The sequence below is a fragment of the Actinomadura sp. 7K507 genome (assembly GCF_004348425.1).
Classification (GTDB): Bacteria; Actinomycetota; Actinomycetes; order Streptosporangiales; family Streptosporangiaceae; genus Spirillospora.
The window spans coordinates 1-45,228 of sequence record NZ_SMKK01000048.1; the positions used below are offsets into that span (position 1 = coordinate 1).

The window sequence follows — 45,228 nt, forward strand, 5'->3', positions numbered from 1 at the left end:
GGTGTTGTGCGCGCTGGGCGCGGTGACCCCGTAGCGGAGAGCCGCGACGATCGGCGGATCGTCGGGGCGCGAATCCGAGAGCGGCCGTCGGCGGGTGTCGCCGGTCCGGTGGATGGATCTAGGCATGTTCGCTCCTTGTGGTGTTCCCCGCCGGGTCATCGGCCCGGAGGGTCCGGTGGGCGAGGGCGTGGACGATCTCCTCGATGCGGGACCAGTCGGCATCTGTGTCGATGCCGAGGCCGTTGAAGTCGGGGTGCAGGCGGCTGCGGGCGATGAGGTAGTGAATCGAGGTGGCGATGACCAGGGCCGTCCCCACGGGGTCGGCGGCGGTGGCGGCGGTGTCGTCGGGGAACAGCCGCAGAAGCTCCTCGAACCACTCCTCGCGCCGCAGCCGGAGGATCTCGGTGAGGTCGTTCTTCTCCACCTGCTCCCATGCGAGGACCTCGCGGGCCAGGGGGCGCCGCCGGAGCGCCCGCGCGTAGCGCACCAGTCCGGTCGCCCAGCGGTCGGCGGCGGTCATGGTCCGCAGGTCGGCCGACCCCTCGCCGAGGATCTCCTCGACGCTCGGCCAGAACCCCTCGCTCGCGGCGAAGGCCCGCAAGAGGCCGGCCATGCCGTCGAAGTACCGGTAGATCAGGACCTTGTCGACCCCCGCCTCGCGAGCCACGGAGTTGACACCGAGGGAGGCGAATCCCTCGCGTGACAACAGATCACCCACCGCTTCCAGGAGGGCGCGTTCGGTCGCTCGCCGGTTTCGTGGCCTTGCCGGGGACATCTGGATGCGACTCTCTCCCTGTATGTCACTGCCTGGTGACAAAGTATATGTCACCAGGCAGTGACATGTCGACCCTCGGACGGGGATGTTCGGTCGTTCGCCAGTGCCATGCTGCGGGTGGTGGGTCGCCCCGCCTGGGAGCTCGCTTCGCCCCGGTCACGATCGGCGGCTCAGCGCGAAGGTGGGGAGCCGCTTCGCTCTGCTGCTCAGGTGGGGGCGCCTGCGGTGTTCTGACGTCGGTATTTGCCGGGTGCGATGCCGTACTGGCGTTTGAAGGCGTTGGCGAAGGCGAACTCGGACGTGTAGCCGATGCGGGTGGCCACCTGGCCCAGCAGGGCGTCGGACTGGCGCAGGAGGCCGGCCGCGAGGGTCAGCCGCCACCAGGTCAGGTAGGTCAGGGGCGGCCTGCCCGCCAGGGTGGTGAAGCGGTGGGCGAAGGTGGCGCGGGACAGGCCCGCCTCGGCGGCAAGGGACTGGACGGTCCAGGGCCGGGCGGGGTCGCGGTGCATGGCGTGCAGGGCGGCGCTGAGGGCGGGGTCGGCCAGAGCCGTGGCCCAGCCGGTGGCCTTGGCCGGCGCAGGTGGATTCTCGAACCAGGCGCGCAGGATGTACAGCAGCAGCATGTCCAGCAGCGCGAGCACGACGGTGTCCGCGCCGAGACGGGGATCGCCGATCTCGTTGCCCAGCAGGTCGACGGCCGCGCGCAGTTCGGGGTGGTGGCCGAGCCTCGCGGGCAGGTGGATCAGCTCGGGCAGGTCGCGTAGGAGCGGGTGGGTGTGGCGCGGGTCGAGTTGATATCCGCCGCACAGTGTCACGGTGACGGGCCCGTCCTGCCCGGCGAAGTCGGACACGAACAACTCGGCGTCCTCCAGCGGGTCGCAGACGGGGCCGGCCAGCGGTGTCGACGGGTTGTCGGCGAGGGCGTAGCCGTGACCGTGGGGGAAGAACACCACGTCGCCGACGCCGAGCGCGACGGGGTCGCCGGAGGGCGGGACGAGCCAGCACGGGCCCTGCAGGATCACCTGGAAGCCCGCCGATCCGGGCACCGCGGGAAAGTGCTGCCCCCAGGGGGCATGCCAGGCGACCCGCGCCGAGCGGGGCCGTCCGGAGCGCATGACGGCGACCACGTCGCTGAGCAGATCCACGCGCAGAACCTAGCATTCCGACGATCGCGTATGAATCTCAGAGTATTGAGCATTGTCCGTCCGATCCACCCCTCCTACGTTTGAGCATCAGTTGAAATCAACGAATGGGGGCGCAGGATGTCGGGACAGATCTTGGTCACCGGGGCGACCGGCACGGTAGGCCGCCAGGTGACGGCGCAACTGCTGGAGGCCGGGGCCGATGTTCGCGCGCTGACCCGGGGACCGGCCGATCTCCTGTCCACCGTCGAGAGCGTGCACGGCGATCTGTCCTCGCCCGATTCCTTGCACACCGCCTTCGAAGGTGTCGAGGCGGTGTTCCTGGTCTGGCCGTTCGCATCGGCCGAGGGTCTGGAGGCAGTGCTGACGGTGGCGGCCGAGCATGCCCGCCGGGTGGTCTACCTGTCATCGGCGGCAGTGCGCGACCATGAGCGGCAGGCCGAGCGGCTGATCGTTCGGTCCGGGCTGGAGTGGACGGTCCTGCGCCCGCACGCCTTCGCGGCGAACGCGCTGCGTTGGGCGGGGCAGATCCGCGCCGGGGGCGTGGTGAGTGAGCCGTACGGACGGGCGGCGATGTCGCCGGTGCACGAGCGGGACATCGCGGCGGTCGCGATGCGGGCGCTGACCGAGGACGCACACACCGGCGCCGTCTACGAGCTGACCGGGCCGCACTCGCTGACCCAGGCCGAGCAGGTGCGCATCATCGGCGAGGTGACCGGCGACCCGGTGCGTTGGGATGAGAGCACCCCGCAGGATGCCCGCCGCCGGATGTCGGCCCTCGGCTGGCCGCCTGAGGCCGTGGACGGCGTCCTTCGCGCCCAGGCCGAGATGACCGCCGGCCCGGCACCGGTCACCGCCACCGTGGAGGAGGTCACCGGGAGCGCGGCCCGCACGTTTCGTTCGTGGGCGGCCGAGCACGCACACGCCTTCCACACCACAATGCGGGCCGCTCGCGTTCACTCCTACGGCGGGCCTGAGGTCATCCGCCACGAGGAGGTGCCGCTGCCGGAGCCCGGTCCCGGCCAGGTGCTCGTCCACGTCGCCGCGACCTCGTTCAATCCCTCGGAGGCGGCGCTGCGGTCGGGCCTGCTGCGAGACGTCCTGCCGACGGCCCTGCCGTACACCCTGGGCTGGGACTTCTCCGGCACGATCGCGGCCGTCGGCGCCGGGGTGACCGGGTGGGCCCCCGGTGACCGGGTGATCGGCCGCCTGGACGGGGGAGGGGCCGCGGCCGAGTACGTCGCCGCACCGGCGGACGTCCTGGCCGCGGCGCCCGCCGCCGTCCCGCTGACCGACGCCGCGGCGATCCCGGTCGCCGCGCTGACCGCCTGGCAGGCGCTGTTCGAGCACGCGAAGGTGACCGCGGGCCACCGCGTCCTGATCAACGGTGCCGGCGGCGGGGTCGGGAGCTTCGCCGTCCAGCTGGCCGGGCACGCCGGCGCGACCGTGATCGCCACCGCCAGTGCCCGCAGCGCCGCCGCGGTGCGAGCCCTCGGCGCCGATCAGATCGTCGACTACACGGCCGAAGCCCTGCCCGGCGGCAACGACGCCGTGATCAACCTCGCCGGGATCGGAAGGGACGCGGCCGCCGAACTCGCGACGCTCGTGCGACCGGGCGGTGTCGCGGTGTCCATCGCCACGCCGATCCCCTCCGGTGCCGGTAGGCACTTCGTGGCCCGCAACGACCCCGCGCAGCTGGAAAGGATCGTCTCCCTCATCGAGGCCGGCGACCTGACCGTCGACATCGCCGAATCCCATCCGCTGACGGAGCTGGCCTCGATCCACCGCAGGAGCGAGACCGGTCGGACCCGCGGCAAGGTCATTCTCATTCCCTGACGGGACGGCCGGCGCAGCGCTGGCGGCACCCCCGGTCAGTAGATGATCGACACGATCTGGCAGGCGGCTTCGGCCAGGTCACGTCGGCCGTTGATGCGGGCGTGGGTCAGGGCGTCGGCCGGCTGGATGCCTCGGGTGCACAGGCGCCAGACGGTCTCCGCGTCCAGATGGACGGTCGCGGCGGGACGTCCGCCGTCCGGTTCGGCCAGCGACCAGCGGCTCTCGGTGGCCGTGACCGTCCAGGTGCCACCGGCCGGGCCGCCGATCCGCATCTGGATCTGCGTGCCGACCGGTGCGTCTACCTCGCGGAGGGTGTGGGGCAGAGCCCGCATGAAGGTGTCCAGGACCACGGCCAGGAGCCGCGGGTCGTGGTCGGTGTCCTGGCCGGTGGCGTGGCGGATCTGCTGGCGGTGGGTCCAGTACTCGGTGAAGTCGCGGGCACAGTCCAGCCACATCGGTGCCGGGTCGATACCGGCCCAGGACACACCGAGTGAGGGGGAGGCGAGGTCGGCGGCCTCGAAGAACCGGGCGTTCTGTCCGCCGATCACGTCCAGGGTGTCGGTGAGTGCGGCGGGGCTGACACGGGAGAACGCGTCCACCCATTCCTGGTTGATGCGGTGGATGAACGCCTCCAGCGTCTCGCCCGGCCCGAAGACGGGGCCTTCCCGGTGGCCGTCGCGGTCGCGGGCGAGGCGGCCGTAGTAGTCGCCGAGGACGTGGGCGGCGAGATCACGGACGGTCCAGCCGGGCACCGCCTCCGCGCCCCAATCGGCGGGCGCCAGACCGCGCATTGTGCCCATCAGCGCCGTGTGTTCCGGGGCGAACAAGGAGCGTGCGTCGATCGGGACGCCGAGCCAGGCGTGGTCCGGCACGTCACTGAGCTGGGATGCCATCCCCAAAGCCTGCCAATCGAAGATCCTCTTGGCCACCGAGTATCGCGGCGTTCCGGTCGTAGGTCGTGGCCCGGGGTTCGTTCAACGTCGTCCGCCGAACTCCCAGGCGTGGACCTCGACGGCGGCGTACCGGTCGGAGGTCAGGACGGTGCGTGCCGCGCCGGGGTCCGGGGCGCGGAGCAGAACCGCGGTGCCCAGCCAGCTGGATTCGTCGTCGGAGAGCAGCGGCCCGTAGGCGATCAGGTCGTCCCCGACGGGTGGTGGGGCGAGGTCGGCGGCCTGGCCTGAGCCGAGGCCGAGCACAAGGTAGCGGTCGCCGCCGGTCCGGCCGCTCGGGAAGTCCCACATGGTGCGGCCCAGCGTGTTGCGCCAGCGGCGCAGCAGCACGTCCCGGTACGCGCCGGCCTGGTAGCCGGGCTCGTCGAAGGCGAACGCGCGGGCGGCGGCGGGATCCGGCAGGTCGAGGATGTGCACGCTGCCGGTGGGTGTGTCGCCGGCGAAGGTCGGGCCGCGGGCGATCATCTGCGCCGCGTACCCGTCCATGTAGGACCAGTGGTCTTCCAGCAGCTCGTGGCGCAGATCCAGCGAGCCGGGCCGGTCGCGGTGATAGCAGAAGAACTCCATGCCCCCAGTCTTCTACCGTCAGGCCTCCGCGGGGCGGCAGTGGACGCCCCGCGGAGGCCGGGCAGAAGTCAGGCCACGATGAGGAGCGGGTTTTCGAGGAGGGTGGCGAGGCGGTCCAGGAACTTGGCGGCCGTCGCGCCGTCGGTGGCGCGGTGGTCGACCGACAGGGTCACGGCCATGCGCTTGCCGGGGACGACCTGGCCGTCGCGCACCACCGGCTCGTCCCGGACCGCGCCCACGGCGAGGATCGCCGCCTCCGGCGGGTTGATCACCGCGGAGAACGAGTCCACGCCGAACATGCCGAGGTTGCTGACGCTGAACGTGCCGCCGCTCATCTCCTGGAGCGAGAGCTTGCCGTCGCGCGCCTTGCCCGCCAGCTCGCGCGTCTCCTGGCCGATCTGGGAGACGCTCTTGCGGTCGGTGTCCTTGATGACGGGGACGAGTAGGCCGTCCTCGACCGCCACGGCGATGCCGACGTTGACGCGCTTGTGGAAGAGCAGGTTCTCCTCCGTGTAGGAGACGTTCACGGCCGGGTGCTCGCGGAGCGCGGTCGCCGCCGCCTTCACGATCAGGTCGTTGACGCTGACCTTGGACGGGACGAGCGCCTCGTTCAGTGTGGCGCGGAACGCCAGCAGGGGCTCGGCGTCCACCTCGCGGTTGAGGTAGAAGTGCGGGGCCTCGCGCTTGCTCTGGGTCAGCCGCTTGGCCGCGACCTTGCGGAACCGGTTCAGGGGGACGGCCTCGACGTCCGGGTCCTCCGCCGCCTGCGCCTTGGCCGGGGCGGCGGCGGGTTCCGGAGCCGGGGCGGCGGGTGCGGACGCGGGTGCGGGTGCGGTGGTCCTGATCGCGGCCTCGATGTCGGCGCGGACGATGCGTCCACCGGGGCCTGAACCCTTCAGCGCCGTCAGCTCGATGCCGTGGTCGCGGGCCAGCCTGCGTGCCAGCGGCGACGACGGGGGACGGGACGTCCCGGCGGAACCCTCCGCGGCGAGGGCCGGGGTCGCGGGGGCCTCGGCGGCAGGTTCCGGCGCGGGTGCGGGTTCCGGGGCGGCGGCCGGTTCGGGCTTGGTGGCGGGCTCCGGCTTGGCGGCGGGTGGCTCGCCGCCGGCCGGGGTGATCACGGCGATGGGGGTACCGATCGCGGCGGTCTCGCCTTCGGCCACGAGGATCTTGTCGAGGACACCGTCCTCGTACGCCTCGTACTCCATGACGGCCTTGTCGGTCTCGATGTCCACGAGGATGTCACCGACCGCGATCTCGTCCCCGGGCTGTTTCTGCCAGGAGCTGATGACGCCCTCCTCCATGGTGTCGGAGAGGCGGGGCATGAGGATGTCGGTCATGACGCGGGCTCCAGGACTTGACGGCCGGTTGCGCGGAGCGTGTCGCGGGCGGCGGTGAGCAGGGAGCCGGCGGACGGCAGCGCCGCCGTCTCCAGGGACTTGGCGTAGGGGAGCGGCACCTCGGCCATCGCGACCCGGCGGACCGGGGCGTCCAGCCAGTCGAAAGCGCCCTCCTGGATGGTGGCGGCGATCTCGGCGCCGATGCCGTAGGTGAGCCAGTCGTCCTCGGCGACCACGGCGGAGCCCGTCTTGCGGACGGAGTCCACGACGGTCTGCCGGTCGAGGGGACGCAGGCTGCGCAGGTCCACGACCTCGGCGGAGATGCCCTCGGCCGCGAGGGTCTCGGCGACCTCCACGGCCACGCGGGCCATGCGGGAGTAGCCGATGATCGTGATGTCGGTGCCGGGACGGGTGACGCCCGCGCGGCCGATCTCGGCGGGTTCGATCTCCTCGATCGGGCCGGGCAGCTCGCCCTTGGTGTTGTAGAGGGCGAGGTTCTCCAGGAACAGCACCGGGTCGTCGTCGCGGATCGCGGCCTTCAGCATCGCGGACGCCTCGGCGGGCGTGGACGGCGCGACGACCTTCAGGCCGGGGATGAACGAGTAGAACAGCTCGACGTTCTGCGAGTGGGTGGCGCCGAGCTGCTGCCCGCCGCCGCCGGGGGTGCGGATCACCATCGGGACGCTGGACTGGCCGCCGAACATGCCGTAGATCTTCGCGGCGTGGTTGACGATCTGGTCCAGTGCCAGCAGCGAGAAGTTGATCGTCATGATCTCCACGACCGGGCGCAGGCCGAGCATCGCGGAGCCGATCGCGGCGCCGACGAAGCCCTCCTCGGCGATCGGGGTGTCGCGGACGCGGCGCGGCCCGAACTCCTTCAGCAGCCCCTCGGTGATCTTGTAGGAGCCCTCGAAGAGCCCGATCTCCTCGCCCATCAGGAAGACGTTCTCGTCCCGCAGCATCTCGGCGCGGAGGGTGTCCCGGAGCGCCTGGCGGTAGGTCATCGTTGCCATGAGCGTGCTCCTCAGGAACGGAATACGGGGTCGGCGGGCATCCGGCGCAGGTCGCCGGGGACGGGAGTGGCGTAGGTGTAGTCGAACAGCGTCGACACGTCGGGGGCCGGGCTCTCGTCGGCGAACGCGGCGGCGGCGTCGATCTCGGCCTTGATCTCGGCGTCGAGGCGGTCGCGTTCGTCGTGGGTGAGGATCCCGGCCTCCTCCAGGTCCAGTGCCATGCGGGCCAGGGGATCGGCGGCCTTGAGAGCCTCCTTCTCCTCCTTGGACCGGTAGCGGGCCGGGTCGACGACGGAGTGGCCCTTCAGCCGCGGGCTGATGGTCTCCAGCAGGTACGGCTTGCTCTCGGTGCGGGCGCGTTCGACGGCGAGGCGGGCGGCGTCGCGGACCGCGACGACGTCGGTGCCGTCCACCCGGACGCTGTCCATCCGGTACGCGGCGCCGCGCCGGTACAGCTCGGGCTCGGCGGAGGAGTTCTCCACGGTCGTGCCCATGCCCAGACCGTTGTTGACCACGACGAAGACGACCGGGAGGTCCCACAGGGCGGCGATGTTCAGCGACTCGTGGAACGCGCCGGTCGCGGCCGTGCCGTCGCCCATGTGGCACATGACGACGTCGTCGCCGCCCTTGTAGGAGACGGCGAGCGCGGCGCCGGTGGCCAGGGGGAGCTGCCCGCCGACGATGCCGTACCCGCCGAGCAGCCGCGCCTCGGCGTCGAACAGGTGCATCGACCCGCCCCACCCCTTGGACACGCCGGTGGAGCGGCCGTACAGCTCGGCCATGACGCGGTCGGCGCCGATGCCCTTGCTGAGCGCGTAGCCGTGCTCGCGGTAGTTGGTGAAGAGGTAGTCGGTGGGGCGCAGCGCGGCCATCAGGCCGACGACCGTGGCCTCCTCGCCGAGGTTCAGGTGGCAGTACCCGCCGATCTTGGCCTCGGTGTAGGCGCGGGCGGCGCGCTCCTCGAACCGCCTGATCAGGAGCATCTGCCGGTAGTAGCCGACGAGGGTCTCGGCGTCCGCCGGCGGGGCGGGAGCCTCCGGCGACGTGGCGGTGGCCTCCGGCGGCGGCGCGGAGTCCTTCGCCTTGGAGGTGCCGGGCGTCCTCCGGTTCCGGGCCGGAGCGGCCCTCCTGGCCGTCTGGGCGGTCTCAGCCATCGGCGACCTTCTTTCGTCCGGGGCGGCGCCGTAGGATCGCCACGGCGCCCACCGATCATCATTGATCTATGATCGATCATATTCTAGCCGTCAAGAGCCACTTACCGAATCTCCGTCTAACATGTGATTCCGTGAACGCGCCGATCCCAGCCCAGCTGCTCCGCACCGGACTCGCCGACCAGATCCGCGAGTTCATCGTCGAGGGCATCAGCGCCGGCCGGTGGGAACCGGGGGAGCGCATCGTCGAGCGCCGCATCGCCACCGAGCTCGGCGTCAGCCAGGGGCCCGTCCGGGAGGCGCTGCGCCAGCTGGAAGCGCAGCGACTGATCGAGTCGCTGCCCAACCGGGGCGCCCGCGTTCGCGACTTCACCGAGCGGGACCTCGCCGAGATCTTCCCCGTCCGGGCCGGGCTGGAGCGCACGGCCGCGGAGCTGGCGGTGCCCCGCCTGTCGGACGCCTGCCTGGACGCGCTGGAGGGCCACAACCGGCTGCTCGGCGACGCCGCGCGCGACGGTGACCTGCACCGGCAGATGCGCCTCAGCATCGCCTTCCACCGCGAGATCGTCGAGGCCGCGGGGAACCGGCTGCTCGTCTCGGTCTGGGAGGGCCTCGGCATCGAGCTGTGGACGACGCTGTCCCTGCGCCTCCACCAGACCGAGATCTACTCCAAGTCGGCCGAGCACGCCGACCTGATCGAGGCGTTCCGCCGCCGCGACCCGCAGGCGCCGCGGCTCCTGCACGACCACGTCATGAACTACGCCCCGTGATCGAACCGCGCCCCGTGATCGAACCGCGCCCCAGTGACCGAACGGGCACTGTGATCACTCTTTATCGCGGTAGCCCTTCGTGAGCTGCGCCTCGGCGTCGTCCAGGTAGGAGCGCAGCTCCCGTTCGGCCGCCGCGAGCTCGTCCCGCGCGAGCATGTCGTAGAGGCGCCGGTTGCGGGCGAGATACGGCTCGTGGAACTCGCGCGGCGATCCCATCTCGTGGAAGACGAGGCGCATCTCGGCCAGCAGATGCCGGGTCATCTCGTCCACGCGCGGGCTGCCCACGAGGGCGGCGATCGCCTGGTGGAAGCGGATGTCGGCGGTTCCCACGTCCGCCCACTCCCCGGCCGCGGCGGCGCGCTCGCCGTCGAGGACGGCGGCCTCCACCCGGTCGAGCGCCTCGCGGGGTGCGTCCGGGGCGCACCGCACGCCCTCGCACTCCAGGATCCGCCTGACCCGGTAGAGGTCGGCCAGGCCGTCGGCGGTGACGCGGCGCACGAACACGCCGCGGTTGAACTCGTGGACGAGCAGCCGTTCCTGGGCGAGCAGCCGGAACGCCTCGCGGACGGTGTTGCGCGACACCTTCAGCGCCTCGCCCAGTTCCTCCTCGCGGACCCGCTCCCCGGGCGCCAGCCGCCCATCGGTGATCTGCTCGCGGAGAAGCTCGGCGATCCTCGCGGCGGTGCTGGTCCGGTCGAGATCGTGCCGGGCGGCCGCGATACCGGTCAGCCACGAGCCCTGCGCCGGCACGGTCATCGGCCACCTTCCGGGGTCGGCGCGGGGCTGCCGCGCGGGACGTCTGGGTGAGCTCAGCCTATCCAGCGATCGAAGAATCCATCAACAAGACTATTGCTGGATTGTTGAACAATCCTTACCCTGGCGGAAAGCCGAACCCCCAGAAGGGTCACCCCCATGACGGATCGGACCACCCTGGACAAGACCCCGGCACCATCCGCACCCTCGCGTCGCGGCGCGCTCGTCGGCGCGATGTTCCTGATGGCCACCAGCGCCATCGGTCCCGGCTTCATCACCCAGACCACCGTGTTCACCGCCAAGCTCGGCGCCGCGTTCGCGTTCGCGATCCTCGTGTCGGTGCTGGTGGACATCGCGATCCAGCTCAACGTGTGGCGCGTCGTCGGCGTCTCCGGCATGCGCGCCCAGGAACTCGGCAACCGCGTCCTGCCCGGCGCCGGCTACGGCCTCGCCGCGCTCGACATCTTCGGCGGCCTGGTCTTCAACATCGGCAACATCGCCGGGACGGCCCTCGGCCTCAACGCGCTGCTCGGCCTCGACGTCAAGATCGGCGGAGGGATCTCCGCGCTCGCCGCCATCGCGATCTTCCTGATCCGGCGCGCCGGGGTCGCGATGGACCGGATCGTGGTCCTGCTCGGCGGCGCCATGATCCTGCTGACCCTCTACGTGGCGTTCGTGTCCGACCCGCCCCTCGGCGACGCGCTCCGGCAGAGCGTCGCGCCGGAGACGGTCGACTTCCTCGTCATCACTACCCTGATCGGCGGAACGGTCGGCGGCTACATCACCTACGCGGGCGCCCACCGCATGGTCGACTCCGGGCTGACCGGCCCCGAGAACGTGCGGGAGATCAACCGCGCCGCCGTCACCGGCATCCTCATCACCGGCCTGATGCGGGTACTGCTGTTCCTCGCCGTCTTCGGCGTCGTCGCCGGCGGCGTCACCCTCGCCCAGGAGAACGCCCCCGCCTCCGCGTTCGAGCACGCGGCGGGCGAGGCCGGGCTGCGCCTCTTCGGCCTGATCATGTGGTCGGCCGCGATCACCTCGGTCATCGGAGCGTCCTACACCTCGGTGACGTTCCTGGTCTCGTTCTCCTCGTTCGTCGAGCGGCACCGCAACCGCCTGGTGGTGGTGTTCATCCTGGTCTCCGCCGCGATCTACCTCGCGCTCGGGACGGCCCCGGCCAAGCTGCTCATCCTCGCCGGCGCGCTGAACGGGCTGATCCTCCCGTTCGGTCTCGCGGTCCTGCTGTGGGCCGCGGCCCGCCGCCGCGACCTGCTCGGCGGCTACCGGTACCCCGCCTGGCTGCTCGCCCTCGGCGCCGCCGCCTGGCTGCTCGCCCTCTACCTGGGCTGGAACTCCCTGTCCGGCCTCAACGATCTGTGGGGGTGAGGGGATGTGGCATGAGATTCAGGTTCATCGCCTGAAACGGGAACTATCGAGCGGGACCTGGGCGTTCTCCCATACGAGGCCCCCTGGCGACGTCCAGTGTGTGGGCCGTCCGGGTCATGCGGCGCCTGGCGTGGGGGTGTCGGGCGCCGCAGACCCGGACTCAGGAGAGACCATGACCGCACCCATCGACCCGGGATCGCTGTCGCCCGACCAGGCCAGGGCCTTGTTCCGCGCGGGCCTGAGCCGTCCCACCGCCGGCTGGTGCGCCGGCTGGACGCAGGCCAACCTCATCGCCGTGCCCCGCGAGCAGGCGTACGACCTGCTGCTGTTCGCGCAGCGCAACCCCAAGCCGTGCCCCGTCCTGGACGTCACCGGACCCGGTGAGGTCTCCGCGTCCCTGTTCGCCGGCGACCTGCGCACCGACCTTCCCGGCTACATCGTCTACGAGCACGGCGAACCGGTCGCCGAGGCCGCCGACGTGACCGGCTACTGGCGGGACGACCTGGTCTCGTTCCTCATCGGGTGCAGCTTCACCTTCGAGGACGCGCTCCGCGACGCGGGCGTCCCCCTCCGGCACATCGAGCAGGACCGCAACGTCCCCATGTACCGGACGAACCGGCTGTGCCGCCGGGCCGGAGAGTTCGGCGGCCCCCTCGTCGTGTCGATGCGTCCCGTCCCGGCGGGGCAGGTGGCCGACGCCGTGCGGGTGACGTCCCGGTATCCGGCCGTCCACGGCGCGCCCGTGCACATCGGCGACCCGGTCGAACTCGGCATCGACGACATCGGCAGGCCCGACTTCGGCGACCCCGTCGACGTCCGGGTGGACGAGATACCGGTCTTCTGGGCCTGCGGAGTGACCCCGCAGGCTGCGGTGATGGCGTCCCGTCCCAAGCTGGCGATCGGGCACGCCCCCGGCCACATGGCCGTCACCGACGCACGCGACAGCCGGTACCTCGTCCCCTGAGACCGCCAGGGTCTCCTGAGTACGGCATAGGCTTCGGTTCATGGCCGAGACCGTCGCCCCGGGTGACCTCCTGGGGGAGCGCTATCGACTGGAGCGTCCCCTCGGGGCCGGCGGCATGGCGACCGTGTGGAGCGCGGTCGATCTCGTCCTGGACCGCGCCGTCGCGGTCAAGGTGCCCAAGGAGGGCTGGCCCGAGGAGTTCACACGGCGGCTCCGCCAGGAGGCGAAGGCCGCCGCGGGTCTCGCCCACCCCAGCATCACCGGCGTCCACGACTACGGGGAACACGACGGTGTTCCGTACGTGGTCATGGAGTCGCTGGACGGCGAGAGCCTGGCGGCACGCCTGTCCCGGGGCCCGCTGCCCTGGCGCGAGGCCGCCGGGATCTGCGCCCACGTCGCCGACGCCTTGGGAGCCGCCCACGCCGCCGGGATCGTGCACCGCGACATCAAGCCCGCGAACGTGTTCCTCACGCGGGTCGGCGTGAAGGTCCTCGACTTCGGCATCGCCTTCACCGGCCCGGCCGCGTCGGGTGAAGGCCGCGCCGACGGGCCGGACGAGAAGGGCACGCTCCTCGGCACCCCCGCCTATGTCGCGCCCGAACTCCTGTCCGGCACGCCCCCGACCTCGGCGGCCGACATGTTCTCCCTGGGCGTCGTCCTCCAGGAGTGCCTCGCCGGCGCCCCGTCCGAGGACATGCCCACCCTCCCGCCGGACGTTCCGGACCGGGTCGGCGACGTCTGCCGCCGCTGCCTCAGCGAGGACCCCGAGGCCCGGCCCACCGCCCCCGAGGCGGCGCGGGTCCTCGCCGGCGCCGCCGGCGTGCAGCTCGCCCCGTTCCCCGCGCCGGAACCCGCCGGGGCACCGGACGGCCGCCGGGCCCCCGACCCGGCGCCGCGGGACCCGACACGCGTGCTGGACGACCCCGTCCCGTCCGGGGAGACCGCGGCGGCCGGCCCGGCCTCGCCGCGGAAGCCCTTGATCATCGCCGGTGCGGCGGCCGGCGCGATCGCGCTCGTGGCGGTGCTGCTGGCGGCGCTGGCTCCGGACTCGTCCGAGCGGACGGCCCCGCCGCCGGCCGAGAGCCCGACGCCGGCGGAACGGGCGTCCGCCTGCTCGGTGGCGTACCGGGTCGACGGGACGTGGCCGCAGGGCTTCCAGGCCACGGTGCGGATCACGAACCTCGGCGACGGCGAGATCGACGGCTGGCGGCTGGCGTTCGAGTTCCCGGACGGGCAGGCGATCACCCAGCTGTGGAACGGCAGCCAGGTCCAGGAGGGCTCGTCGGTCACCGTGACGGCGGCGGACTGGAACCGGTCGATCCCGCCGGACGGGACGGCCGAGTTCGGGTTCCTCGGACGGCAGGAGGGCGGGAACGGACGTCCGTCCCGCTTCACCCTCAACGGCGGCGAGTGCCGTACCTGAGGCGGCGGCCGCGGGCGTGGGAGCGCTCCCAGTACAGTGTGGTCATCACTCTGGAAAGGAGAACCGATGGGCTACCCGGAAGGGTTCGTGTGGGGAGCGGCCACGGCCGCCTACCAGATCGAGGGAGCCGCCCAGGAGGACGGTCGCGCACCGTCCATCTGGGACACCTTCAGCCACACACCCGGCAAGGTGCTGGACGGCGACACCGGCGACGTCGCCACCGACCACTACCACCGCCGGGAAGAGGACGTCGCGACGATGGCCGCCCTGGGCCTGGACGCCTACCGGTTCTCCATCTCCTGGTCGCGCGTCCTCCCGGGCGGGACGCCCAGCCAGAAGGGCATCGACTTCTACTCCCGCCTGGTCGACGAACTGCTCGAACACGGCATCGCGCCGGTCGCCACCCTCTACCACTGGGACCTCCCGCAGGACCTGGAGGACGCGGGCGGCTGGCCGGAGCGCGACACGGCCCAACGGTTCGCCGACTACGCCGAACGGATCGGGCGCGTCCTGGGCGACCGCGTCCACACATGGACGACGCTGAACGAGCCGTGGTGCTCGGCCTTCCTCGGCTACGCGTCCGGCGTGCACGCTCCCGGCCGCACCGACCCGGCGGACGCGCTCGCCGCCGCCCACCACCTCAACCTCGCGCACGGCCTGGCGGTGCGGGCGCTGCGCGGTGTGGTCCCGCCGTCCGCGCGGCATTCGGTCACGCTCAACATCCACCATCTGCGCGGCGACGCCGAGGCCGTCCGGCGGGTGGACGCCGTGTCCAACCGCGTCTTCCTCGACCCGATGCTCGGCAACGGCTACCCCGCCGACCTCCTGGACGACACCGCGGCCCTGACCGACTGGAGCTTCCTGCGCGACGGCGACACCGAGATCGTCGCCGCGCCCATCGACGTCCTCGGCGTCAACTACTACTCGCCCACGCTCGTCCGGCAGTGGGACGGCGAATCGCCGCGCGAGCACGCCGACGGCCACCGGCAGGGCGCGGCGTCACCGTTCGTCGGCTGCGACGACGTCGAGTTCGCCGAACAGCCCGGCCCCTACACGGCGATGAACTGGCCGATCGACGCGACGGGCATGGAGGAGCTTCTCCTGCGGCTGCACCGCGACTACCCGCGCACACCGCTGATGGTCACCGAGAACGGCGCGGCGTTCGACGACGCGGTGGACGATGACGGCCGTATCCACGACGACCGCCGGGTCGCCTATCTGCGCGACCACATCGCCGCCGTGGAAAGAGCCTGCGAAGCGGGCGCCGACGTCCGCGGCTACTTCGCCTGGTCGCTGCTGGACAACTTCGAATGGGCCTACGGCTACTCCAGGCGCTTCGGCCTCGTCCACGTCGACTACTCCACCGGCGAGCGCACCTGGAAGGACAGCGCCCACTGGTACCGCGACACCATCGCCGCCCATCGCGGGACATGACCGCTACCGTACGATTGGTGGCATGACCGGCAACCTGCCAGATAGGCCTGCTTCAGGGAGTATGCGCGTTTCTCATGCCGAGAGGGACGCGGCCGTGGACCGGCTGAGGGACGCGACCGCCGAGGGGCGCATCGACCTGGACGAGCTGGAGGCCCGGCTGGACGCGGCGCTGACCGCCAAGACCTACGACGATCTCGCGGCGCTCACCGCCGACCTGCCGTCCGCGGTCCCGGAGGCGCCCGCCCCTCCGCTGGTGCTCAACGGCGGGATGCACGGCGCTTCGCGCACCGGCCGCTGGCAGGTGCCCTCCCGCATCACGGCGAACGGCGGCATGGCGGGCGTCAAGCTCGACTTCACCCGCACCGAGTGCCGGCTGCCCGAGATAGAGATCGAGGCGCACGGCCAGCTGGCCGGTGTCACCATCGTGCTGCCCGACGGCTGGGCGGTGGACACCACCGGACTCGAACCGGGACTGTCCGGTGGACTCAAGAACAAGACGACCCCTGACCGGCTCGCGGGCACGCCGCTGGTCCGCCTCACCGGCACCGGCGGCGCCGCCGGCGTGGTCGTCCGCCACCCCAACCGCTGGGAACGCCGCAAGCTGGCGGACAACCCGCCGAGATAGCGGGTCCGGCCCCGGTGAGCGGCCCGCGGATCAGTGCGCGGGGCGGGCGTGGGGTGGAAGCTTCTCCGGGTGGCGCAGATGGTGACTGACATCGCCGGTCAGGTCCAGGGTGATGCGGCGTTCGGCGAAGTGCCAGCGGCCGTCGCGGCGTTCGAAGGCGTCGTTGTAGGTGCCGCAGGCGATCGGCTGCAGCGGGAGGGACGGCGCCGCTTGCAGGACGGTGTAGTACGCCGTTGAGCGGGCCGTGCCGGCCTCCTCGTCCACCTCGATGGCGAGGTTCGTGGTGAGGTGCCTGGTGCGCAGGGTGCCGTCGTCGTGGACGATGACCGTCTTCTCGAACATGGCCGCGATCGCGTCGCCGCCGTGCAGCGAGCCGCCGCTGCCGGTGAACACGGCGCCCGCGAACAGGTCGCGGATGCCCGCGAAGTCCGCGCCGTCGATGCATTCGGCGTAGCGGAAGATGAGGTTCGCTATGGCCTGGTTGCTCGGTTGGTCGGGCATGTCACCTCCGGGGCGGGCGCGCCGTCCGATCATCCTCCCCGCGCGAGAGAGACCGCCTTCCGGTCCCGTTGAGCGGGACGGTGTTCCGGCCCCAGGCCCTCGGTAGCACATTTTCTGGTCATTCGGCGGCAATGCGCATTGCACACTTGGGCAGACTTGATTTAAGAGTTAACGGGTGGCCGGGTTGGGACGAAGAATGGTCTTGTTCGCCGGAGTTTGTGGCGTCTAATGTCTGGTGCGGCCGGGGCGTCCACCACAAATCGGCGTCCTGGCCGGCCCGGTGCCGCAGATCGCGGCGGGCGAATCAGGGAGGAAGACATGACCATGTCGCGTGCCCGTTTCCGGTGGGCCGCCGCGCTGGCGGGAACCGCGGTGATCGCGCAGGCCGCCCCGGCGCAGGCGCAGCCGCCGCAGGAGCCGGCCGGCGCCTACCTGCTGATGGTGGCGCCGCAGGAGGGGCCCGTCACCGGGAAGACCCTGTGGTGGAAGACCCTGTGGTGCGGGCCGGACGGAGGGACGCTGCGTTCCGCGCCGCAGGCGTGCGAGCAACTCGAATCCGCCGATGGCGAAGTGGCGCGGATCCCCGCGAGGGAGGGGCCGTGCACGCTGGAGTACGCGCCCGTCCGGGTGAGCGCCGACGGCACCTGGCGCGGTGAGCCGCGCCATTTCGCGCGGACCTATCCCAACCGGTGCGCCGCCATGCGCGACACCGGCGGAATCCTCTTCCGCGAGTAACCCCGCGGACCGCGGGCCGCCGGAATGGGGAAAACGGGTGCTTTCCGGCGGCCCGCATTCGAACGAGAGATGAAATGCTCGCTTTTACCGGCCGCTCAAGAGGAGGCCAGGATGTGCAGCTCCCGCATCGTGGACTCCAGCGAGGGGACGGGGCCGTCCACCCGGATGCCGGGCACGACCTCCTGGACCGGGAACGGCGTGACCGGCCCCGGCGGGACGCCGAGCTCGGCGCGCCAGGCGGCGACCTGCGCGGACGAGTGGATGTACACGATGCGGCCGAGGCCGACCCAGCCGTGCGCGGCCGAGCACATCGGGCAGTGCTCGCCGGACGTGAACACCGTGGCGGCGGGACGCTCGTCCGCGGCGAGGTTCCGGGCGGCCCACCGGGCGATCTCGAACTCCGGGTGGCGGGTCTGGTCGCCGTCCGCGGTGCGGTTGCGATCCTCGAACAGCACCTCGCCGGACGCGGCGACGAGCACCGACCCGAACGGCTCGTCGCCCGACTCCAGTGCCGCGGCGGCCAGCTCGACGCAGCGGTTCAGGTACACCAGCTCGGCGCCGGTCGGTTCATAGCCCATGAAACGATCATAGGCGCCCGGTCACGCGGAGTGCCGGATGACCAGGTGGGGGCGGAGGATGACGACCGGGTCCTCGATCGTCTCGCCGCGGATGCGGGAGATCAGGAGGCGGGCCATCTCCAGGCCCATCTCCTCCGGTGACTGGTGGACGGTGCTGAGTGGCGGGTCGGCCAGCGGAGCGGCGGACGAGTCGTCGAAGCCGATCACCGCGACGTCGCCCGGGATGAGCCGGCCGTGCCGGTGCAGGACGCGCAGCGCGCCGAGCGCCATCGGGTCGTCGGCGGCGAACACCGCGTCCAGGGCCGGCTCGGCGGCCAGCAGCTTCTCCGCGGCGGCGATGCCGCTGGCCTCGCCGAAGTCGCCGTACTCGACGTACTCGGGCAGGCCCGCCTCGGCGAGGGCCTCCCGGTAGCCGGCCAGCCGGTCGATGCCCACCCCCATGTCCTGCGGTCCGGCGATGGTGGCGATCCGCCGCCGGCCGCCGGCGATCAGGTGCGCGACGGCCTCGCGGGCGCCGCTGCGGTTGTCGACGTCGACGTAGCTGACCGGCGAGAGGCCGGGCGGGCGGCCGCCGAGGACGGTCGGCACGCCGTTGGCCTCCAGCCTGGCGGGCAGCGGGTCCTCGGCGTGCAGGGAGGTGAGGAGTACCCCGTCCACGTGCTGGGTGGTGAGGTACTCCTCCAGCCGCCCGTACTCGGCGGGGGAGCGGGCGAGGGCGAGCAGGAGCTGGAGCCCGGTGTCGCCGAGGCCGTTGCTGATGCCGCGGATGATCCCGGCGAAGTACGGCTCGTCGAACAGCCGCTGGTCGGACTCGGCGACGACCAGCGCCACGGTGTCGGTGCGGCGGGTGACGAGGGTGCGGGCCGCGCGGTTCGGCACGTATCCGAGTTCGTCTATCGCCTTCAGCACCGCCTCGCGGGCCTGCGCGCTGACCCGGGGCGAGCCGTTGACGACCCGCGATACCGTGCCGCGCCCCACCCCGGCCCGCGCCGCGACCGCCTCCAGCGTGGGACGGGTGTTGCTGCCCGTCATCCGACCCCCTCCGTCCGTCCGTTGCCCGCGTGAGTCAGCCCCGTCCGGGCAGCCCGCCCCGCCGGATCACCCCTGCGTACCACCGGGCGCTGGCCTTGGGCACCCGGCGTTGCGTGGCGTAGTCGACGTGGACCAGCCCGAAGCGCTTCGAGTAGCCCCAGGCCCATTCGAAATTATCCAGCAGGGACCAGGTGAAGTAGCCGCGTAGCGGTGCCCCGTCGGCGATCGCGTCGTGGCAGGCGCGGAGGTGCGCGTCCAGATAGGCGATGCGGCCCTCGTCTTGGACCGTGCCATCGCCGTCCGGCGTCTCGTCGTAGCCCGCGCCGTTCTCGGTGATGTACAGCGGCACCTCCGGGTACTCGCGGTGCAGGCGGGTGAGGACCTCGTGCAGCCCGTCCGCGTCGATCTCCCAGCCCATCCCGGTGACGGGACGCCCGGCGGGGACGAAGCGGACGTGGTCGCTGCCCACCCACGGGGAGTGCGTGGAGAACGGCGACGACGCGGTCTGCGCCGCCTCGCCCGGCGTGCCCGCGACCGTGTGCCGCGAGTAGTAGTTGACGCCGAGCTGGTCGATCGGCTGGTTGATGACCGCCAGGTCGCCGTCCGCCGGGGCGAAGCCGTACCGGGAGGTGTCCTCCAGGACGTCCTCGGGGTAGCGGCCGAGCAGCAGCGGGTCGAGGAACAGCCGGTTCTGCATCCCGTCGATGCGGCGCGCCGCGTCCAGGTCGGCGGGGTCGTCCGACGCGGGGGAGACCGCGTACAGGTTGACGGCGGCGCCGAAGCGGTTGCCGGGGTTGCGGGACCGCATCGCCTCGACCGCGAGGCCGTGGCCGAGCATCAGGTGGTGGGCGGCCTGCAGTGAGCCGGACGGGTCGAGGCGTCCGGGCGCGTGCTCCCCGGAGGCGTAGCCGAGGAACGCCGCGCACCACGGCTCGTTCACGGTCGTCCAGTGGCGGACCCGGTCGCCGAGGGCCGCGTGCACGTGGTTCGCGTACTCGGCGAACCGGTGGGCCGTCTCCCGCTCCGGCCAGCCGCCGTTGTCCTCCAGCGCCTGCGGAAGGTCCCAGTGGTAGAGCGTCGGCCACGGCTCGATGCCGGCCTCCAGCAGCGCGTCGACGAGCCGCCGGTAGAAGTCGAGGCCCTCCTGGTTGAACGCCCCGGTCCCGGACGGCTGCACCCGTGGCCAGGAGATGGAGAACCGGTACGCGGTCAGCCCGACGTCGGACATGAGGGCCACGTCGCCGGGGAACCGGTGGTAGTGGTCCACCGCGACGTCGCCGGTGTCGCCGCCGAGCACCTTGCCGGGGGTGCGGCAGAACGTGTCCCAGATGGACGGGCCGCGCCCGCCCTCGCCGGCGGCGCCCTCGATCTGATAGGCGGCGGTCGCGGCCCCCCAGCGGAACCCGGTCGGGAACTGCGCGGCCGCGGCCGCGCTGGTGTCGTCCTTGAGGGAGGTCACGCCTTCACAGCACCTTCCATGATTCCGCCGATGATCTGGCGGCCGAAAATGATGAACACGACGAGGAGCGGCAGGACGGCCACGCTGGTCCCCGCGAACATGAGCGTGTAGTCCTGGAAGTGCGCGTTCGCCAGGTTGTTGATGGACAGCTGCACCGTCGGGTTGTCGGGGTTCAGCACGGCGAGCGGCCACATGAACTCGTTCCAGGTCTGCATGAACGTGAACAGGCCGAGGACGCCCGCGGCCGGCCGCAGGGCGGGCAGGACGACGCGCCAGTAGATGCCGAACGTGGTGCATCCGTCGACGCGGGCCGCCTCGATCAGCTCGTCGGGCACGGCCTGCTCGGCGTACTGCCGCATCATGAACACGCCGAACCCGGTGACCAGGAACGGGACGATGACGGCCTGCAGCTGGTTCTGCCAGCCCAGCTCCACCATGATCATGTAGAGCGGGATGATGCCCATCTGCACCGGGATCATCATCGTCGCGATGATGATGAGGAGCAGGCCGTTCTTGCCGCGGAAGCGCAGCTTGGCGAACGCGAACCCGGCGAGCGAGGCGAAGAACACCGTGGAGATCGTCACCACGCCGGAGGCGATCGCGGAGTTCAGCAGGCCCTGGGCGAAGTAGGCGTCGGGGTTGGCGAACAGCCGGTCGACGTTCTCGGCGCCCTGGCCGCCGGGAAGCATCGGCGGCGGGACGTCGGCGACGACGTCGTTGGTGCGGGTCGCCACGGCGATCATCCAGTAGATCGGGAAGAGCGACAGGACCAGGGCGACGATCAGCGTGAGGTAGGTCAGCGGGCTGGCGTTCCACAGGCCGCGGAAGCGGCCGGGACGCGCGGCGGCGTGCTTGCCCTCGGGGCGCCGGCTGCCGGGGCCGGCCAGGAGCGTGGTCACTTGGTGCCTCCCGTACGCCGCACGGCCAGGAAGTTGATCAGGGAGAACACGATGATCATCACGAACAGGGCCCAGGCGACGGTGGCGCCGTAGCCGTACCGGTCACTGCCGAACGCGTTGTCGTACATGTACATCGTGATCGTCTGGAACTGGTGCAACGGGCCGCCGTCCATCTTGTTTGGCGTGTGGATGCTGAACAGGACGGGCTCGGTGAACAGCTGCAGCCCGCCGATCGTCGAGATGATCACCGTGAAGATGATCGTCGGACGCAGCATCGGGACGGTGATCTGCCAGAACTGCCGGATCCGGGACGCGCCGTCGATCGCGGCGGCCTCGTACAGGTCCTTCGGGATCGCCTGCATGGCGGCCAGGTAGATCAGCGCGTTGTAGCCGGTCCAGCGCCAGTCGACCATCAGGGCGATGGCCACCCAGGACCAGCCGCGGCTGTTGCTCCAGGCGATCGCGTCGACGCCGAACAGCCCGAGGAACCAGTTGATCATCCCCCAGTTCTGGTCGAACATCTGGGTGAACACGATCGCGACGGCGGCGGTCGAGGTCACCAGCGGGGCGACCATCCCGATCCGGAACAGGGTCGGCACCCGCATCCGCCGGTTCAGCGCGTTGGCGATCATCAGCGCGATCAGCAGCTGCGGGACGGTCGCGATGACGAAGATCCCGAGGGTGTTGACCGTGGCGTGCCAGAAGTCGGAGTCGGTCAGCAGGTAGTCGTAGTTGTCCAGCCCGACGAAGTCGCGTGTCCCGGACGCCAGCTCCCAGTCGTGCAGGGAGACCCAGAGGGTGAACAGGAGCGGGAACGCGCCGAAGATCAGGAAGACGAGGTAGAACGGCGAGATGAAGGCGTACGGTGCGCCCTTCACGTCGAGCTTGGCCAGCCGGGCCCGCCAGGTGCGGCGCGGCTCCTGGCGGTCCTTCGCCGGCGGGGGCGGCGGCGGGCCGTTCCGGCTGGGGCGCAGATCGGTGGTCATCGGCGTGCGCCTCCTTTCCGAGGACGGGTGAACCTTTTTTCATCCGGCCCTCTGTCGGTGCCGGTCCTTGTGCGGGCCTGCCGAGGATGAGAACGGTTCATTGCGTGAGATGGGTACGGCGGCGGCGCCGCTGGGGAGGTAGCTGCACGGCGCCGCCGCCGTGGCCTGGAGGTCGCGCCGTGCGTTACCTGGCGGCCTTCTCGGCCTCCTCGACGGACTTGGCCCATGCGCCGCCGGCGTCCTGCTTGCCCTGGCCGACCGAGACCAGGACGTTCTCGACCGCCGCCCGGACGTCCTCGTTCTTCGGCCCGAGGTGGACCGGCTTCACCGACGCCACCAGGTCACCGAAGATCTTGCCGACGGGGGCGTTGCTGAAGTACTCGCTCTTGGCGCCCGCGACCGCCGGGTTCTGCGCGGCCTGCGGCGAGGACGGGAAGACGTTCGCCGCCTTGTAGGCGCCGACCTGGCCCTCGGGCGAGGTCAGGAACTTGGCGAGTTCGGCGGCCTCCTTGGCGTGCTTCGTCTGCTCGGGCACGGCCAGCCACGAGCCGCCCCAGTAGCCGGAGCCGCCGGGGATGGTCGCGACGTCCCACTTGCCCTTGCCGGCCTCACCCGAGAATTCCTCGATGCCCCCGAGCATCCAGGACGGGCACGGGAGGGTGGCGAAGGTGTCGCGCTTGAGGGCCGTCTGCCACGGCGGCGTGAAGATCGACATGTCGGCGGTGAGCTTGTTCTGCTCGAACTTCAGCGCCGTGTCGAAGGCCTGCTTCACGGTCGGGTTGCTGTCGAAGGCGAGGTTGTTCTCCTTGTCGAAGAAGCTGTACCCGGGGCCGTTGCCCGCGTTCTGCAGGACGGTGGCGCGGAAGACGGCGGTGGGGCCGTCCAGCCACTTGCTGTCGGGGACCTTCTCCTGGAACTCCTGCCCCTTGGCGAGGAACTCGTCCCACGTCGGCCAGAGCTTGCCGACCTCTTCGCGCTCCGTCGGGAAGTCGGCCTTCTCGAACAGGTCCTTGCGGTAGCACATGGCGAGCGGGCCGACGTCGGTGCCGAGCCCGACGAGCTGCTTGCTGTCCGGGGTGACGCCCATCTGCCACTTCCAGGGCAGGAAGTTCTTCTCCAGCTCCTTGCCGCCGTGGTCGAAGAGGTTGACGAACTTGTCCGGCTGCTGCATGTACAGCGGGAGGATGCCCTCCTCCAGCATGACGACGTCGCCGGCGCCGCTGCCGGTGGACATCCACTGCTGGATGCGCGGCTTGTACTCGTCGAGGCTGGAGACCTTGCGCTGCTTGACGGTGACGTTCGGGTGGGTCTGCTGGTACTGCTTGATGAGCTCTTCGTAGCCGGCCTCGCCGAAAACGTCGATGGTCAGCTCGACCGGACCGCCGTCCGAGCCGCCGCCGCCGTCGTCGTCCCCGCCGCAGGCGACGACCAGGCCGCCGACGAGTACCGCCGCCATCGCCGTACTCAGTCCGCGCCGCATGATGGCCCTCATGGCGGACCCCTCTCAGGTTGGTGACTTCCAGGTGTGTGGGAGCGCTCCCACGAAGGAAAGACCGTGACGGGCCTCACTGTCAATGCGCCGAAACACAACCGTTACAACAAAGCGGCGCGGGGCGGGGGCCCTGCCGGGCCCGCCCGGACCCGCGGTCATCGACCCGTCAACCCTCCTTGACCGGGGTCAGCCGGGCCGCCGCGGGAGCGGGCGCCGTGGACCGCCGGACGACCAGTTCGGGCCGGTAGAGCAGCTCCGTTCGGGGTGCGGCGGCGCCGCGGATCTCGTCCAGGACGGTGCTCACGGCGGCCATCGACATCTCCCGCACCGACTGCCGGATCGTGGTCAGCGGAGGGTCGAGGTACGCGGTGAGCAGCGAGTCGTCCATGCCGGTGACCGACACGTCCGCGGGGACCCGCAGCCCGCGCTGCCGGGCCGCCCGGATCGCGCCCAGCGCCATGATGTCGTTGCCGCCGCAGATCGCCGTGCAGCCCGCGTCGAGCAGCCGGGCGGCCGCCGCCTGCCCGCCCTCGACCGTGTACATCGTGTTGACGATCAGCTCGTCCACCTCGTCGGCCGTCAGGCCGGTGTGCGCCGCCATCCCGCGCCGGAAGCCCTCGGTCTTGCGCCGCGTCGGGACGTACACGTCCTGGCCGATCGCCAGCCCGATCCGGCGGTGGCCCATTGCGGCCAGATGCGCGACGATCGCCTCCAGCGACGCCACGTCGTCATTGGAGATGTACGGGGCGTCGATGTCGGGCCGGTACCCGTTCACCAGCACGATCGGCAGCGCCTGCTCCAGCAGCCGCGCGTACCGCGCCCGGTCGGAGTTGGCGTTGGCGTGCAGCCCGTTGACGAAGATGATCCCGGCGACGCCGCGCTCCAGCAGCATCTCGATGTAGTCGTCCTCGGCGACGCCGCCCGGCGCCTGCGAGCACAGCACCGCCATGTACCCGTGCCGGGCCAGCGCGCTCTCGATGACCTCGGCGAACGCCGGGAAGATCGGGTTGGTCAGCTCCGGGATGATCAGCCCGATCAGCCCGGCCCGCCGCTGGCGCAGCCGGGCCGGGCGCTCGTAGCCGAGCACGTCCAGGGCGGTCAGCACCGCCTGGCGCGTGGTCGGGGACACGCCCGGCTTGCCGTTGAGCACGCGGCTCACGGTCGCCTCGCTCACCCCGGCATGTGCCGCGATGTCCGCCAGACGTGTCGTCATGGGTTTCAAGCTAGTCGTCCTCCTCGACGTCCCACCACAGTGCGGTGTCCGGGGGCAGCTCCACGTGGTCCCCGTCCGTGTGGACCGGTCCGCTCGCGAGGAGCGGGGTGCCGGACGCGGGGACGCGCACGGTGCCGCCGCCCAGGTTGACGGCGCACGCGAGCCGCCTGCCCGCGCCGCCGCCCCCGTTCGCCTCGTGCGCCGCCCGGACGAACACCAGTGTGCCCCGTGGAGCGGCCGGCCAGCGCAACGAGCCGTCGCCGAGCGCCGGGTGTTCACGCCGGATGCGCAGCGCCCGCTCGTAGAGCGTCAGCATCGAGCCGGGGTCGCCGCTCTGCCGGGCGACGGTGAGGTCGCGCCACGCGGCGGGGATCGGGAGCCAGGACGAGGCGCCCGCACCGAAGCCGAACGGGGGCCTCTCGCCCTCCCACGGCATCGGGATGCGGCAGCCGTCGCGGCCGGCGCCGTCGCCGCGCAGCCGCTGCGGGTCCCACTGGAACTCCTCCGGCAGGTCGAGCACCTCGGGCAGGCCGAGCTCCTCGCCCTGGTAGACGTAGGCCGAGCCGGGCAGCGCCAGCGTCAGCAGGGCCGCCGCGCGGGCGCGCCGGAGGCCGCGCTCCCCGCCGCCGTACCGGGTGACGTGCCGTTTCACGTCGTGGTTGGACAGCACCCAGGTCGCGGGCGCGCCGACCGCCCCGGCCGTGCGCAGCGACTCGTCGATCACCTCCCGCATCTCGGCGGCCTCCCAGGGCGCGCTCAGGTAGTGGAAGTTGAACGCCTGGTGCAGCTCGTCCGGGCGGGTGTAGGCGGCGAGGCGCTCGGGGGTCGGCGCCCACGCCTCGGCGACGGCGATGCGCTCCCCGTCGTAGGAGTCGAGGAGGCGCCGCCACTCGCGGTGGATGTCGTGGACGGAGTCCTGGTCGAAGTACGGCAGGACGGCCGTGCCGAGCATCTCGACCTGATCGGTGTGGCCGACGTCCGGGAGCCCCGGCGCCTTGGCCATGCCGTGGGCGACGTCCACGCGGAAGCCGTCCACTCCGAGGTCGAGCCAGAACTTCAGGATGTCCGCGAACTCGGCGTGGACTTCGGGGTTCTCCCAGTTCAGGTCGGGCTGCTCGGCGGCGAACAGGTGCAGGTACCACTGGCCGTCCGGCAGCCGGGTCCAGGCGGGGCCGCCGAACACCGACTCCCAGTCGTTGGGGGGTTCGGCGCCGTCCGGCCCGCGCCCGTCGCGGAAGACGTAGCGGGCGCGCTCGGGGGAGCCGGGCGACGCGGCGAGCGCGGCCTGGAACCAGGCGTGCCGGTCGGAGGTGTGGTTGGGGACGACGTCCACGATGATCCGCATGCCGCGCGAGTGGGCGTCCGCGATGAGGTCGCGGGCGTCGCCGAGCGTGCCGAACAGCGGGTCGACGTCGCGGTAGTCGGCGACGTCGTACCCGAAGTCGGCCATCGGGGACACGTAGAACGGGGTCAGCCACAGCGCGTCGACGCCGAGTCCGGCCAGGTACGGCAGCCGGGCCCGGACGCCCGGCAGGTCTCCGACGCCGTCGCCGCCGGAGTCTGCGAAGCTGCGCACGTACACCTGGTAGATCACGGCGTCGCGCCACCAGCGGGTGCCGTCCCGGCCGAGGTCTCCGGCAGGGACGATCAGGGTGTCCTGGGTCATGAACATCCTTCGTTTCGGAGGCGGTCAGTGTGCACGTGTTCGTTGCGGTTCACTCGACGCGGTCTCGGCTCACTTGACGCCGCCGGCGGTGAGGCCGGCGACGATCCGGCGCTGGAAGACCAGCACCACGACGATCAGCGGGACGGTCACGATCACGCCCGCCGCCATCTGGGTGCCGAACGGCTGGTCGAACCCCGACACGCCGGTGAACTTGGAGATCGCGACCGTGGCGGTCTGCATCTCCTTCTTGTTGACCATGGACAGCGCGATGAGGAACTCGTTCCACGCGGCGATGAAGGTCAGGATCGCCGTCGTGAACACCCCGGGCGCCGCCAGCGGAATGATGATCTTGCGGAACGCCTGGCCGCGGGTGCAGCCGTCCACCATCGCCGCCTGCTCCAGCTCGAACGGAAGCTGCCGGAAGAACGCGGTGAGCAGCCACACCGACAGCGGCAGCGCGAACCCGAGGCTGGGGAGCACCATCGCCTGGTAGGTGTTGATCCAGTTGATGTCCGTGAAAAGCTTCAGCAAAGGGACGAGCTGTGAGATTCCCGGGAACATCGAGGTCGCGATGACCAGCCCGAGCACCGCGTTCTTGAACCGGAAGTGCAGCCGGGCCAGCGCGTAGGCGGTGACCGTGCCGATGAGCAGGGTCAGCACCGTGGTGCTTCCGGCCACGATGACGCTGTTCAGCAGCGCGCGGCCGAACCCGTTGCCGCCGGAGAAGACCGCCGAGAAGTTCTCCCACGACCACCGCGCCGGGATGATCGTGTTGTCGAACTGGTCCTGCGGCCGCCGGAAGGCCGAGATCGTCATCCAGTAGAACGGCGCGAGGCAGTAGACCGTCACCAGCGCGAACCCGAGGTAGGACAGCGCCCGCTTCGCGGTCCTGCCCGTGCGAGGGGACCCGTTCACGCGGCCACCTTCTTCCGCCCGCGTCGCCCTCGCGGAGCCCCCGCCCTGTGCTGGCGCGCCTCGCCGATGATGTCGGCGCCGAGCAGCTTCACGAACAGGTACGCGATCAGCGCGATGTAGAGGAACAGGACGGTCGCGTACGCCGCCGCCGACCCGTACCGCAGGTTGGACGCCTCGAACCAGGCGATCATCGTCAGGGTCTCCACGGACTTCTGGTTGACGCCGATCAGCACGGCGGGCAGGTCGAACATCCGCAGCGCGTCCAGCATGCGGAACAGCACGGCCACCAGCAGCGCCGGCTTGACCAGCGGCAGCGTGATCCGCCAGAACCGCTGGACGGGGCCGGCGCCGTCCACCCGCGCCGCCTCGTAGACGTCCCGGGGGATCATCTGCAGGCCGGCCAGCACCAGCAGCCCGATGAACGGGGAGGTCTTCCACACCTCGGCGATGACGATGGCCATCTTGGCGGGGAACCCGTCGGCGGTCCACAGGATCTGCTCGCGGACGACCGCGTTCGCGGCGCCGTCCGCCTGGAAGATCCAGCGCCAGAGCAGCCCGGAGATCGCGGTGGGGATCGCCCACGGGACGAGGATGCCGGCACGCACGATGGACCGTCCCCGGAACATCTGGTGCATGATCAGCGCCATCGCGACGCCGATCACCGTCTCCAGGGTCACGGTGGTGACGGTGAAGAACGTCGTGTTGCCGAAGGCGTTCCAGAAGGCCTCGGCCCGGTCCCCCTGGAAGATCGCGGTGTAGTTGCCGAGGCCGACGAACCGGTCGCCCTCCACCACGAACCCCTGGTCGTCCAGGCCCTCGCCCCGCGCGTACAGCGACTCGCGGAACCCGGCGAGGACCGGGTAGCCGATGACGAGCGCGAGCACGAGCAGCGTCGGGGACAGCAGCAGCGCCGCCAGGCGCTTCGTCCCCTGCACGTCGCCCTTGCCCGCTCGCCCGCGCCGTCGCCCGCGCGGCGCGCCCGCCGCGGGCAGACCCGCGGCGGACGGCTGCTCGTCGTGCTTCGTGCTCATGCCGCTCACTGCGTGGTCAGCGGCTGGAGCTTGGCCTGGAGGTCGGTCAGGGCCTGCTCGGCGGACTTCTTGCCGGTCACGGCGTCGTACATCTCGCCCTGTACGGCGGCGGTGACATCGCCGTACTTGACAGCGACGGGACGCGGCTCGGCGGTGGTGATGGCTTGCTTGAGGACCGGCAGGTACGGGAACTTCTTCACCATCTCCGGGTCGTCGTACAGGGCGGCGATGGTCGGCGCCTGCGAGGTCGCGAGCAGGTTGGCGCGCTGCGCCTTCTCGCTGGTCATGTACCGGATGAAGTCGAGCGAGCTCGCCTTGTTCCCGGCGAAGGCGGAGATCGCGAGGTTGTGCCCGCCGAGGTTGGCGACGCCGGGACCGCCGGGGCCGGGCAGCGGCGCGACCGCGAACTCGCCCGCGACCTCCGAGGAGCCGTCGTCCTCGTTGGCCAGCGCGTACTGGTAGGGCCACTGCCGCTGGAAGACGAGCTTGCCGGACTGGAAGTGGCGCCGCCCGCCCTCGGTGTCGAGCGTGACGGCCTCCTCCGGCATGTGCTTCTCCTTGGCGTCGACCAGGAACTCCACGCCCTGCTTCGCCTGGGGGGTGTCCAGCGCCGGCTTGCCGTCCTCGCCGATGACCGAGCCGCCGGCGCTCGCGATCGCCTCGACGGCGCTGATCGTCATGCTCTCGGTCTTGTTGACCTCGGTGAAGTAGCAGTCGGCGTCCTCGCCCTCGGGCAGCTTCTTCACCTTGTCGCAGGCGTCCCACATCTCGTCGTAGGTCTTCGGCGGCTGGGAGATCCCGGCCTCGTCGAGGAGGTCCTTGCGGTAGTAGAGCATCCCCGCGTCGGACGTGGACGGCACCGCGTAGAGCCGGTCCCTGTACTGCCCGGTGCCGACCGTCGCGGGCAGCATCTTCGACAGGTCGATCTCGTCCTCGGGCAGTTCCGCCAGCCAGCGGTTGGCGGCGAACTCGGCGGTCCACACGACGTCGAGGTTCAGCACCGAGTAGGCGTCCGACTTCGTCGTGGCGTTCTGGATCATCTGCTGGCGCTGCTCGTTGGGCTCGTCCGGCAGCTCGATGATGCGGACCTGCTCGTCGGGGTGGTCGGCGTTCCAGGCGTCGACCTGCTTCTTCAGGTTGCCGGACCGGTCCTTGCCCGTCACGAACGTGATGGGCCCGCGGCCCTCCAGGCTCTCGGTGCCTCCGCCGCCCTGCGAGCCGCCGTCGTCATCGCCGCCGCAGGCGGTGAGCGAGAGCGTGAGGGCGGCGCAGACGGCGATGCCGAGCAGAGGGCGGCCGCCGATCAGGGGGATGCGCCGCATGGTGTCCTCCTTGGCGGGACGCGCCTCCGTGGGCGGCCGTCCCGCGGATCCGGGGATGGGGGGTGGCTGGTGCGGGACGCTAGCAACGCGTTTCAACGCCGTAAACAGTTTGCAGAAACTTTCTGCAAGTCTGTGGGCGATCTGTAACCCTTTACAGAGCCCGGGGCAAACCCGGTCGACACGCCGACGGTGGCTGCGCCAGGCTTCCCCCGTGAACGACAGCGCACCCGACCTCATCCGCGACCACACGATCCTGTCGGTCGTGACGGGGTCGCGAGCCTACGGTCTGGCGACCGGCGACAGTGACGTCGACCGGCGCGGCGTCTACGCGGCTCCGGCACCGCTGTTCTGGCGTTTCACCAAACCGCCGACCCACCTGGAAGGCCCGCTGCCCGAGCAGTTCTCCTGGGAACTGGAGCGGTTCTGCCAGCTGGCCCTGGCCGCCAACCCGACCGTCCTGGAGTGCCTGTGGTCGCCGCTGGCCGAGAAGGTCACCCCGGTCGGCGAGGAGCTTCTGGCCGTCCGGTCCGCCTTCCTGTCCCGGCATGTGCACCGCACGTTCCTCCGCTACGCGGAGGCGCAGTTCCGCAAGCTCGAAGGCGACTTGCGCAACGGCGGCGCGCCGCGCTGGAAGCACGTCATGCACATGCTGCGCCTCCTCGTCAGCGGCCTCCACTGCGTCCGGCACGGCGAGCCGCGCGTGGACGTCGGCGACCTGCGCGACCGGCTCCTCGCCGTCCGCCGCGGCGAGGTCGCCTGGGACGAGATCGAGACCTGGCGCGCCGCCCTCACCACCGACCTGGACACCGCCGCGGACCGCAGCCCGCTGCCCCCCGAGCCCGACCGCGCGAAGATCGAAGAACTCCTGATCTCCGTACGGCGCAGGAGCGTTGACTGATGGACGTCCCCGAAGGCCTGCTCGACCGTTTCGCGGCAGGCCACCCCTACCCCCGCGCGTTCGTCACGGTCAGCGGCGCCCACCTGTACGGGTTTCCCTCAGCGGACTCCGACGTCGACCTGCGCGGCGTCCACCTGCTGCCCCTCGAAGAGATCGTCGGCCTGCGGACGGGAGACGAGACCGTCACGCTCATGTGGGACCACGAGGACGTGGAGGCCGACATCGTCACCCACGACCTGGCCAAGTTCTGCTCCCTCCTCCTGCGGCGCAACGGGTACGTCCTGGAACAGGTCATGTCGCCGCTCGTGATCACCACGTCGCCGGTGCACGAGGAACTCAAGGAACTCGTCCCGGGACTGCTCACCTTCAACCACGCGTACCACTACCTGGGCTTCGCGCGGTCCCAGTGGAAGGCGTTCGAGGAGACGAACGCGTTGAAGCCGCTCCTCTACACGTTCCGGGTCCTGCTGACGGGCATCCACCTGATGCGTTCAGGCGAGGTCGAGGCCGACCTGACGCGCCTCACCGGCGACGGGCCGCCCTACCTGGCCGACCTGATCGAGGCGAAGCGCGCCGCCGAACACGGTGCGCTGCCCGGGGACGCGCCCTCCCCGTCCCGCCTCCAGGCCGACACGGCCGCGCTCACCGCACGCCTCCAGGACGAACGCGACCGCAGCGACCTCCCAGAACATCCCGCGAACTTCCGCGCCATGCACGACCTCGTAGTCCGCACACGCCTACGCTGAACCCTGCGGTGCCTCCCCTCCGTGCCACGGGTTATACGGACCGTTCAACGCAACCGCCTGGTGCGTCCGCCACGTACCACGGGTGATTGCGGAGCCGAGGAAGGGGAGCGATGCGGGAGCAGGGCATCGACCAGAAGGACATCGCGGAGGCGGATCTCCGGACGAAGCGCGGCGTGTTCCGGGCCGTCGCGTTCCGGGACCCGGTCGACGGGCACGAGCACATGGCGCTCGTCCGGGGCGACATCCGGGGCCGGGACGACGTGCTCGTCCGGATGCACTCCGAATGCATGACCGGAGACATCTTCGCCGCCACGCGCTGCGAGTGCGGGGACCAGCTCGGCGCGGCGCTGGACGCGATCGTCCGCGAGGGCGCCGGTGTCCTGGTGTATCTGCGCGGGCACGAGGGGCGCGGGATCGGCCTGGTGGCGAAGGTCCGCACGCACATCCTCCAGGACGACCAGGGCCTCGACACCGTCGACTCCGCCACGGCCATCGGGCTGCCGGTGGACGTCCGCGACTACGGGCCGGCGGCCCGCGTCCTGCGGCATCTCGGGATCCGGTCGGTGCGGCTGCTGTCGAACAACCCGGTCAAGGTGAGCGCGCTGGAGTCCTACGGCGTCGCCATCGCGGCGCGGGTGCCGCTCCTCGTCCCGGTCAGCGACGACAACGTCCGCTACCTCACCGCCAAGCGCGACCGTCTCGGCCACGACCTTCCCCAGCTGGAAGGGCCGCAGCTGGATCCCGCCCGGCTCGACGCGGCGGCGCTCGACGCGGCCGCGCTCGGCGAGGCGCCGGTCAGCGAGGTCCACGGATGACGAGGCCGATGGCGGTCACGCGACCGCGACCGATCACGCGGCCGCTGCGGGCGGCCCCGCCGGGCGCCTGGTACACCGCCGGGCAGCCGCGTGCCAGGCGGCTGACCCGGGGGACCGAGCTCGCGGCGGCGGTGGCCGTGCAGTTCGCCCTGCTGGCGGTGCTGCGGCCGGGGCTAGTCGGCGTCGCCGTGGGCGCCGGGTACGCGCTGGCCTCATGGGGCGTTCTCACCGCGGCGTTCGGCCGGCGGCGGACGCTCGGGCCCGCCGATCACGTCACGCTGGCGCGCGTCGTGCTCACGGGCGGTGTCGCGGCCCTGGTCACGGGGCATCTCATGGGTGACGGACACACGTGGACGCTGGTCGCGCTGGCGTCGGTGGCGCTCCTCCTGGACGGGGTGGACGGGCAGGTCGCCCGGCGCACCGGGACGGCGTCCAAGCTCGGCGCACGGTTCGACATGGAGGTCGACGCCTTCCTCGTCCTGGTGCTGAGCGTGCAGGTCGCGTGGTCCGCCGGGGCGTGGGTGCTGGCGATCGGGGCCATGCGGTACGTGTTCGGCGCGGCGGCGTGGGCTGCACCGTGGCTGCGCGCGGACCTGCGGCCGAGCATCGCGCGCAAGGCCGTCGCGGTGGTGCAGGGCGTGGCGCTGACGGTGGCCGCGGCGGGCGTCGTCCCGTACGCGGGCGCGCTCGTGGCGGCGGCGCTCGCGCTGCTGGTGTGGTCGTTCGGGCGGGACGTCGCGTGGCTGTTCACGCGGCGGCACGCGCCGGGGAGCCGGGGAAGCCGGGGGAGTCGGGGGAGGAGCACGGATGGAGCGGGACGCCCGCGCCTTCTGGATCCGGTCGCCCGGTAAGGGGGAGATCCGTGAGCTCACCCTGCCGGAGCCGGGGCCGGGCGAGGTGCTGGTCCGGACGGTCTGCTCCGGAGTGAGCCGGGGAACGGAGTCGCTGGTGTTCCGCGGCGGCGTCCCCCCGAACCAGCACGCGATCATGCGGGCGCCGTTCCAGGACGGGACGTTCCCGGGGCCGGTCAAGTACGGGTACCTGAACGTCGGCGTGGTCGAGCACGGCCCGGCGGAGTTGCTTGGCCGCACGGTGTTCTGCCTCTACCCGCACCAGACCCGGTACGTCGTCCCGGCGAGCGCGGTCAGCCCCGTCCCGGACGGGGTTCCGCCGGAGCGCGCCGTCCTCGCCGGAACCGTGGAGACCGCCGTGAACGCGCTGTGGGACGCGGCGCCGCTCGTCGGCGACCGCGTCGCCGTGGTCGGCGCGGGGATGGTCGGCTGCTCGGTCGCCGGGGTCCTCGCGGGGTTCCCCGGCTGCGACGTCCAGCTGGTCGACACCGACCCGGCACGCGCGGAGGTCGCGCGGGCGCTCGGCGTCCGGTTCGCGTTCCCCGACGAGGCCGAGGGGGGCTGCGACCTGGTGATCCACGCCAGCGCCACCGAGGCGGGCCTGGCCCGGTCACTGGAACTGCTCGCGCAGGAGGGGGAGGTCGTGGAGCTGAGCTGGTACGGCGACCGGCGGGTCAGCGTCCCGCTGGGGGAGTTCTTCCATTCGCGGCGGCTGACCGTCCGCGCCAGCCAGGTCGGGGCCGTGCCGCCGGCCCGCCGGTCGCGGCGCACGTTCGCCGACAGGCTGGCGCTGGCGCTGCGGCTGCTGGCGAGTCCCGGGTACGACGCGCTGGTCACCGGCGAGAGCGAGTTCGGGGACCTGCCGCGGGTCATGCCGCGCCTCGCGGGCGGTGAACTTCCCGCGCTCTGCCACCGAATCACCTACTGACGAATCCTCGGATTCACCCCGACCCATATGGAGAGAACCTTGTTCGGCATCACCGTCCGCGACCATGTGATGATCGCCCACAGCTTCCGCGGCGAGGTGTTCGGCCCGGCGCAGCGGCTGCACGGCGCGACGTACGTGGTGGACGCGACGTTCCGCCGGGCCGACCTGGACCCGGACGGCATCGTCGTCGACATCGGGCTCGCCACCAGCGAGCTGGGTGAGGTCCTGGGCGCACTGAACTACCGCAACCTGGACGACGAGCCGGATTTCGCCGGGATCAACACCTCGACGGAGTTCCTCGCCAAGGTCATCGCCGACCGGCTCGCCGACCAGGTCCATGCGGGCGCCCTCGGCGAGAACGCGCGCGGCCTGTCCGGCATAGCGGTGACGCTGCAGGAGTCGCACGTCGCCTGGGCCAGCTACGAGCGTGCCTTGTGAACATGCACGAGGTGAACGAGCACGAGGTGAGAGGGCACGGGGTGCGAGGGCACGAGATCTGCTTCGTCGTCCCGGGCGACATCGACGACGCCGACGTGCCGAGCGGCGGCAACCGCTACGACCGGCGGCTGCGCGAGGCGCTGGAGGCGTCGGGGCGCACCGTCCGGGAGCTGGCGATGCCGGGTGCCTGGCCGCGTCCCGGCGACGCCGCCCGCAGGGGCCTCGCCCGGTCGCTCGCCGCGCTGCCCGGCGGGACGGTCGTCCTGCTGGACGGCCTGGTCGCGTGCGGCGTCCCCGAGATCATCGTCCCGGAGGCGGAGCGGCTGAAACTCGCCGTCCTCGTCCACCTGCCGCTGGCGGACGAACCAGGGCAGGCCGACCTCGACGCGGGCGAGCGCAAGGTGCTGGAGGCCGCCGGGGCCGTCGTGGCGACGAGCCCGTGGGCGAAGGAGCACCTCATCTCCCACCACGGCCTCGAACCGTCCCGCGTCCACGCCGTCACCCCGGGGACCGACCCCGCGTCGCTGGCGTCCGGCACCGACGGGGCGACCGGCCTGCTGTCGGTGGCGTCCGTGACACCGCGCAAGGGCCACGACGTCCTCGTCGAGGCCCTCGCCACCGTCGCGCACCTGCCGTGGCGGTGCGAGTTCGCCGGCCCGCTGAGCCGCGACCCCGAGTACGTGGCGCGCCTGCACCGCCTGATCGGCCGGCACCGCCTCGGCGACCGCGTCCACCTGGAGGGACCGCTGGCCGGCAAGCGGCTCGACGACGCCTACGCCGCCGCCGACCTCCTCGTCCTCGCGTCCCGCGCCGAAACGTACGGGATGGTCGTGACCGAGGCCCTGGCGCGCGGCATCCCGGTCCTCGCGACGTCGGTGGACGGCGTCCCCGACACGCTGGGCTGGGATCCGTCGGGCGCCGTCCCGGGGCTCCTCGTCCCGCCGGACGACCCCGCCGCGATGGGCGGCGCGCTGCGCCGCTGGCTCGTGGAACCCGAACTGCGGAGCCGGCTGCGCGCCGCCGCCCGGCTCCGCCGCGGAATGCTGCCCGGCTGGGACGACACCGCCCGCCGCATGGCCCTCGTCCTGTCCCGCCTGCGCAGGGAGAACCGATGAATGCCGATTCGCCGTCCTTCGAACCCTCGTGGCTGGCGCTGCGGGAGAGCGCCGACGCCACCGCCCGCGCCTCGGAGCTGCTCGCCCCGCTGCGGGACGCGCTCGCGCCGGACGAGCCGCTGGTCGTCTGGGACCTCGGCTGCGGAACCGGCTCCCTGGGGCGCTGGCTGTCGGGGCGGCTGCGCGGACCGCAGCACTGGATCCTGCACGACCGCGATCCCGAGCTGCTCGACCTGGCCCGCAAGAACGCCTACGTCACCGCGGACGGGCTGCCCGCGACGATCGAGACCCGCGCGGGCGACCTCGAATCGCTGCGCGCCTCCGACCTGGTCGGCGCGTCGCTGGTCACCGCGTCCGCGCTGCTGGACGTCCTGACCGCCGCCGAGGTCGAGGCCATCGCCGCCGCGGCGGGCTGCCCGGCGCTGCTGACCCTGTCGGTCGTCGGGCGGGTCCGGCTCTCCCCGCCCGATCCGTTCGACGCCGACGTCGCCGCCGCGTTCGACGCCCACCAGCGCCGCGACGGCCGCCTCGGACCGGACGCCGTCGCCGCCGCGACGGCGGCGTTCGGGCGCCGCGGCGCCTCGGTCCGGACGCGGCCGAGCCCGTGGCGGCTCGGCCCCGGCCAGGCCGCGCTGACCGCCGAGTGGCTGCGCGGCTGGGTCGCCGCCGCCGTCGAGCAGCGTCCCGGCCTGGGCCCGGCCGCGGACGGCTACCTGCGCAGGCGCCTCGACGAGTGCGCCGCCGGCGGGCTCACCGTCGAGGTCCACCACGTCGACCTTCTCGCGCTGCCCGGGGGGTCCGCGTGACGAAGTCCTGGGCGCGGAAGCTCTGGCCCCGGCTGCGGCTGCTCATCGGGCTGGGCATCCTCGCCGGGCTCCTGTGGTGGCACAGCACGGACGCGTTCGTGGACGCGCTCCAGGCCATCGACGCGCGGTCCCTCCTCATCGCGCTCGCCATCGGCCTGGCGACCACCGTGCTCAGCGCGGCCCGGTGGTGCCTGGTCGCCCGGCGCCTCGGCCTGGAGCTGCCCATGGCGGGGGCCGTCTCCGACTACTACCGGGCCCAGTTCCTGAACGCGGTACTGCCGGCGGGGGTGCTCGGGGACGTTCACCGCGCGGTGAGCCACGGCCATCGGTCCGGTGACGTCGCCCGCGGCGTGAAGGCGGTGTTCCTCGAACGGGTGGCGGGGCAGGTCGTCCCGGTCATCGTGGGCGTAGCCGTCCTGCTCACGCAGCCCGCCGTGCTGTCGGCCATGGCGCCGGTCATGGCCCCGGCGCTGGTCGTGATCGCGGTCCTGCTGAGCGTGCTGCTCGTCCTGGCCCGCTGGCGTCACCGCGCCCTGGCGGGCATGTTCGCCGGCACGCGCGCCGTCCTGGACGTCTGGCCCGCCATCGTGGGCCTGTCCGTCGCCGCTCTGGCCGGGCACCTCGTCCTGTTCGTCGTCGCCGCCCGCCTCGCCGGCGCGGCGGCGCCGCTCGTCACCCTGGTGCCGCTGCTGCTGCTCGCGCTCCTGGTGATGGTGCTGCCGGTGAACGTCGGCGGCTGGGGGCCCCGCGAGGCCGTCCTCGCCGTCGCGTTCGGCGCCGCCGGGCTCGGGTCAGCGCAAGGTCTGACCGTCTCCGTCGTTTACGGGGTGCTCGCGTTCGTGGCGTGCCTGCCCGGTGCCGTGACCCTGCTGCTGAAGCGCGGCGAGGCAGTCCCCGAAAGCCGCGACCAGGCTCCGCAGAGCGTCCCGGCCCTTGCCGGCGTCGGCCAGTGACGGCCGGCCGATGACCCCCGACGCGGTGTAGGGGGCCATCCCGGCGGTCAGCAGGTGCCGCCGGTCATCGGCCAGATGGTCGGCGGTCTCGTACCCGCTCCGCACGAGTTCCGGGTGCGCGTGCAGCAGGATCGACGTCTCCAGCTCGCCGGCGTGCATGTCGCGGTCGTTCGACGTCTGGACGCCCGCCGCGATCCGCGCCTCGGCCCATTCGTCCGGGCCGGGGAACAGCGCCATGTCGCCGTGCGCCTCCTGGACGACGTTGCCCAGCACGTAGTTCCCCCCGTGCCCGTTCACCAGGACCAGCTTCGGCACGCCTGACCTGCGCAGCGAATCGGCGACGTCCCGCACCACCGCGTGCAGGGTCGCCGCCGAGATGCTCACCGTCCCCGGCCAGGCCGCGTGCTCATGCGAGCACGAGATCGTCACTGGCGGGAGCGTCCGCACCGGATGGGTCTTCGCGATCTCCCGCGCGATCGTGCAGGCGATCACCGTGTCCGTCGCAAGCGGCAGGAAGGGGCCGTGCTGCTCGTGGCTCCCGACCGGCAGGACCGCCACCGGGACGTCCGGTTCCTCGGAGCTCGTGTGCGTCGGCAGCATGGACCCCACCCTGCCGTACCTGACGCTGCCGTACGCGCTCGAAGACCGAAACCAGCGCCATCGCACCGGCCAGCAGGGCGGCCGCGACGAGACCGTCCGTCCAGAAGTGGTTCGCGGTCACGACCACCACGAACACCGTGACCGGCGCGTGCATGGCGATGACCCACCGCCACCGGCTCCGCGACACCCGCACCACCGCGACGGCGACGAGGACCGCCCACCCGACGTGCAGCGACGGCATCGCCGCGTACTGGTTGGCGATCCCGTCCGCCCCCGGCGCCGGGTAGGCCGACGGCCCGACGCTCATCATCGTGTCCACCGCGCCGATCCCGGCCAGCCGTGGCGGCGCCAGGGGGAACAGCATGTGCACGAGCAGGCCCGCCCCCGTCAGCACCACCAGCTCGTTCCTCACCCGGCCGTAGGACGACCGATGCCGCAGATAGAGCCAGACCAGCAGCAACGCCGTCCCGGGAAAGTGCATGCCCACGTAATACACGTTCGCCAGGAAGGCCGTGTGGTCCCATCCGAGCGCCCACTGCTGGAAATCCACCTCGCTCGGCAGCCACGACCGCTGGAACTCCCACAGCCACGCCGCGTTGCTCATCGCCTCGCCGGGGCCGTGCTCGAACAGCGCCCGCCCCCACTTGTAGAAGGCGAACAGGATCACCAGTAGCCCTGCCTCGGTGGCAAGCGGCCGCATCCGGCCTCGCATCGCTACGGTGCTCGCCATCGGTCGTCCTCCCCGTGCCGGTCGTCTGCGTCTCATCACAACCTTCGCGTCCGACACTTTCCGGGGCACTGGTCCCAGCATCCCGATCAGCGGAAGGCAGCCCCCTGGGCGAGGGTGGAGATAACCCCACCCTTCCCGTAGATTCCATGGCGTGATCACCGGTGACTGGCTCAATCCTCCCGCGGCCGCCGAGCACGACGGTTCCGACCTGCTCGTCACCGCGGCGAAGGGCAGCGACTTCTGGCGGACGACGTCCTACGGCTACAACCGCAACGGCGGCCACGCTCTGCTGTCGCCACTCGGCCCCGAGGCCGCCATCGAGGTCTCTTTCGTCGCCGACTACGACCACCAGTTCGACCAGGCGGGCCTCCTGCTCTACCTGGACGAGACCACCTGGATCAAGGCGGGCGCCGAGTACTGCGACGGCGAACTGCAGCTGGGCGCGGTCGTCACCCATGGCGTGTCCGACTGGTCGTCGGCGCCCGTCGCCTGGGTTGGGCGTGAAGTCACCGTCCGGGCGAGCCGCAGCGGCGACGCCGTGACCGTCCGTGCCCGCGCCGGCGACGATCCCTGGCGGATGATCCGCCTGGCGCCCTTCCCGGTGGACGTCCCCGCGACGGCCGGCCCCTACTGCTGCGCCCCGGAGCGCGACGGCCTGACCGTCCGCTTCACCCGCGTCTCCCTCGGCGCCCCGGACGAGGCCCTCCACGCCTAGGCGCTGTACCTGAGCACTTACTTGGTAGTACTCTCTCCGCGCCGGATCGGACGGGCGGAGAGGGGCGGCGGATGCCGATCACACCGACGGTGGAGGAGCGCCCGGGATGCGGCCGGCCCGCCCGGACGGCGGCGCGGGTGGCCCGGCGGTTCGTGCGGCCGGTCGTCGAGCGGCTGCCCTGGACCCCGTTCACGCTGCGCTTCGCCCCGCTGCTCGACCTCGGCGCGGCCCTCCTGCCGCCGCCGCGAGGTACCAGGGTCACCAAGGTGCGGGGGCTCGGCTGCGGCGCCGAATGGGTCCGCGGCCGCGGCGTGCCCGCGGACTCGCGCAAGGTGGTCCTCTACTTCCACGGCGGCGGATTCGTCGCCTGCGGGCTGCGCACCCACCGGCGGATGATCGCCCGCATCTCCCAGGCAGCGGGCATGCCGGTGCTGTCGGTCGCCTACCGCATGCAACCCAAGGTGACGATCCAGGAGTCCATCGCCGACTGCGTGGACGCCTACCGCTGGCTGCTCGACCAGGGCCACGACGCGGACGGCGTCGTGGTCGGCGGCGACTCGGCGGGCGGCTACCTCGCCTTCATGGCGCCGCTGTACGCGCTCCGCGACGGACTGCCCCGCCCAGCGGGCATCGCCGCCCTGTCGCCCTTCACCGATCTGGACATCGACGTCAAGATCGCGCACGCCAACGCCGCGCTCGACCCGTTCATCCCGGCGCCGCGCATGTGGGACATGGTCCGCACCTGCTTCCCGGACGCCGAGTACACCGACCCGTGGCTGAGCCCCGTCCACGCCGACCTCGGGGCCCTGCCGCCCACGCTCATCCAGGCCGGCTCGATCGAGGTGATCCGCGCCGACGCCGAGCTGATGGCCGAACGGCTCGGAGCCGCGGACGTGCCCTGCACGCTGCAGATCTGGGAAGGGCAGATGCACGTCTTCCAGGTCTTCGCCGACGTCTCCCGCGAGGGCCTGGTCGCGATCGCCGAGATCGGCGCCTTCGCCCGCCGCGTCACCGAGGCGCGGGCCCGCGAGGAGGCCGCCTAGCCTCCGGCTCCGCCGCGCGGCAGGCGTTGCACGGTCGACGCGTACATGGCCACAGAGAGTTCGACGGCCTGCTCGACTACCGCGTCGAGATCCTGCCCCAGCCGTCCGTCCGCCCACTGCTGCGCCAGTTCGGTCATCGCGCCGGTGAACATCGTCGCGGCGATGACGACCGGGAGTCTGGCCTCGCTGCCCATCGCGACGAGCGCTTCGAGCATCGCCGTCTGCGCCGCCCGCCGCCGGGTCGCCAGGATCTCGTTCCCCCGCGCCTCGAAGAACAGGACGCGTCCCCGCCGCGGGTCGGCGGTGATGAACTGCAGCACGCTGCGGATGCCGGCGCGGCTCCGGGCCTCCGGATCGGGGGACGCCTCGTCCAGGGACCGTGCGAGGACGTCCCCGAGCGCGGCCGCCTCCTGGTCGTAGACGGCGGCCAGCAGCTCATCGGTATCGGCGAAGTTCTCGTAGAAGTACCGCGTGTGCAGTTCGGCGTTCCGGCACACCGCCCGCACCGTCACCGCGCCCTCACCCTGCTCCCCGAGCAGCGCGAACGCGGCCCGCACGAGCATCTCGCGCCGCTCGTCCTTCCGCCTGGCCACGGGCACTCCGGCCCACCGGGTGGACGCCGCCGTCCGGACGTTCGCCATGGCGTTCACGATAGCAAGGCCCCAGTCTGGACACAGGTGTAACCAATCCCTTATTCTGGCTACAGTCGTACCCAGAAGTGGAGCTTCCGATGGCCGCCAAGAACAACCTCGTCGCCAAGCGGTTCGAGCAGTCCTTCGACGCCGACATCCGGTCGAAGTTCTTCAAGGGCCTCGACTTCGCCGGCCCCGAGGGAGACCCCGGCTGGTTCGGCCCCGGCAGCGCGGTCTGGTACGTCCACTCTCACCTGCCCACCCTGATCCTCGGCCTGGTCAGCGCCGCGTACATCGAGGGCCTCGACCCGAGCATCAGCTGGATGGGCTACGACCACTCCCGCCTGGCCGAACGCGTCGACGGCATCCCCACCGGGAACATCGACCCCGAAGGCGGCGCGGTGCGCCTCGCGCACTCCATCTCGTTCTTCATCGGAACCGCCTACGGCTCCACCCCGACCGCGGAGAAGCTCGCGCGCACCGTCCGCGCCATGCATCACACCGTCAAGGGCACCCGCCCCGACGGCCTCGCCTACGACGCCGACGACCCCGAATGGCTCCGCTGGAACTACGCCACCGTCGTATGGGGCCTCGCCACCGCGCACGAGCGCTACCACCGCCGCCCCCTGCACGACATCGATCGCTACTACCGCGAGTTCGTCCGCGTCGGCGAAGCCCTAGGGGGCACCGACCTCCCCGCCACCAAGGCCGAGACCGACGAATGCCTGGAGTCCTACCTGCCGCGCCTGGCCCTCACCCCCATCAAGGCGTTCGCCACCGGCCCCAACCTGCGCGACAGCAAGGCCAAGCCCTGGGAGCCCGGCAGCGAGTTCATGGACTGGGCGGCCCGCGACATGCTCCCGCGCTGGGCCCAGAAACTGGCCCTCTACCAGCCGCCCAACCCGGTCACCCTCCGCCTCCGCCGCACCGCCCTCTGGGCGGCCCTCAACGGCCTCCACGAAGCGACGGGCCCCCTCCCGGAATACCGCCAGGCCCAGGACCGCGCCGCCGGCAAGAAGGCGAACCCGTTCATCTCCACGGCCCCGACGTCCCCCGACCCGCTGCTCACCCGCGAAGAGATCGAAGCCACCGCCTGAAGACCTTCCCCTGCTCCGCGGGCGCTTTTTGCCGTTTCTTGGGGAAATCTTGAGCCCTCCTTTAGGGATCCGCATGCGACGCTCGATGTGGATCACCGACTCGGGGAGGGGCGATGAAGGCGCTGCTGAACTCGTTGAACGAGGACGAGAAGGCCCTTGTCAGGGAGACCGGGAGCGGTGAGCTCGGCGAGATGGACGAGGACGGGCTCGTCGAACTGCACACCCGGATCCGGCGCGCCCGCAACAAGTACAGCAAGCTCTACCGGCGCGCCGCCGGCGAGCGGGTCGCGGAGTACGGGGGACGCGGCACGTCCCGTCCGAAGAACACCCGCAACGCGCAGAAGGCGGAGGTGTTCGAGGACGCGCTGGCCCGCGTGAGCTGGTATCTGGCCAGGGCCGCGAGGCGCAGCGCGGCCGAGCTGAAGGCCGAGCGGATCGCCGCCGCCAATCCGGACCGGGACACCCCGAAGCCGGCCGGGACGCCGGAGCCCACGGCGAAGGCGGCTCAGACGACGCAGCGCGTCAGGCCGACGAGCGCCGGCCCCGCCCTGAACCGGCGGCACGCCGCCACCCGGGCGAAGGGGGCCCGCCGCCAGGCGAAGCGCGACAGCCGCTGAACCGGCGCGTCCGGGCTGACGCGCTGACCTGGTCAGTGTGAAGGGGCCGGCTCGTTGTGGCGGGCGCCGAGGGCCTGGACGAGCACGCCGTGGACGTAGCCGGTCTCCGCCGGGGCGTTGTCGATGAGCAGCGCGGTGCACAGGCCGTCGGAGGCGGCGACGAGAGCGGCGATCGCCCGCGGGTCGTCGGTGAGGAGGGCGGCGAGGTCGGCGACGTCCTCGCGCCAGCGACGGGCCACGGGCTGGAGCGCGGGACGGCGGGCGGCCATCGTGGACAGCTCGCGTTCGGCCAGCGCGCGCTCGCGGCCGGGCCCCGCGGACTCGACGATCAACCCGGCCAGCTCGCGCAGCTTGTCGCCCGGACCGTCGATGATCTGGCGGACGCGCGCGGTGTAGACGTCGGCGACGCTGGCCAGGGCGGCGACGAGCAGATCGTCGAGGGTGGCGAAATAGTACGTGGTCAGGCTGGTGGGGATCCCGGCTTCCTTGGCGACGGTGCGGTGGGTGACACCGGCGGTGCCGTCACGCTGGACGACGGCGAGGGCGGCGTCGATGATCTCGGCGCGGCGCTTGCGCCCCCGGGCTCTGCGCCCGTCGGCCGTGCCGTCGCCCTGGTCGTCCATGCGCCCTCCCATGGCCTCAGGGTAGTCCAGCCGACTCCTTCTCATGGGCTTCCGCGCGCCGGTCCGTGCCGAGCGGGCGCACGTGCCGCAGGGCCGCCAGGCACAGCACCGTCGCGGCGAGAACGGCCGCGCCGGCGACGAGCGAGGCGATGTTCAGCCCGGTGGTGAACGTCTCCCGTGCCAGCACGACATCGACCGGCGCGTCCTCGGCGACAGAGAGGGCTCCGCCGAGGCTGCCGGTCACCCGGTCGGCGACGACGGGCGGCACGCCTGAAGGCGCGACCATGCGGGCGCTGTAGAGCGCGGTGGTGAGGCTCCCCAGAAGGGCGACACCTGCGGCGATGCCGAGTTCCTGCACGGTTTCGGACATCGCGGCGGCCGATCCGGACCGCGAAGCGGGCGCGGCGCCGACGACCATGTCGGTCCCGAGCGCGGCGATCGCGCCGAGGCCGAGGTAGGCGAAGGCGAAACCGGTGACCACTTGCGCCGCGTCTCCGGTGCCGGCCGTACCGAGCAGCACATAGCCGATCATCGAGAGCACCAGGGTGACCGCCATGACGAGACCGGGACGTACCCGCCGGGCGACGAGCGGTGCGCCGATGGCGGCGGCGAACATCGCCAGCGCCGGTGCGCCCGTCCACAGCCCGGCCACCGCCGGGGACATGTTCTCGACCAGCTGGAGGTACTGGGTGACCAGGTACATGGTGCCGCCCACGCCGACCAGCCCGATGAGAAGGACCGCCAGCGCGGCGGAGAAGGCCCGGTCGGCGAACAGGCCGACGTCCAGCAGCGGGGAGGCGAGCCGGCGCTGCCTGCGCACGAACGACGCACCGGCCGCGACACCGGCCACGAGCGGGATCACCGTGGGCAGGCCGGGCCCGTGGGCGGCGGTGTGCTTCACCGCGTAGATCACCGGAAGGATCGCCAGCAGCGACAAGGCGACGCTGACGAAGTCCAGCCTCCCCGCGTCGGCGGCGGCGTACTCCGGAAGCAGTGTCCGCGCACCGGCCAGCACGACGACGGCGACCGGGACGGCCAGCAGGAACGCCGCACCCCACCAGAACTCGTCGACGAGCACGCCGCCCACCACGGGACCGGCCGCCATGCCCAAGGCGAACATCGTCGCCCACACCCCGATCGCCAGCGCGCGCTGCCGGGCGTCGGGGAACATGTTCGAGATCAGCGACAGCGTCGACGGCATCAGCGTCGCACCGGCGACGCCGAGCAGCGCCCGCGCCGCGATCAGCAGTTCCGCGCTGGGCGCGAAGGCCGCGAGGAGCGACACCGCCGCGAACGCCGCCATGCCGATCATCAGCAGCCGCCGCCGCCCGATCCGGTCTCCGAGGGTGCCCATCGTGATCAGGAACCCGGCGATGAGGAACCCGTACGCGTCCATGATCCACAACGTCTGCGTCCCGGACGGGGCCAGGTCGGCCGCCATGCTCGGCAGCACGAGATAGAGCACCGTGACATCGAGCCCGAGCAACACCGTCGGCAGTGCCAACAGCCCGAGCCCCGCCCACTGCCGCACCCCAGCACCCGTCCCGCGCACCACAACGCCCCCTTCGCCTAAAGTACCTGAACGATAGTACAAGTAGAACGATCGTCCAAATACATGCGAGCCGTCCAGCGGGACGGGTGCTGGGGTGCGGCAGTGGGC

General features: G+C 71.8%; 44 protein-coding genes and 2 pseudogenes. 21 read left to right on the plus strand and 25 right to left on the minus strand.

The window, feature by feature from the left end:
- Positions 1-118: 118 nt before the first annotated feature.
- A complete protein-coding gene (locus tag E1285_RS13435) occupies positions 119-775 on the minus strand; it encodes a TetR/AcrR family transcriptional regulator (protein ID WP_132151749.1) in 657 nt (218 codons plus the stop codon).
- 206 nt (positions 776-981) lie between these two features.
- Complete coding sequence (locus E1285_RS13440; protein WP_132151751.1) at positions 982-1,920, minus strand: AraC family transcriptional regulator; 939 nt, start codon at positions 1,918-1,920, stop codon at positions 982-984.
- A gap of 117 nt (positions 1,921-2,037) precedes the next feature.
- On the opposite strand from E1285_RS13440, the gene E1285_RS47295 reads away from it, so the two are divergent.
- Complete coding sequence (locus E1285_RS47295; RefSeq protein WP_243722756.1) at positions 2,038-3,753, plus strand: NAD(P)H-binding protein; 1,716 nt, start codon at positions 2,038-2,040, stop codon at positions 3,751-3,753.
- A 35-nt stretch (positions 3,754-3,788) separates the two neighbouring features.
- On the opposite strand, the gene E1285_RS13455 is transcribed toward E1285_RS47295, so the two are convergent.
- The 5 genes from E1285_RS13455 to pdhA form a co-directional block, all read right to left on the minus strand.
- A complete protein-coding gene (locus E1285_RS13455) occupies positions 3,789-4,646 on the minus strand; it encodes a maleylpyruvate isomerase family mycothiol-dependent enzyme (RefSeq protein ID WP_132151753.1) in 858 nt (285 codons plus the stop codon).
- Between the two features lie 81 nt (positions 4,647-4,727).
- Positions 4,728-5,270 (minus strand): YciI family protein, encoded by a 543-nt coding sequence (locus E1285_RS13460; RefSeq protein ID WP_132151755.1) that lies wholly within the window; start codon positions 5,268-5,270, stop codon positions 4,728-4,730.
- Between the two features lie 68 nt (positions 5,271-5,338).
- Positions 5,339-6,610 carry a dihydrolipoamide acetyltransferase family protein gene (locus tag E1285_RS13465; protein WP_132151757.1) on the minus strand — a complete coding sequence of 424 codons (1,272 nt, stop codon included), beginning with the start codon at positions 6,608-6,610 and terminating at the stop codon, positions 5,339-5,341.
- The gene (locus E1285_RS13470; RefSeq protein WP_132151759.1) at positions 6,607-7,623 is read right to left on the minus strand and encodes an alpha-ketoacid dehydrogenase subunit beta; all 1,017 of its coding nucleotides are present in this window, start codon (positions 7,621-7,623) and stop codon (positions 6,607-6,609) included. The genes E1285_RS13465 and E1285_RS13470 overlap by 4 nt, the downstream gene beginning before the upstream one ends.
- An 11-nt stretch (positions 7,624-7,634) precedes the next feature.
- On the minus strand, positions 7,635-8,777 hold the full coding sequence (pdhA, locus tag E1285_RS13475; protein WP_132151761.1) for a pyruvate dehydrogenase (acetyl-transferring) E1 component subunit alpha: 1,143 nt from the start codon (positions 8,775-8,777) through the stop codon (positions 7,635-7,637).
- A gap of 131 nt (positions 8,778-8,908) precedes the next feature.
- Between pdhA and E1285_RS13480 the strand changes: the two genes are divergently transcribed.
- Complete coding sequence (locus E1285_RS13480; protein WP_243722757.1) at positions 8,909-9,544, plus strand: GntR family transcriptional regulator; 636 nt, start codon at positions 8,909-8,911, stop codon at positions 9,542-9,544.
- A 54-nt stretch (positions 9,545-9,598) separates the two neighbouring features.
- On the opposite strand, the gene E1285_RS13485 is transcribed toward E1285_RS13480, so the two are convergent.
- The gene (locus tag E1285_RS13485) at positions 9,599-10,300 is read right to left on the minus strand and encodes a GntR family transcriptional regulator (RefSeq protein ID WP_132151765.1); all 702 of its coding nucleotides are present in this window, start codon (positions 10,298-10,300) and stop codon (positions 9,599-9,601) included.
- Between the two features lie 156 nt (positions 10,301-10,456).
- On the opposite strand from E1285_RS13485, the gene E1285_RS13490 reads away from it, so the two are divergent.
- The 5 genes from E1285_RS13490 to E1285_RS13510 all read left to right on the plus strand — a co-directional run bounded on the left by E1285_RS13490 (position 10,457) and on the right by E1285_RS13510 (position 16,132).
- A complete protein-coding gene (locus E1285_RS13490; RefSeq protein WP_132151767.1) occupies positions 10,457-11,686 on the plus strand; it encodes an NRAMP family divalent metal transporter in 1,230 nt (409 codons plus the stop codon).
- A gap of 172 nt (positions 11,687-11,858) precedes the next feature.
- Entirely contained in the window at positions 11,859-12,650 is a 792-nt protein-coding gene (locus tag E1285_RS13495) for a putative hydro-lyase (protein ID WP_207946575.1), read from the plus strand.
- A 40-nt stretch (positions 12,651-12,690) separates the two neighbouring features.
- The gene (locus tag E1285_RS13500) at positions 12,691-14,073 is read left to right on the plus strand and encodes a cellulose binding domain-containing protein (RefSeq protein ID WP_132151769.1); all 1,383 of its coding nucleotides are present in this window, start codon (positions 12,691-12,693) and stop codon (positions 14,071-14,073) included.
- A gap of 66 nt (positions 14,074-14,139) precedes the next feature.
- Positions 14,140-15,507, plus strand: a complete 1,368-nt coding sequence (locus E1285_RS13505) for a GH1 family beta-glucosidase (RefSeq protein WP_132151771.1) — start codon at positions 14,140-14,142, stop codon at positions 15,505-15,507.
- Between the two features lie 61 nt (positions 15,508-15,568).
- The gene (locus E1285_RS13510; protein WP_207946576.1) at positions 15,569-16,132 is read left to right on the plus strand and encodes a DUF1707 domain-containing protein; all 564 of its coding nucleotides are present in this window, start codon (positions 15,569-15,571) and stop codon (positions 16,130-16,132) included.
- A 30-nt stretch (positions 16,133-16,162) separates the two neighbouring features.
- Here the strand turns inward: E1285_RS13510 and E1285_RS13515 are convergent, their stop codons facing one another.
- Positions 16,163-16,633, minus strand: coding sequence for a nuclear transport factor 2 family protein (locus E1285_RS13515; protein ID WP_132151775.1), 471 nt, complete (start codon positions 16,631-16,633; stop codon positions 16,163-16,165).
- 318 nt (positions 16,634-16,951) lie between these two features.
- Here E1285_RS13515 and E1285_RS13520 point away from each other — a divergent pair, with 318 nt between their 5' ends.
- Positions 16,952-17,368: an SSI family serine proteinase inhibitor gene (locus E1285_RS13520; RefSeq protein ID WP_165966599.1), complete on the plus strand. Its 417-nt coding sequence runs from the start codon at positions 16,952-16,954 to the stop codon at positions 17,366-17,368.
- Between the two features lie 95 nt (positions 17,369-17,463).
- Here the strand turns inward: E1285_RS13520 and E1285_RS13525 are convergent, their stop codons facing one another.
- The 11 genes from E1285_RS13525 to E1285_RS13575 all read right to left on the minus strand — a co-directional run bounded on the left by E1285_RS13525 (position 17,464) and on the right by E1285_RS13575 (position 29,961).
- On the minus strand, positions 17,464-17,946 hold the full coding sequence (locus tag E1285_RS13525) for a nucleoside deaminase (RefSeq protein ID WP_132151779.1): 483 nt from the start codon (positions 17,944-17,946) through the stop codon (positions 17,464-17,466).
- Positions 17,947-17,967: 21 nt separating this feature from the next.
- Entirely contained in the window at positions 17,968-18,978 is a 1,011-nt protein-coding gene (locus E1285_RS13530) for a LacI family DNA-binding transcriptional regulator (RefSeq protein WP_132151781.1), read from the minus strand.
- Between the two features lie 34 nt (positions 18,979-19,012).
- Positions 19,013-20,437: a GH1 family beta-glucosidase gene (locus E1285_RS13535; protein WP_132151783.1), complete on the minus strand. Its 1,425-nt coding sequence runs from the start codon at positions 20,435-20,437 to the stop codon at positions 19,013-19,015.
- On the minus strand, positions 20,434-21,336 hold the full coding sequence (locus E1285_RS13540; protein WP_207946577.1) for a carbohydrate ABC transporter permease: 903 nt from the start codon (positions 21,334-21,336) through the stop codon (positions 20,434-20,436). Before E1285_RS13540 ends, E1285_RS13535 begins: the two co-directional genes overlap by 4 nt.
- A complete protein-coding gene (locus tag E1285_RS13545) occupies positions 21,333-22,322 on the minus strand; it encodes a sugar ABC transporter permease (RefSeq protein WP_132151785.1) in 990 nt (329 codons plus the stop codon). The genes E1285_RS13540 and E1285_RS13545 overlap by 4 nt, the downstream gene beginning before the upstream one ends.
- Before the next feature lie 184 nt (positions 22,323-22,506).
- Positions 22,507-23,814: an ABC transporter substrate-binding protein gene (locus E1285_RS13550; RefSeq protein ID WP_243722759.1), complete on the minus strand. Its 1,308-nt coding sequence runs from the start codon at positions 23,812-23,814 to the stop codon at positions 22,507-22,509.
- A gap of 166 nt (positions 23,815-23,980) precedes the next feature.
- On the minus strand, positions 23,981-25,027 hold the full coding sequence (locus E1285_RS13555; RefSeq protein WP_132151787.1) for a LacI family DNA-binding transcriptional regulator: 1,047 nt from the start codon (positions 25,025-25,027) through the stop codon (positions 23,981-23,983).
- A gap of 10 nt (positions 25,028-25,037) precedes the next feature.
- Complete coding sequence (locus E1285_RS13560; RefSeq protein WP_132151789.1) at positions 25,038-26,693, minus strand: glycoside hydrolase family 13 protein; 1,656 nt, start codon at positions 26,691-26,693, stop codon at positions 25,038-25,040.
- A gap of 69 nt (positions 26,694-26,762) precedes the next feature.
- On the minus strand, positions 26,763-27,608 hold the full coding sequence (locus E1285_RS13565; protein ID WP_207946578.1) for a carbohydrate ABC transporter permease: 846 nt from the start codon (positions 27,606-27,608) through the stop codon (positions 26,763-26,765).
- Entirely contained in the window at positions 27,605-28,639 is a 1,035-nt protein-coding gene (locus E1285_RS13570) for a sugar ABC transporter permease (protein ID WP_132151791.1), read from the minus strand. Before E1285_RS13570 ends, E1285_RS13565 begins: the two co-directional genes overlap by 4 nt.
- Before the next feature lie 5 nt (positions 28,640-28,644).
- Positions 28,645-29,961: an ABC transporter substrate-binding protein gene (locus E1285_RS13575; protein WP_132151793.1), complete on the minus strand. Its 1,317-nt coding sequence runs from the start codon at positions 29,959-29,961 to the stop codon at positions 28,645-28,647.
- Between the two features lie 211 nt (positions 29,962-30,172).
- Here E1285_RS13575 and E1285_RS13580 point away from each other — a divergent pair, with 211 nt between their 5' ends.
- From E1285_RS13580 to E1285_RS47300, 9 genes and pseudogenes are all read left to right on the plus strand, one after another.
- Positions 30,173-30,859, plus strand: coding sequence for a nucleotidyltransferase domain-containing protein (locus E1285_RS13580; RefSeq protein ID WP_243722760.1), 687 nt, complete (start codon positions 30,173-30,175; stop codon positions 30,857-30,859).
- Complete coding sequence (locus E1285_RS13585) at positions 30,859-31,605, plus strand: nucleotidyltransferase domain-containing protein (RefSeq protein ID WP_132151797.1); 747 nt, start codon at positions 30,859-30,861, stop codon at positions 31,603-31,605. Before E1285_RS13580 ends, E1285_RS13585 begins: the two co-directional genes overlap by 1 nt.
- 110 nt (positions 31,606-31,715) lie before the next feature.
- Positions 31,716-32,420, plus strand: coding sequence for a GTP cyclohydrolase II (gene ribA / locus E1285_RS13590; RefSeq protein ID WP_132151799.1), 705 nt, complete (start codon positions 31,716-31,718; stop codon positions 32,418-32,420).
- Entirely contained in the window at positions 32,417-33,271 is an 855-nt protein-coding gene (locus E1285_RS13595) for a CDP-alcohol phosphatidyltransferase family protein (protein WP_243722761.1), read from the plus strand. The genes ribA and E1285_RS13595 overlap by 4 nt, the downstream gene beginning before the upstream one ends.
- The gene (locus E1285_RS13600; RefSeq protein ID WP_132151801.1) at positions 33,228-34,199 is read left to right on the plus strand and encodes a zinc-binding alcohol dehydrogenase; all 972 of its coding nucleotides are present in this window, start codon (positions 33,228-33,230) and stop codon (positions 34,197-34,199) included. Before E1285_RS13595 ends, E1285_RS13600 begins: the two co-directional genes overlap by 44 nt.
- A gap of 39 nt (positions 34,200-34,238) precedes the next feature.
- Positions 34,239-34,637 (plus strand): 6-carboxytetrahydropterin synthase, encoded by a 399-nt coding sequence (locus E1285_RS13605; protein ID WP_132151829.1) that lies wholly within the window; start codon positions 34,239-34,241, stop codon positions 34,635-34,637.
- 2 nt (positions 34,638-34,639) lie between these two features.
- Positions 34,640-35,752 carry a glycosyltransferase family 4 protein gene (locus E1285_RS13610; protein ID WP_132151803.1) on the plus strand — a complete coding sequence of 371 codons (1,113 nt, stop codon included), beginning with the start codon at positions 34,640-34,642 and terminating at the stop codon, positions 35,750-35,752.
- Positions 35,749-36,558 (plus strand): methyltransferase domain-containing protein, encoded by an 810-nt coding sequence (locus E1285_RS13615; protein WP_132151805.1) that lies wholly within the window; start codon positions 35,749-35,751, stop codon positions 36,556-36,558. The genes E1285_RS13610 and E1285_RS13615 overlap by 4 nt, the downstream gene beginning before the upstream one ends.
- 98 nt (positions 36,559-36,656) lie before the next feature.
- Positions 36,657-37,346: pseudogene (locus E1285_RS47300) on the plus strand (lysylphosphatidylglycerol synthase domain-containing protein); the annotation flags it as partial.
- 3 nt (positions 37,347-37,349) lie between these two features.
- On the opposite strand, the gene E1285_RS13625 reads toward E1285_RS47300, so the two are convergent.
- On the minus strand, positions 37,350-38,111 hold the full coding sequence (locus E1285_RS13625) for a creatininase family protein (RefSeq protein WP_132151807.1): 762 nt from the start codon (positions 38,109-38,111) through the stop codon (positions 37,350-37,352).
- 64 nt (positions 38,112-38,175) lie between these two features.
- Positions 38,176-38,922: pseudogene (locus tag E1285_RS47305) on the minus strand (phosphatase PAP2 family protein); the annotation flags it as partial.
- Between the two features lie 70 nt (positions 38,923-38,992).
- Between E1285_RS47305 and E1285_RS13635 the strand changes: the two are divergent.
- Positions 38,993-39,556 (plus strand): DUF1349 domain-containing protein, encoded by a 564-nt coding sequence (locus E1285_RS13635; protein WP_132151811.1) that lies wholly within the window; start codon positions 38,993-38,995, stop codon positions 39,554-39,556.
- Positions 39,557-39,627: 71 nt separating this feature from the next.
- Positions 39,628-40,599 (plus strand): alpha/beta hydrolase, encoded by a 972-nt coding sequence (locus tag E1285_RS13640; RefSeq protein ID WP_132151813.1) that lies wholly within the window; start codon positions 39,628-39,630, stop codon positions 40,597-40,599.
- Here the strand turns inward: E1285_RS13640 and E1285_RS13645 are convergent.
- Positions 40,596-41,240 carry a TetR/AcrR family transcriptional regulator gene (locus E1285_RS13645; RefSeq protein ID WP_132151815.1) on the minus strand — a complete coding sequence of 215 codons (645 nt, stop codon included), beginning with the start codon at positions 41,238-41,240 and terminating at the stop codon, positions 40,596-40,598. The genes E1285_RS13640 and E1285_RS13645 overlap by 4 nt on opposite strands.
- A gap of 89 nt (positions 41,241-41,329) precedes the next feature.
- On the opposite strand from E1285_RS13645, the gene E1285_RS13650 reads away from it, so the two are divergent.
- Both E1285_RS13650 and E1285_RS13655 read left to right on the plus strand, forming a co-directional pair.
- Positions 41,330-42,328: an oxygenase MpaB family protein gene (locus E1285_RS13650; protein WP_132151817.1), complete on the plus strand. Its 999-nt coding sequence runs from the start codon at positions 41,330-41,332 to the stop codon at positions 42,326-42,328.
- Between the two features lie 113 nt (positions 42,329-42,441).
- The gene (locus E1285_RS13655; RefSeq protein WP_132151819.1) at positions 42,442-42,945 is read left to right on the plus strand and encodes a hypothetical protein; all 504 of its coding nucleotides are present in this window, start codon (positions 42,442-42,444) and stop codon (positions 42,943-42,945) included.
- Positions 42,946-42,977: 32 nt separating this feature from the next.
- Here E1285_RS13655 and E1285_RS13660 read toward each other — a convergent pair whose 3' ends face one another.
- Positions 42,978-43,580, minus strand: coding sequence for a TetR family transcriptional regulator (locus E1285_RS13660; RefSeq protein WP_243722762.1), 603 nt, complete (start codon positions 43,578-43,580; stop codon positions 42,978-42,980).
- Between the two features lie 4 nt (positions 43,581-43,584).
- Complete coding sequence (locus tag E1285_RS13665; protein WP_207946579.1) at positions 43,585-45,123, minus strand: MFS transporter; 1,539 nt, start codon at positions 45,121-45,123, stop codon at positions 43,585-43,587.
- Positions 45,124-45,228 lie beyond the last annotated feature (105 nt).

Coding starts and splice junctions, on each gene's coding strand:
- E1285_RS13645 (WP_132151815.1), bottom strand. CDS start 41,240: ATGGCGAACGTCCGGACGGCGGCGTCCACCCGGTGGGCCGGAGTGCCC.
- E1285_RS13610 (WP_132151803.1), top strand. CDS start 34,640: ATGCACGAGGTGAACGAGCACGAGGTGAGAGGGCACGGGGTGCGAGGG.
- E1285_RS13560 (WP_132151789.1), bottom strand. CDS start 26,693: ATGACCCAGGACACCCTGATCGTCCCTGCCGGAGACCTCGGCCGGGAC.
- E1285_RS13465 (WP_132151757.1), bottom strand. CDS start 6,610: ATGACCGACATCCTCATGCCCCGCCTCTCCGACACCATGGAGGAGGGC.
- E1285_RS13455 (WP_132151753.1), bottom strand. CDS start 4,646: ATGGCATCCCAGCTCAGTGACGTGCCGGACCACGCCTGGCTCGGCGTC.
- E1285_RS13600 (WP_132151801.1), top strand. CDS start 33,228: ATGGAGCGGGACGCCCGCGCCTTCTGGATCCGGTCGCCCGGTAAGGGG.
- pdhA (WP_132151761.1), bottom strand. CDS start 8,777: ATGGCTGAGACCGCCCAGACGGCCAGGAGGGCCGCTCCGGCCCGGAAC.
- E1285_RS13485 (WP_132151765.1), bottom strand. CDS start 10,300: ATGACCGTGCCGGCGCAGGGCTCGTGGCTGACCGGTATCGCGGCCGCC.
- E1285_RS13655 (WP_132151819.1), top strand. CDS start 42,442: ATGAAGGCGCTGCTGAACTCGTTGAACGAGGACGAGAAGGCCCTTGTC.
- E1285_RS13555 (WP_132151787.1), bottom strand. CDS start 25,027: ATGACGACACGTCTGGCGGACATCGCGGCACATGCCGGGGTGAGCGAG.
- E1285_RS13660 (WP_243722762.1), bottom strand. CDS start 43,580: ATGGGAGGGCGCATGGACGACCAGGGCGACGGCACGGCCGACGGGCGC.
- E1285_RS13550 (WP_243722759.1), bottom strand. CDS start 23,814: ATGAGGGCCATCATGCGGCGCGGACTGAGTACGGCGATGGCGGCGGTA.
- E1285_RS13505 (WP_132151771.1), top strand. CDS start 14,140: ATGGGCTACCCGGAAGGGTTCGTGTGGGGAGCGGCCACGGCCGCCTAC.
- E1285_RS13435 (WP_132151749.1), bottom strand. CDS start 775: ATGTCCCCGGCAAGGCCACGAAACCGGCGAGCGACCGAACGCGCCCTC.
- E1285_RS13625 (WP_132151807.1), bottom strand. CDS start 38,111: ATGCTGCCGACGCACACGAGCTCCGAGGAACCGGACGTCCCGGTGGCG.
- E1285_RS13575 (WP_132151793.1), bottom strand. CDS start 29,961: ATGCGGCGCATCCCCCTGATCGGCGGCCGCCCTCTGCTCGGCATCGCC.
- E1285_RS13520 (WP_165966599.1), top strand. CDS start 16,952: ATGACCATGTCGCGTGCCCGTTTCCGGTGGGCCGCCGCGCTGGCGGGA.
- E1285_RS13510 (WP_207946576.1), top strand. CDS start 15,569: ATGCGCGTTTCTCATGCCGAGAGGGACGCGGCCGTGGACCGGCTGAGG.
- E1285_RS13500 (WP_132151769.1), top strand. CDS start 12,691: ATGGCCGAGACCGTCGCCCCGGGTGACCTCCTGGGGGAGCGCTATCGA.
- E1285_RS13495 (WP_207946575.1), top strand. CDS start 11,859: ATGACCGCACCCATCGACCCGGGATCGCTGTCGCCCGACCAGGCCAGG.
- E1285_RS13470 (WP_132151759.1), bottom strand. CDS start 7,623: ATGGCAACGATGACCTACCGCCAGGCGCTCCGGGACACCCTCCGCGCC.
- E1285_RS47295 (WP_243722756.1), top strand. CDS start 2,038: ATGTCGGGACAGATCTTGGTCACCGGGGCGACCGGCACGGTAGGCCGC.
- E1285_RS13490 (WP_132151767.1), top strand. CDS start 10,457: ATGACGGATCGGACCACCCTGGACAAGACCCCGGCACCATCCGCACCC.
- E1285_RS13545 (WP_132151785.1), bottom strand. CDS start 22,322: ATGACCACCGATCTGCGCCCCAGCCGGAACGGCCCGCCGCCGCCCCCG.
- E1285_RS13525 (WP_132151779.1), bottom strand. CDS start 17,946: ATGGGCTATGAACCGACCGGCGCCGAGCTGGTGTACCTGAACCGCTGC.
- E1285_RS13530 (WP_132151781.1), bottom strand. CDS start 18,978: ATGACGGGCAGCAACACCCGTCCCACGCTGGAGGCGGTCGCGGCGCGG.
- E1285_RS13515 (WP_132151775.1), bottom strand. CDS start 16,633: ATGCCCGACCAACCGAGCAACCAGGCCATAGCGAACCTCATCTTCCGC.
- ribA (WP_132151799.1), top strand. CDS start 31,716: ATGCGGGAGCAGGGCATCGACCAGAAGGACATCGCGGAGGCGGATCTC.
- E1285_RS13615 (WP_132151805.1), top strand. CDS start 35,749: ATGAATGCCGATTCGCCGTCCTTCGAACCCTCGTGGCTGGCGCTGCGG.
- E1285_RS13595 (WP_243722761.1), top strand. CDS start 32,417: ATGACGAGGCCGATGGCGGTCACGCGACCGCGACCGATCACGCGGCCG.
- E1285_RS13640 (WP_132151813.1), top strand. CDS start 39,628: ATGCCGATCACACCGACGGTGGAGGAGCGCCCGGGATGCGGCCGGCCC.
- E1285_RS13585 (WP_132151797.1), top strand. CDS start 30,859: ATGGACGTCCCCGAAGGCCTGCTCGACCGTTTCGCGGCAGGCCACCCC.
- E1285_RS13570 (WP_132151791.1), bottom strand. CDS start 28,639: ATGAGCACGAAGCACGACGAGCAGCCGTCCGCCGCGGGTCTGCCCGCG.
- E1285_RS13460 (WP_132151755.1), bottom strand. CDS start 5,270: ATGGAGTTCTTCTGCTATCACCGCGACCGGCCCGGCTCGCTGGATCTG.
- E1285_RS13650 (WP_132151817.1), top strand. CDS start 41,330: ATGGCCGCCAAGAACAACCTCGTCGCCAAGCGGTTCGAGCAGTCCTTC.